Source organism: Pseudoalteromonas sp. T1lg75 (genome assembly GCF_002964705.1).
Lineage (GTDB): Bacteria > Pseudomonadota > Gammaproteobacteria > Enterobacterales > Alteromonadaceae > Pseudoalteromonas.
In genome coordinates this window covers 400,375-458,045 of record NZ_PQCD01000049.1, presented here as the reverse complement: position 1 = coordinate 458,045, position 57,671 = coordinate 400,375, and the positions used below count along the sequence as shown (strand labels likewise).

The window sequence follows — 57,671 nt, the reverse complement described above, 5'->3', positions numbered from 1 at the left end:
TCAAGGATTTGGTCAAGTACTTGCGTGTTTGCGTGGGCATTAAGCGCAGCACCGGCAGAAACAGATAGTACTGCTGCAACAGCAAAACCTTTGAATAGTTTCTTCATTATCGATTACTCCGCGCCGAAGATTGGTAGTTTAACAAGATCCGGAGCCGCTTGCTTACGGGCCATACGGATTGTCTCTTTGATAGGCTTCAAAAATTCATCGCCTAACGCTTCCCATTGCTTAGTAGTGTTGTTCCACACCCAAGCACTCTTCTGGTCAAATGACTGCGCTACATAGGCAATACGACCAAGACGCGCGAAGTCTACAGAGATATCACGACCGTCAATGTTTAGGGTGCCCTGGTTAGCAACCATAGTCGTGCTGTAGTCTTTCTCTACCATGTAAGCTTCAAGAACCTGACGGAACTTCTCAGAAGTTGTTACAGAAGCGCTAGTCATGATGTCGCGTAGTTTTTCAATACGCTCCATACGCTCTTCAGTATCAAACGGAACGTCCGCTTTGATGAATTGCTCAAGCGTATCGATCATGCGATACATCAAAGGCACAACGTTTTGTTTCGTTTTATCGATACCAGCGATCTGACGCTCCAAAGACTCGATTTGTGAGTTTTGGTCATCAACAAGGCGCTGAACGTGGTCGTTATAGACCTTCATGATTTCTGTTTCATCTACAGTAGAGCGGTAATCGGCGATTAGCTCTTGAGTTTGACCGTAGATGTTGTCGATTTTAGTTTGAGACTTTTTAGCAGCCGTTTGAATTGTTGCACCAGCTTTGTGCAAGTCATTCAACGGATCTGCCATCACATTGTTGCTTGCAAGTGCAGCTGCGCCAACCAACGCAGAAGCTACAAGACTCTTTCTGATTTTAACAGACATAGTTCCCAACCAATTAAGTAATGTTACTTTTTGAATTTTTATCGGCTCACTCTAAATGAGCCAACCTAGGTATCTTTCTAGTGATACCAACTTGCCAATAATGCTAAAAGGTTCCGGTGCTGTCAACTTGATGTTCATCGCAATTTTCCTTGCGTTCGTCTGAATTTCCCATATGAAACATAAAATTAACACGCAACCCATCTATACGCCCCAAAATGCCTAGCCCCATCTAGGTTTTGGAAATAAAAAGTTAATTTTTATGACGTTAAAATTGAATGAAATTTCAAATTTGAATTGGCCTTAATAAGGCAAAATACCTACTTAAGATTTCCAATGCCCTATACTAAGCCACCCCTATCTCACCAAAATTGTCACCTGTCCTCTACTTCTAGGTGTGATTTAAAAACGAATAAAAATACACCACGGGGCAATAGGATTGTAGTTCATACCCAGCGAGCCTGCCGTTAGATAAGTGTTAATTTTTGCTTGTTCTATTAGCTAAAATCCTGCGCTAAAGCGCTAAGATGGGCTTACTGTCTATATTAAGAGGTGGTAGGTGTGATTGTTGCGTGCTTAAACACGGCGTTTGGCCAGGGATTTCAGTAATTTTTGTAGGAATTTAGCCATATAAAATACAAAAGGGCCCAGATGGGCCCTTCAAAGGTTCAAATATCTAACTGCTTAGAATTTTTGAGATAGACGTAGGAACCAGCTACGACCGAATAGACGGTAGTTACTTTCATCCGTATTACCATTGAACGCAGGCTCAATGTAAGGAGGAAGCTCGTCTGTAAGGTTAGTGATACCTACAGCAACAGAGGTCTTAGTCTCGAAGTTGTAAGTAGCTGTTAGGTCGTGATACGCGAACGAATCAACTGTGTACTTAGCTAATGGGCTGTTCGGATCTTCAGGATTTACAGGAGTTGTACCCCAGTAAAGAAGCTCGTCGTACTCAGTACCATCGATGTAGTTCATTGTGTACGCAAGGTTCAAGTTATCAAGCGTGTAAGACACGTTTAGGTTAACTTTGTTTGTTGCGTAAGTTGTATCGTTCTCGAAACGACCATTTAGGTCTTTCATCTTGAACTCAAACTCAGATGAATCATAAACCTGGTTCTCACGCTCTAGGAAGTGAGTCCAGCTTAGTACTGAGTTCCAAGAACCACCTAGTGCTTCAAACGCGTAGCTTGCTTCAAAGTCGATACCTTTCGCAGTCATGCGGCTAAGGTTAGTTGCTTGCGCGCTTAGTAGCGAGATTTCACCGTTTGTACGCTCGATGTTACCACATAGTGACTCGATACCACCTAGGTAACAACCGCGAAGTGAATCGTTTGCACCTACGCCGTCGATTACGTCTTCAATTTCGATCGCCCAGTAGTCAACTGTGATACCAAGGCCTTCAACAAACTCAGGAGACCAAGCTACACCGAAAGTAAGGGTATCGCCTTCTTCAGGTTGAAGATCTGGGTTACCACCTACTTTAGCTAGCTGCTGAGCATCGGTGTTTGCACTACCGCCGGCAGGAACGCCGTCAGCTGTACAGTAACCTTGTTGAGTCGGCGTTAACGCATCCCAGTTTTGGAAGCTACATGGATCCGTTGCTGACGGGAACGAATCATTCTGCGGGCCGTATAGTGAGCCGATACCAGGTGCACGGAATACAGTACCGTAAGTACCACGAAGTAGGATGTCATCATTCGCTTTCCACTCAAGACCTAACTGATAAGTAGTCTTTGAACCGAATGCGCTGAAGTCATCGTAACGAATACCAACTGGCATTTCTACGCGCTCTGCGAACGGTAGGCCTTCAAGTAGAGGTACGCGGAATTCAGTGAACAAGCTGTGTACATCGAAATCACCGATAGTACCTTTACTCTTGTTACCAGTTACTTCACCCATGAACTTACCAGAGTCAACTTGGCTCTCTAGTTCTTCTTTACGGTATTCATAACCGAAACCACCAGAAACAACACCCGCTGGAAGCTGGAAGAAGTCACCGCCAACGAAACCTGTTAGGGTTTGGATTGTGTAGTTTGAAGAATCAACAAGTGGTGCAGTTACGTAATCAAGCATTTCTTGAGTTACTGAACCAGGACCACCGAATACGTTCATAGATACACAGTTTGCGATAGGCGCATCTGGAGTACCACACACGATGTTACCGTCGCCATCCATGAATGATGGACCCATGGCTTTCGCTAGGTTAGGACCGAATAGCTGACCGAAGTCTGTGCTAATAGTTTGGCTATAACCATAGTTGTAGTTTACGTCGTAGTACCAACCGTCACCGAAGTCACCTTCGATACCGATAACTTGTTGGAAACGAGCGATGTCTTGTTCAAAGCTACGACCACCTTCTAGCATACGACGACGAGAACGCTCAACGTCAACACCGAATGGGTTATAGTAGTTGTCTTTAGACACACCGTTGAAATCAACCATTACCGGATTACCGTTGTCATCAAGAACAGGGTTACCATCGGCATCTAGCTTCTCGTAAGAACCGCTGTACGCAGGGTCATAACGAGTGTCGTAAGGTACGGCTGCTAGTTCTTGGCGTGAAGTACGCTTGTTAATACGCGTCTCGGTGTACATACGCGTATCTTCGTTAAGCTCGAAACCACCTTCGACGAAGAAGTTAAGCTTTTTATAAGGAGTTTGTAAGTAGTTTACAGGCGCGTAGTTGTAGGTATCGTTGTTTGGACCACCGCCAACAAATGGACGCATGTCGTCAGCTGTTGCGATGCCGCCGTCACAAGTACCGTTTGTGAAGCTGCCTGAAGTGTTAGCTAGGTAGAAGTTACCACAAGGTACTGAACCAGAGCCTACTGTGATAACGTTAGCGTCATCACCTGTACCAATTAAGCCGTTCTGACGGAAAGATTCTTCCGCTGCTGAACCCCAAACCTGCCATGGGAAGTTGAAGAAATCTACTTCATCAACGTCACCTTGGTAAACTTCGTCTTGGTTTACATAGTCAACACCAACTACGATGTTACCAGCGTCGAATTCTTTACCAGCAACAAGGCTGAAGCCGTGTTGTTTGTTTTCAGAAACGTCAAACGAGTTAGAAACCTGTGCTTTAAATTCAACACCTTCGAAATCGTTACGGGTGATGATGTTAACTACACCGGCTACCGCGTCTGCACCGTAAGTTGCAGATGCACCGTCTTTAAGTACTTCGATACGGTCGATCATAGACGCAGGGATACCCTGGAAGTCTGAAGAAACAGGACGACGGCCGTTTACAAGTACTAGAGTACGTGATGAACCTAGACCACGAAGCTCAACGAAAGTACCACCGTTACCACCGTTGTTGGTGGTAGTCATAGCTGGCGAACCAGACATTACTGCGCTTGACTGAAGGAATTGACCAACGTCTTGGATACCTTGGTTTTCAAGCTGAACTGAGTCGATAACAGTAACTGGTGAAGCAGTTTCTAGGTCGGTACGCTTAATACGTGAACCGGTTACTTCAATACGCTCTACTTCTTCAGCACCTTCTTCAGCAGCCATAGCTGAAGCTGAAAGGCCAGCTGTTGAAGCAGCACCGAAAACTAGTGCTAAGCGCACTGATTTTGCAATTTTGCTGTTTAACATTGGATTCTCCCTGGGTCACATTGGCATGTGACTAATTATTTTTTGTTGTGAACAACTTATTATGAAATGTAACAATTTACACTCACTAGGGAGATACTAAACAATTTAAGAAATACTGGTCAACAGCAAATTAACAACACAAACACAAAAAACAACGCCAAAGAAACAAAATGATGTTTTTTATTAGTACTTTTCCCTTAAAAAACAACATACTGAAAAGGCAATGCAGTAATTGTAATGGCTATAAAATAATTTGTTACAAAAGCCGGAATTGCTTACCTAGTTGGCCGTAATCAATGGTCATACCAATGCCCTGTAGATCATCGATAACAGGTTTCAATTGCCTTCCAGATAGTGTTCTAGCTCCAACGCGTGAGTAGTGGGTAGCAACTTAGGTCCCGACAAGGTGATCACATAGTGAACCCTGTCACCCTTACTCAAGCCCTTATCAGATTCCCGCGCCGCGCACATGAGGAGGGATAGCTTTTGTATACTGTTCAGTGTCTTTGCCTAAGCGCTTGCTGTAGGTAAGCAGCGCCACATCAGAGCAATTATGCAGTTTATCTGTATAGTCATTAACCACCTGTTGAACATCTGCACCTGTAAATAAGGCGCTAAACAAATCTTGTTGAAAACCCCGGGCAAACTGGGTCCAATCACTACGTACCAACTCCATCCCCTTAAACACAAGGCGATAACCATCTTGTGCTAACAAACCTGCATACCGCTTTTTACTGCCAGTATCTTTATGCTGAGCTTTTGGCATAAAAAATGGCCTATACAAGCTCTCATACTCTAACTCAAGATAACTGGCTAAGTTTAGGTTGTTTTTTAACCTGCCACGCAATTTTTGGTTAATTTGTTCCACTAAGTCCGATGCAACGGGATGACTTTGCACTGCATTAAGCTCGCTCGGGAGCGCCACGAAGGTGGAATCAGTATCACCATAAATAACAGTCACGCCCAACTCTTGCAGCCAGCCTTTGGTGGTTTGCATAATTTCACGGCCGCGCAAGGTAATCGAGCTTGAGAAGCTCGGATCATAAAAGCGACGTCCCTTCGACACGAGCACCCACAGAGCGTATTCATAATGATTTTGCTCGCCTGCTGCAAATGATGGTCATCCTCGTTTTTAGCCCGTTGACATGCCTCGGCCAAACTAGCCACTAAGTCTGGTAAGCGATGTTTGGAGCGAGAACGCTGACGATTGAAGCCAGCCAAAATCCACTTTACCATGGTCGAGTCGGTGACTAACTCTTGAGTCTTTACCCTACTCCCCCTAGAATATCAGCACTGTAAATATATACATAAGTCAAATCATGCTCTCCGATCCGCTTAAAAAGACCATACGTACCGCTCATCAGCGGATCGCCGCCAGCCTAGAGGATTATCGGCCCAGGCCAAGTCAGAATTACCTGGTGGCGGAAATAGCCAAAACCCTGGCTGGGGAGTATGACAAAAAGCAACGCATCTGTGTTATCGAGGCGGGCACGGGTACGGGTAAATCCCTGGCCTATTGCCTTGGCGCCCTGCCCATTGCCTTAAAAGCCAATAAAAAACTGGTCATTTCCACGGCCACGGTCGCCCTACAAGAGCAACTGCTATATAAAGAGCTGCCTTTTTTTGCCGAGCACAGCGGCTTAACCTTTAGCTATGACTTGGTCAAGGGGCGCGGCCGCTATATCTGCGCCCATAAACTGGAAAATGCCGTCAATGGCGACGATCAGCAAATGGCACTGATGCCGACCCTGAGCTCGCCGCTCAGTGAGATGGAGCAAAAGTGCCTGAAGCAATTACACCAGGCCTATAGCAATAAGCAGTGGCAGGGAGACAGAGACTCTTGGGCCGATGTGATCCCGGATAGGGTGTGGGGCCTGATCAGCGGCGATAAGCATTCCTGCCAACGGCAAATGAAGGCGCACCAAACCTGCCCCTTTCACCTGGCACGCAATAAAATTGCGCAAATGGACGTGCTGGTTGCCAACCACAGCCTGTTGTTGGCCGACCTTGAACTCGGTGGCGGGGTCATTTTACCCGAGCCGGAAAACTGTATTTACGTTATCGACGAGGCCCATCACCTGGCCCATATCACTCGGGATTTTTCCTCCGCCGCGGCCACCATCAAGGGCACCCAGGATTGGCTTGAGAAGTTACTTAAATTCAGCGGCAAAATGGCGCAAACCATTTTCAGTGCCAGCGCTGCGGGCAGCCAATTTAAACTTAACGATGCCGTCGACGATATCGGCCGTGGCCATAAAGCCGTGCTGACCATGCTTGATAGCGCCGCCTATGAGTACAACGAAGACCAGACCTACCGTTTTGCCCATGGCCGTTTGCCCGAACAGCTAACACAGCAGGCGCAAGACATTGGAGAAGCCGCAAAAACGGCGCTGCGAACCCTAAATAAAATGCACGAGGCGCTGAGCAGCGATGTTAACGATGGCGATGTTAAGGGTTTTATCGCCGAACCCATGCTTGCCGAGAGCGGCCAATACATTGCCCGCTTAGAAACCTTGCACAAGCTCTGGTCGAGCTACAGCAAGCACAGTGAAAGCGTACCTCATGCCCGCTGGATAAAGCGCATGGAGTATAAAAATCACCATGATTACCTGCTCAGCGACTGTCCCATCGAGGTGGGTTTTTATCTTAAAGACAAGTTATGGCACGAATGCGCCGGCGCGGTGCTCTGTTCGGCCACACTCACGGCCTTGGGCTCCTTTGAACATTTCGCCCATGAAAGCGGCCTGCGTGGCGAGGCCGGCGTTAAATTTATCAAGGTGCCCTCGCCGTTCGACTACCCGCAGCAAGCCCTGCTGCATATCCCAAAAACCGAATGTGAACCCACAGACAAAGCCTTTAGTGATTATCTGGTCAAAGCCTTGCCCCAGAGTTTAGAAAAAAAGCAGGCTAACCTGGTGCTTTTCGCCTCTTACTGGCAAATGCAGCATGTCGCCGAACGTCTTCGAAAACAGGGTTGGGACATACTGGTACAAGGTGAAATATCCCGAGATGCCCTAGTGCGCCGCCATAAAAAGCGCATCGATGACGGTCAGGGCAGCGTGTTGTTCGGTACGCAAAGTCTATCGGAAGGTCTTGATTTACCGGGTGATTACCTGACTAATCTGGTGATCACCAAGATCCCTTTTGCGGTGCCTACCTCACCCATTGAAGAAGCTCAGGCCGAGTTTGTACAAAGCAAGGGAGGCAACCCGTTTTTATCCATTACGGTGCCCGATGCGGCAAAGAAATTAGTACAAAGCTGTGGTAGACTGCTGCGCAAAGAACGCGATAGCGGTCGCATTACTATCTACGACAGACGCTTAGTCAGTAAACGTTATGGTAAGGCGATGCTTGATACCTTGCCGCCATTTAAAAGACAAATTGACTGATCATGTTTGAATTAGCGATCGACCCCTCGACCTGGGCCATACTCTGTGCCGTGGCATTGGCTGCCGGTTTTATCGACGCCATTGCCGGCGGTGGCGGCATGCTCACGGTTCCGGCACTGTTAACCGCAGGACTACCGCCTCATCTGACCCTGGGTACCAATAAGTTGGCCGCCAGCTTCGGCTCACTGACCGCCAGTATTACCTACTATCGTAAGCGCCTGTTCGACCCGGCATTTTGGGCTGGCTCAATTGTCGCCACCGCCATAGGGGCGGCCATAGGCACCTTGATCGTTGATAGCCTCAGCATCGAGTTTTTAAATAAGCTGATCCCCGTGGTGATCATCCTGGTGGCCATTTATTCCTTATTCGGCAAACTCAGTCCCGAACAAAGCGATCAATTACCCGTCTTGACCCCCTTGCTGCGCGTTAAGCAATGGCTGCAAGGCCTCGCGCTGGGCTTTTTCGACGGTATCGCCGGCCCGGGCACAGGCACTTTCTGGACCGCCAGCAACAGTGTTTTATACAAGATGAATTTATTGCTGAACTGCGGCCTGGCCCGGTCCATGAATTTTGTCAGCAACTTTATTTCTTTGATCACCTTTGTCGCCCTCGGCCATGTGAACTTTATTCTCGGCATTACCATGGGGATGTTTTTAATGTTTGGCGCCTGGCTGGGTGCCCACTCGGCCATTCGCTTTGGCTCTAAGGTGATCCGCCCGGTATTTAACACCGTGGTGATTGTGCTGGCACTAAAGCTTGTGTACGAGGCCTATCTGTAATGACCCGCGGTGATGCTCTGACTCGATTAAAACACACGGTTCAGCGCCTGCGTGCTGATGCCGAGCAATTCGATAAGGCTAAATGGTTTGCCAAAAATCGCTATATGCAGGCCCAACATACCTTGTTTGAACGCTCTGTATTCAATACCAGAAGCATGCAGTTAGTCGACTATGTAGATGAAGTTGAACAACAGTTAGAGCGGCTAAGCCACAGCCAATTCCAAGGAGCACGCCATCAATACGCCTTTGCCCTCACCCAGCTCAGCGAGCAGATAGAAGCCATAGTCAAAGTATTGAAGGCGACGCCGGTGTGGGAAAAGGAAAACACGCCCAGCGCCCGAGCGAGGAAGTACCAAAAGGCGGTGCAACAGATCATTCAACCTACCAATGAGCTCTACCAGGAGCTGGCCAAAAACCATGAGTTTGAACGCCGCTTAGAGCAGATGATCAACGAGCGCCAACAGCAATTGCATCTCGCCAAAGGTGAGCAGGCGACGCTATTAAATAAAGAGATACTGGCGTTGCATGCGCGCTTGGGACGCTGCCGTAAGGCCATCGGCGCCTGTGAAGAGCGCATTCAATACGCGGAAAAACAGCAGCAGCGATGAACCTCTTTTATCACCCCCTGTATTCGGCACTGCCCTTACCGGCGCACCATCGCTTTCCCATTGATAAGTATCGACTGTTACATGAACGCCTAATGCTGCATCCTGAGCTGAGCAAAGCGGCTCGGCTGCGCTGTGCCGAGCCTATCTCGCAGCAACAACTGGCCCTGGCCCACACCCCCGAATATATAGCCGACTTTATTGACGGCACCCTGCCCGCCAGCGCCCAAAAGCGCATCGGTTTTCCCCATAGTGATACCCTGGTGGCACGCACCTTACAGTCTGTCGGCAACTCTCTTGGTGCCGCCTATTGTGCATTAGAGCATGGCCTCGCCATAAACCTGGCCGGCGGCTACCATCATGCCTTTGCCGGCCATGGCAGTGGTTACTGTATCTTCAATGACTTGGCCATTGCCGCGCGAGAGCTCATACATCAAGGGCGGGTTGATACCGTGCTACTGCTCGATTTGGATGTCCACCAAGGCGACGGCAGTGCCAGTATACTTGACGAAGATGAGAACATTATCACCCTCTCTTTGCATGGCGAGCAGAACTTTCCGCGCTTAAAACAGCGCTCGGATTATGATTTCCCGCTGCCAACGGGCTGCGATGATGGCCTCTACCTGGAAACCCTGGAAACGGCGCTGAATCTGGTACTGCGCCTGCATCAGCCAGATATCATCTTGTATAACGCCGGTGCCGATGTGGTGGCCGAGGACGAACTGGGCACCCTGTCCTTATCCCTTGAAGCGGTTCGCCAACGCGATACCCAAGTGATGACCATGGCGAAGGAAAAAAACATCCCATTATGCTGTGCACTCGGCGGCGGTTACCAACGCAATCTGGAGCAGGTGGTGGACGTGCATTGGCAGTTGCTGCTAAGTGCCTACTATAGCTACAAATAAGGCCCCGTGATACTACCAGTATTTGCTGGACAGCGCTCCTAGGTGCGCTATGATAATTGGATATCAATTAGGTTAGGGCATAGAATTCATGAAGTTACATGACGATGTTCATAATTATTATGAAAAGCTCGTAGTTGAAGAAATGGCGCAGCAACAGCTGCAACAACAGTATGATGAAGACACCCTGGCCGACCTCAGCTGCACCGTACTAAATCAACTGCCATCGCGCTATATTCGCTCCGATGTCGACATGTTGTTTTATCTTTCCTCAGAGGAAGCCGCGCACATGCGGCTACAGGTGCAGGCTGCGATCCAAGTAGCCCGCGGGTTAATAGCAAAACGAGGTACCCATGGAGAATTCAGACAAGTCCCTAGATGACGCCCCGGATGAGGTTAAACTGGCGGTGGATTTGATCATGTTGCTGGAGCAACATAACATAGACCCGCAATTGGCTTTAAGCGCCCTAGCAATCGTTAAACGCGATCTTGAGCAGCGCATTTCAGAGCAGGCCTAAAAACAGTAACTACTGGCGCCTAATTAAGCGCCGAGCCTTACTAAATCTTTTCCCCTAACTTAAACAGAGCAAATTCTCCCGCTTCCATCTTATGCCAGCGCTCGTCATTGGTAAGCGGTCGCGTGGCTATCACGGTAACTATGTCGTTGGGCGTCGTTTCTTCTTGAAAATTCACCACCAGATCGGTGTCGATCAGGGTCGCCTTGCCAAAGGGAGCGCGGCGGGTGATCCAATGCAGATTATTGGTGCAATACGCCAGGACATGAACGCCGTCGGTCAACAACATATTAAACACACCCTTCTCACGTAGATGGTGCGCTAATTTAGCCGCATAGCGAAATACGCTTGCCATATTGGCGGGGCGTTTGGGGTACTTTTCGCGAATTTTATCCAGTAACCAGCAAAACGCCAGCTCACTGTCGGTATTGCCCACCGGCTGATAGAAGCTTGGCTTTAAGTCATTGTAATTAGACAGCTGACCGTTATGCGCGTAAGTGATCTCCCTGCCCCAAAGCTCCCGAGTGAAGGGGTGGGTATTCTCCAAGCAGGTGCGACCCCGATTAGCTTGACGAATGTGGCTGATCACCGACTTACTTTTAATGGGGTACGCACGCACTAATTTGGCGATTTCCGACTCAGCGCTCGGTAAAGGGTCTTTAAACGAGCGACATCCCTTACCCTCATAAAAGGTAATGCCCCACCCATCGGTGTGCGGGCCGGTATTACCGCCGCGCTCTAATAAGCCAGTGAAACTAAAACAAATATCCGTGGGGACGTTGGCCGACATGCCAAGCAATTCGCACACATAAACTCCTAAAAAACCGAGAAATATTAAGCAACAAACTGATTTACAGCCCTATAATTAAACACAGAGCTTGCAACCCCCATAGAGTAACGCTAATCTACTCGGTAGTGGTCAGACCTCTAACAAGGAATAAGATTATGACACTCCTTTTTTTACTCGCGCTCATTGTCGTGCTGTCCTACGCCAGCTATCACAGAGCCAGTTACAACACCTGCCTGGGCTTGGCGATTGCCACCATGCTAATCGGCACCTTCGCCGGAGCCTTTGGCTTTATCAGTTGGTTGGTCTTCTTGCTTATTGCGGTGCCCCTGTCGGTTACCACAATTCGCCAGCAATACCTAACAAAGCCGCTGTTTAAGACCTTTAAAAAAGTCACGCCCACCATGTCCGAGACCGAAAAGTCGGCCATCGACGCCGGTACCACCTGGTGGGAAGCAGACCTATTCTGCGGCAACCCGAATTGGAAAAAACTCCACCACTATCCGGCGCCAAAACTAAGCGCTGAAGAGCAGGCCTTCCTAAACGGCCCTGTTGAAGAAGTGTGTGGCATGTTTAATGACTGGGAAGCGACCCATGAATTAACAGATCTACCGCCCGAGGTGTGGCAGTACCTGAAAGACAACAAATTCTTCGCCATGATCATCAAAAAAGAATACGGTGGCCTGGAATTTTCTGCCTATGCCCAGTCTTGTGTGCTGCAAAAACTCACCAGTAAATCCACTTTGCTGTCCTCAATTGTCGGTGTACCAAACTCGTTAGGCCCGGGCGAATTGCTACAGCACTATGGAACCAAGGAGCAGAAAGATCATTACCTGCCACGCTTAGCGTGCGGTGAAGAAATCCCGTGTTTTGCACTGACCTCACCGGAGGCTGGTTCAGATGCCAGTGCCATCCCGGATTATGGTGTGGTATGTAAGGGTGAGTTTAACGGCGAACAAGTAACGGGTATTCGCCTGACCTGGAATAAACGCTATATCACCTTGGCACCGGTTGCTACCGTCCTTGGTCTGGCCTTTAAACTGCAAGATCCGGATGGCCTGCTTGGCGACAAAAAAGAACTGGGCATTACCTGTGCACTGATCCCAACCGATATGGAAGGCGTGGACATTGGCCGTCGCCATTTCCCACTGAATGTGCCATTCCAAAATGGACCAACCCAGGGCAAGGACGTATTCGTCCCCTTGGATTACATTATCGGTGGCCCAAAAATGGCTGGCCAAGGCTGGCGTATGTTGGTTGAGTGCTTGTCGGTCGGCCGTGCGATCACCCTGCCTTCAAACTCCACCGGTGGCATTAAGTCATTGGCCCTGGCGACCGGTTCCTACAGCCGTATTCGCCGCCAGTTCCGCCTGCCTATTGGTAAAATGGAAGGCGTTGAAGAAGCCATGGCAAAACTGGGCGGCTATGCCTATGCCAGCGACGCAGCGGTGGCCATGTCGACCGGTGCGGTAGACATGGGCGAGAAGCCTTCGGTAGTGTCTGCTATCCTCAAATACCACCTTACCGAACAAATGCGCGAGTCCACCATGCATGCCATGGATGTACACGGCGGTAAGGGTATCTGTCTTGGCCCGAACAACTACCTGGGCCGCGGCTACCAGGGTGCCCCCATTGCCATCACGGTAGAAGGCGCCAACATACTGACCCGTAATATGATCATCTATGGTCAAGGGGCGATCCGCTGTCACCCGTTCGTGTTGACCGAGCTTAACGCCACCACCATAGAAGACCAAAAAGAAGCGCTGGATGTGTTCGACAATGCGCTAATGGGCCATATCGGCTACACCATCTCTAATCTGGTACGTACCAAGTGGTTGGCACTAACCGGTGCCCGCTTTACCTCGGTGCCCTTTAAAGATGAGACTGCACAATTTTATCGCGATGCAGCCCGCTTCAGTGCCTCACTGGCGCTGATGTCAGACATTTGTATGGCGGTATTTGGCGGCTCATTAAAACGCAAAGAACGCATATCTGCGCGCCTGGGTGATATGCTGAGTTATCTCTACCTGGTATCGGCAACGCTAAAACGCTATGACGATGAAGGTCGTCAAAAAGAAGACCTGCCTCTGGTACACTGGGCTTGCCAAGAGTACCTGTATCGCTGTCAACGTGCCCTAGCGGATCTGATCAACAACATGCCTTCTGCACCACTGCGTGGTTTGCTTAAGGTGATCCTCTTCCCTTGGGGTCGTCCGGTACGCAAGCCAACCGACAAGCAAGAGCATGTGATTGCCCAGCTACTGCAAACGCCAAACGAAACCCGTACGCGTTTGGCGCAGCATATTTTCTTAAGCGAAGGGCCTAACAGCCTGCTCGGCAATCAAGAAAAAGCCCTGCGCGATATTCTTGCAGTCGAGCCACTGTTCGATAAGGTCTGCCGCGCCACAGGTAAGAAACTGGCCTTTATGCAGCTCGATAAAATTGCCGAGCAAGGCCTCGAAGCCGGTGTACTTACCGAAGACGAAGCACAGCGCCTGTGCGACGTTGAAAAGCAGCGCCTTGATGTCATTAATGTGGACGACTTCGACCCTGCCGATCTACTGGCCGGCAAGGCGGCGCGTAAGCAAACAAGTAAAAAAGCTTCAGCCGCCTAGGCTTAGGCTCGCTCAATCCTGTTAAAAAGCCGGCTGCCGCCGGCTTTTTTTTGTTCGTTAAATTTGCTAACAATTTACTGGTGATAAATCACACACTTTTCTTGCATTTACGCCAGCCTAAGCAAACACTGTTAACGCCATAATAATAACTTTAAGGATGAGAAACATGTCTAAAACCCTAGTCGCGACCAGTTTGGCTGCCGCGTTAACCCTGGTCCTCAGCGGGTGTCAGTCGGGTACCTCTAGCACAACACAAAGCCAGATCACTGCGCCTGCCTCCGTGCAAGCAACAGCGCCTGCCATGCCCACCTACAGCGCGGAAACCTTTTTCGACACCGTGAGCTTGCGTGGTAACAGCTTTAACCACAGCGGTGACAAGCTACTGCTTAGCAGCGATGAAACGGGTATTTATAATCTTTACGAGGTCAAGGTAAGCGACGGCAGCCGCACTCAGATCACCGATGCACAAGACAGCACCTACAGCGTCGGCTACTTCCCTAACGATGACCGTATCTTGTTTCGCCGCGATAATGGCGGTAATGAACTACACCACCTGTTTGTGCGTGAACTCGATGGCCAGATCACCGATTTAACTCCCGGCGAGCAAACCCGTGCCGGATTCGCCGGTTTTAGTAAAGACGGTACCAGTTTCTATGTGCTGAGCAATAAGCGCGACCCTAAGTTTATGGACTTGTATAAATACGATGCCAAAACCTATGCCGCCGAGCTGGTTTATAAGAACGAACAAGGCTTCAATGTCGCCGCCGTTAGCCCAGACGGCCGTTTTATCGCCTTAAACAAAACCAACAGCAACCGCGACAGCGACTTTTACCTGCTCGACACCCGTAAACGCAGTGCCAAGCCCACCCTGCTCAGTGCCCACAACGACCCCGCCAATTACAATGCCTGGGATTTTAGCGTCGATGGTCAGTCTCTCTACTATGCCACCGACGCCAAAGGTGAGTTCCGCCAGCTCTGGCGTTATGATCTGGCTACCGATGAGCATAGCTTAGCCCTCAAAGCAGATTGGGATATCAGCTTTCTGCGCTTTTCAGAGACCGGACGCTATATGGTTAGCGGCGTAAATGCCGATGCCAGCACCGAGGTCAGCATTTTCGACACCAGCACCAATAAGCAGTTAACCCTGCCGAGCTCGCTTCCCAAGGGCACGCTCAGCGGCGTTGAATTTAGTCATGACGAGCGCTTTATGTCTTTTTATCTGAGCTCGGATACCAGCCCACGCAACCTCTATCACTGGGAAATAGGCAGCGAACAGGCGCAGCGCCTGACCAGCACCCTGAGCGAGGAAATTGATGAAAACAATCTGGTAAGCAGTGAAATTGTCCGCTTTAAAAGCTTCGATGGTCTTACCATACCCGGGGTTCTCTACAAGCCTAAACAGGCTTCTGCCAGCAATAAGGTCCCAGCCCTTATCTGGGTGCATGGTGGTCCCGGAGGACAAAGCCGCACCGGCTACAGCGCCATGCAGCAACATTTGGTAAATCACGGCTATGCCATTTTTGCGGTCAACAACCGCGGCAGCTCGGGTTATGGTAAAACCTTTTTCCACCTTGATGATAAAAAGCATGGTGAAGACGATCTGCAAGACATCATCTACGGCAAAAAGCACCTGCAAACCCTGGATTGGGTCGATGGCGATAAGATAGGCATTATGGGCGGCAGCTATGGCGGCTATATGACCGCAGCGGCGCTGACCTTTACCCCGGAAGAGTTTGAGGTCGGCATTAATATTTTTGGGGTAACCAACTGGGTGCGTACCCTCACCTCCATTCCACCTTGGTGGGAAAGCTTTAAAAAGTCCTTGTATGACGAAATGGGCGATCCGGCCACGGACGAAGCGCGTCATCGTCGTATCTCACCACTGTTCCATGCTAAAAACATCACCAAGCCCCTGCTGGTAGTACAAGGGGCCAACGATCCTCGGGTGCTGCAAGTGGAAAGCGATGAGCTGGTAGCTGCGGTGAAAGCCAATGGTGTGCCGGTTGAATACGTGCTGTTCGATGATGAAGGTCATGGTTTTAGCAAACGGGAGAACCGTATTGCGGCCTCTAACGCTTACGTTAGCTTCCTGGATAAGTACCTAAAGGGCGAATAAGCTATAATTCAGGCAAGTAAGGCTCAAACAGAAATGGCTGGTTTAATATCCGGCTATTTTTTTTCTGTATTTTTCTTAACTAAAGGCGACAAATGGAATTTTTAAGATTATTTTCAAGGGAAAAGTGTTTGCTTTGGGGAGAAGCAAATGGCGGAGTGGACGGGACTCGAACCCGCGACCCCCGGCGTGACAGGCCGGTATTCTAACCAACTGAACTACCACTCCGCAGTGGTATGCATTGTACATCATTAAATGGCGGAGTGGACGGGACTCGAACCCGCGACCCCCGGCGTGACAGGCCGGTATTCTAACCAACTGAACTACCACTCCGCAGTAATGATGTGTGTACATGATATCAGGCTAAATGGCGGAGTGGACGGGACTCGAACCCGCGACCCCCGGCGTGACAGGCCGGTATTCTAACCAACTGAACTACCACTCCGCAAAAGCGCTGAATTGCATGTACTAAAGGATATAAATGTGGCGGAGTGGACGGGACTCGAACCCGCGACCCCCGGCGTGACAGGCCGGTATTCTAACCAACTGAACTACCACTCCGCAGTATTTATATTCTTTAATTATTCCAAATGGCGGAGTGGACGGGACTCGAACCCGCGACCCCCGGCGTGACAGGCCGGTATTCTAACCAACTGAACTACCACTCCGCGACGGAATACTGTGTTTGCTTAACTGGCGGAGTGGACGGGACTCGAACCCGCGACCCCCGGCGTGACAGGCCGGTATTCTAACCAACTGAACTACCACTCCACAGAGTAAGCAAACTTGGATAATTGGCGGAGTGGACGGGACTCGAACCCGCGACCCCCGGCGTGACAGGCCGGTATTCTAACCAACTGAACTACCACTCCGCGTTATCCAAACTGTTCAGGACTCTGCCCTGACAGCGGCGTGAATGATACGAATCACCCCTTGGTGAGTCAACAGTTTTTTTGAAATTTTAAGGCTTTTTTAGTCATCTGACATCGAAAGGTTTAAAATTTCACCTGATTTATCACTTTTTGAACCATTTTTGTCGAAGTTTGCTTGTGAAGCCCTCGACTGGCTTTGTTGTTTTTTACGCCAAAACAGCACATTAGCACCCAACATTAACGGCTTTTTTAACACAAAAATACGGATCAGCAGGCCGCCGAGCAGCAAAATAACCAGGTTACCCAGCACCACCAGCAGCGCATTTTCAAAGTTATTCGCTAGCCCCTCACCTTTAGCCTGAGACTGAGGCGGGTTCTGAACAGCAGTTAAGGAATTTGCGCTTGGCATATCCGCCGCTGGGTGTGATGTTACAGGTGAGGTCTTCACCACCTTTGCTATGGGCCGGGTGATCACAAAGTCATGATTAGGTAAATTAGCCATAAACTCACGGCCATTAATATTGGTGGCAAACATTTCCACCTCAACTTCATAACGGCCGCGTTCATAGTTACTGATCTTCAGGCGACGCTCGGCCAAGGCGCTGGCCGGCAAGGAAAAGGCTTGCTCATCATTATTGGGGTAAAAGATACGCCCTTGCAGCAACACCGACTCAGTTTTTACCAGCTCGGGATCAAGTCGAAAAACCAGTTCATGATCTGCGCCGCTCTCCCCTTTAATCAATTCATAGGCTAATGGCGGCTCTTTAACCACTACCGGCTCTTGCACCACCTTGCGCTGAATCAACGGTGTAGTTAGGGCAATTTCCGGGCGCCACTGACCGGGGGCAAAATCAAGGCGGAATTCGCCGGTAAAAATAGCATCGCCGGGGCGCTCATCAAAACCGCGGCCATCGTCTTTAAAGTCGGCGACATGCTCGGTACCGGCGCCAAAGTTGGTAAATTCATTGTTGTTGGTGCTGACAAAGTCCACCTGCAGATTAATCACCTCGTGAAAATGCCCCACCTCAACCTGTTCGCCGTCATTGAGTACACGCCCGGTCAGCTTGATGATCTCACCGCGAAACAATAAAGGAGGCAAGGTATCCACTTCTAAGGAAATATCGCCCAACACCATGATCCGGCTTTCGGGAAGGATCTGACCCACCACCTGCCAAGGACCAGGCATGGGGTTGCGCAACTCGATCAGATCATAACCGCGCTCATCGTGCCATTGCAGTTGCTCGTCATTAAGCGCGTGCGGGGCATACAATTTACTGCCATCGGGGCGCACCAAGACCACGGCAGGTGAGCCGGGACGACGAAAAAAAAGCAGGGTTATTTTGTCAACGTCATGGTCGATGCGAAAGCGGTTGTTTAGCAGCGGCAACTCATTGCCCTTAGATAGCAGGGTCAGTTTATCCTGCTCACTGGCAAGCGCAGTAAAACCTAGCGGGGCCACCAGGCTACTGAGGCACACAAGGCCCGTCATTAGGCTTGCAATAATGCGTGCATTAGTGCGTGTCATATTATTTCCCTGTTTTAAAGCGCGGTATTTATTCACCGCGCCATAAACAGCTGCCACCCTCTTTGGCAACCAAATCCAAACGCTGCTCGTGCGCTGCCAGTTCTTCATTGCTGGCGCTGATCACGGTGAGCGGGGCTCGGTCGCCCGGCAAGCGGATAATACCGCCGCTGTTGGCGCTGTCTTGTTGTTCGTTATTTTGCGCTAAGTTCAGCTTTTTCTGGCCTCCGGTCATGGCCAGGTAGACGTCGGCCAAAATCTCGGAATCCAGCAATGCGCCGTGCAGGGTTCGCTTTGAGTTATCTATATCATAGCGACGGCATAACGCATCCAAACTGTTCTTTTGACCCGGGTGCATATTTCGGGCCATAACCAGGGTGTCAAGGACCTGACATACGTCCTCGGTTTTTGGCAGTCCGCGATTGAGCAAGGCAAATTCATGATCCATAAAGCCGACGTCGAACGGCGCGTTATGGATGATAAGCTCAGCGCCGCGAATATAGTCGAGAAATTCGTCGGCTACCTGATGATACAGGGGCTTATCCTTTAAAAATTCGGTGGTAATACCGTGAACATCTATGGCTTCGTCTTCGATACCCCGTTGTGGGTTAATATAAACGTGAAAGTTGTTGCCGGTCAGACGGCGATTAACTAATTCCACACACCCTATCTCAATAATGCGATGGCCGTCTTTGGGGTTGATGCCCGTGGTTTCAGTATCGAGTACTATTTGTCTCTGCGCCATATCAGTTTACGCCCATATTTGCTATCTTTGCTGCTTCGGTCATTGTACATAATAACAAGGAAAAGCGTGCAAAAAAGCGTAGAAATTTATACCGATGGCTCCTGTTTGGGCAATCCTGGACCGGGCGGCTACGGGGTGTTGTTACGCTATGGGGAGCATCAGAAGACGCTCAGCCAAGGTTATAAAAACACCACCAATAATCGTATGGAACTGCTTGCGGCCATTGTCGCCCTGGAATCCTTAAAACGCCCCTGCCATGTCGATATCACCACCGACAGCCAATACGTTAAGCAGGGCATTGAAAGCTGGATAGACAATTGGAAAAAGCGCAATTGGCGCACCGCCAATAAACAGCCGGTGAAAAACGTGGATCTGTGGCAGCGTCTCGACGCCGCGCGTGCTCGCCACCAGGTAAGATGGCACTGGGTAAAGGGCCACAGTGGTCATGACGAAAATGAAATCGTTGATGATTTAGCCCGAGATGCGGCCATGAGCAATCACCTTTTAGTGGATGAGGGCTATCAAGCTTAGTCCCAAAGATGCCGCCGCCGTTGGCCGAGGCTAACTTTACTCAAGGGTGTGAATGTTATATAACGAATGGATATAACTTATAACTAATTTTGGAATAGCTATGTCACTCAAGGTCATTCCCTTTTACCATGATGACAGTAACACCCTGAGTTACATTCTTTATTGCACCGAAACGAAAGTGGCGGCGGTGATCGATGCCGTTGCCGACTATGACAGCGAGTCCAAGACGCTCAGCTACACCAGTGCCGACAAGCTACTGGCCTTTATCAATAAACATCAGTTACGGCTAGAATGGATCATCGAAACCCATGTTCATGCCGATCACCTTAGCGCCTGTGCCTACCTGCGTCAGCAAAGCGCGGGGAAAATTGTGGTCAGCGAGCATATCACCGAGGTCCAACGAACCCTTAAACCCATCTATCAACTTGATTGTGTTACCGATGGTTCACAGTTCGATGTACATGTAAAAGATGGCGATACCTTGGCGCTGGGTGAGCTAAATATACAAGTGATTGCCACTCCGGGACACACCCCGGATGGCATTAGCCTGAATTGTCAGGGTCATGTATTTATTGGCGATACCTTGTTTATGCCGGATTCCGGCAGTGCCCGTTGCGACTTCCCTAATGGCAGTGCCGCCGAGCTTTACGACTCCATTGTCCGTCTGCTTGAGCTACCCGAGCACACCAAGGTCTGGGTTTGTCATGATTATCAGCCCAACGGCCGTGCTTTGGATTGCCACAGCACCATTGCCGAGCAGCGCCAGGAAAACGTGCATCTGCAACAAGCGCAAGGGGACTTTATCGCCCAACGCCAGCAACGTGATGCAACACTGAATAAACCAAGGCTGATGGATATCGCCGTGCCCTTTAATCTACAAGGCGCCCTAACCCTTTAACCTTTTGTTGGCGCGCCGCTGGCGGCTCACCTCCACTCCTTTGATAGCGGGCTTAAACGTTGGGCGAGCGTGCCACTTGGGTTTGATTGGCGTCAAAGGCGTTACCCTTTTGCGCGCCACCAGCATATATACACTGCCCATGGGCTTTAGGTAGTGACGACAAAAACTACGCCAGCGCGCAAAGCGTGACAGCCGCGAGCCACGCGCTAGGGACGCATGTAAAAAGCGCTCATCGGCGATCAGTTCAAATCCCAGTAAATCAAGCCAGTCTTTAACCCGTGAGGGAGTAAAGAAACGACCACTCCAGGGCAGCTTTTGCCTGCTAAAAGGAATTAAACTGGCCAGGCCGCAAAAACTAAGGGGATTAAAGCCGGTGATCACAATATAGCCACCGGCGATCAGGGTGCGATGGGCTTCCCTGAGTATATGGTGAGGGTCGGTGTTGTATTCCAGGCACAGACTTAGCACGCAGGCATCGACACTGCCCTCGGCAAAGGGCAGTTCATCCACTTCGGCAATCACCCCAGCCTGCGGCGTACGCGCCGCCACGCCAACCTGATGCTTAATGGGGCTTGCCGAGGTATCCAATTGCACGCTGAGATCGCCTATTTTCAACAGGTGATAGCCAAACATGCGCTCCAGCCAGGGCTGCATCTTGCGCTCGATATCGCTTTGCAGATACTCGCCATGGGGAAACTGCCCCCAGGCATGGGGCGGCGGATGTCTTTGCAAACTCAGTGCTGGTTTCACACAATTAGCTCGTTATACTAGGAATATGATAACGATATAGAGCAATGGTCGATGGCGCAAGTAGAGGCAATCAAAGCTTATAAGGATAATTATATTTGGGCGCTACAAGGTAGCGATAATAAACAGGTGGTCGTGGTCGATCCCGGCTTGGCCGAGCCGGTCCTTGATTACCTGCAAGCACAGGGAAAAACCTTGGCGGGCATCCTCATTACCCACCATCATTGGGATCACACCACCGGAGTGGCGGCGCTCAAGCTCGCCTACCCGGAGATAACCGTGTATGGCCCCAAAAACAGCCCCTTTACCGATATCGACGTGGCGCTCGGTGAGGGAGATACCCTCACCGTACTTGGATACGAGTTTCTGGTTCGGGCCACCCCAGGCCACACCTTAGATCATATTTGTTATATTGGCGCGGGCCTGGTATTTAGCGGCGATACCTTGTTTAGTGGCGGCTGCGGGCGCCTGTTCGAGGGCAGCGCCGAGCAAATGTGGCAATCGATGCAGATCTTTCGTGCCCTGGATGATAACACCCAAGTCTATTGCACCCATGAATACACCCTGGCCAATATGCAGTTCGCCGCGGCCAGTCAGCCTCATAACGAAGCGGTTTTAAGCTATCAACACCAGGTCGAGACCAAGCGAGCGCAGGATATCATCACCCTGCCAAGCACCATAGGCCTGGAAAAGCGCATCAACCCTTTCTTGCGTGCCGATGTCATCTCCCTTGGTGCCATCCCCCCGCAGTTTCGGCCACAAGATGACGAACCCAACGCTAAGTTTGCCGCCCTGCGAGCCTGGAAAGATAATTTTTAGGCCGACACCTTCCCCAGTAAAAACAGGGCAAAATTTGTCTGCGCTCATAACTTTTTGCTAGTATGCGCGCAGATTCATCAAAAATTAACGGTCCATGAACAAGATTACCTATTCGCTGGCATTGTTGTTGGCATTATTAACGGGTTGTACCGCAACCGATACGACCCCTGTCGCGCAGTTACCGGACAATGGCGCAAGCCCGCAAGAAATCAGCGAAGCACTCACCCTGGAATTGTTGGATGATGGACAAATGGGTGAAGACGAAGAACCGGTTCCGGTATTTGATGATGTGTGGGAGCGCATTCGCTTTCAGCTATCCATTGATGTCCCACAAAACCGCCCCGTGGTGACCGAGCGTAATTATTATGCGCGTCATCAGGCCTATCTGGATCGCATCTCCAAGCGTGCCGAACCATACCTTTACTACATAGTGGAAGAAGTTGAAAAAAGGCAGATGCCTATCGAGATCGCCCTGTTACCTATCGTTGAGAGTGCTTTTGACCCATATGGCTACTCCCATCGAAGCGCCAGCGGCATTTGGCAATTTATGCCGCAGACCGGTAAGCGTTTCGGTTTAAAGCAAAACTGGTGGTATGACGGTCGTCGTGATATTACCGAATCTACCCGCGCTGCGCTGGATTATTTGTCTTATCTGCACAAAACCCTCGAGGGTGACTGGCTTAATGCCATTGCCGCCTATAACTCGGGCGAAGGCCGGGTAATGCGCGCCATTAAGAAGAACCGCCGCAAACACTTACCCACGGATTTTTGGTCCTTGGATCTGCCTAAAGAAACCACCGCCTACGTGCCTAAACTACTCGCGCTTGCCGACTTGCTTAAACGTCATGACGAGTTTGGCGTGCGTTGGAATAAAATCGTTAATGCCCAGGTCGTGGACCGGGTCGATGCGGGTACGCAAATTGATCTTGAGATGGCGGCAAAAATGGCGGGCATTTCCCTATCGGAGCTATACCGTCTGAACCCGGCCTTTAACCGCTGGGCCAGCGACCCTGAAGGGCCGCATCATTTATTATTGCCGCTCGACAGCATAGCGCGCTTCGAAAAGCGTCTAGCGACGGCACAACTGAAAGACCGCATGCGCTGGCAACAGTATGAAGTTCGCTCCGGCGACAGCCTGTCCTTGATAGCCCGCAAACACAACACCAATGTTAAAGCCATTCAAAGCCTTAACTCTTTATCGTCGACCAACATCCGCGTTGGACAAACGCTGATGATCCCCTTATCGGATCAGGGCGCGGCGCACCTGCCAGAGCGTGTCCGCCTAGCGGTGAACGGTGGCTCAAGTGTCACTCGCAGCCATACTGTAAAATCCGGTGATACCCTGTGGGATCTTAGCCGTGAGTACGATGTCACCCTGGCCCAGCTTAAGGCCTGGAATAACCTTAAAGACAATGCGGTACTGCGCCTTGGACAAAAATTAAAAATTCGCCAGTCGGCCAACTCGGGAGCCATCAAGAGTGTCAACCGCACCATCACCTATAAGGTACGTCGTGGCGACTCCCTCTCTCGCATCGCCTCACAATTTGGTCTGCGCGTCAGCGATATTCAAAAGTGGAATAAACTGGACAGCAAAAAATACCTGCAACCAGGGCAGAAACTAAAACTGATAGTCGATGTCAAACGCGGATAGCCTGCAGCTAACCCATTGATTATCAGCATAAAAAAAGCGCTCTTTGAGCGCTTTTTTTATGTCTTAGCGGTGTACTTATGACTGCGCGACCAAGCGCTCTACCCAAGGCAGTGCCACGGGCTCGGGGTCAAAATCAACCATGGCATCAATATCCAAACGTGGTTGAATGATCTTGCCTTGCAGCTCAATCAACAGCTCCTCAAACTGGCGTCCACCGCCGCAGAAGGTCTCGCCATAACTGCTGTCGCCTAGGGCAATCACCGCGCAGGGCTTAGCGCCGAGCAATGGAAACTGCTCTTGTAAACCTAAATAGAGCGGCAAAATGTTGTCTGGCAAATCACCCTGCCCCGTGGTCGAGGTAACCACCAGGATCTGTTCGGCAGCGATAATATCTTCAACCTGAGGGTTATCCACGAGCTTAGCGCTGCTTCCTAACTCGTTAATATGAGCGCATAGGGTCTCGGCAAGACGCTCGGCGGCGCCATACACACTGCCGTAAAAAATACTGATGGTTGCCATTAATTGTCCTTTACATAGGGTCTGTTGACCTTTGTTGTTTGTTTCTGCAGCAGTTTGTAGTGAATTTATACAAGGCGGCACATGTGTGGTGTAGTTATTCTACATGAACATGTAACAACACAGTAGAAATGCGCTACAAGCGCTGCCCTATGGGTTCATCTCAACGCACCCTGCTCTGTGTTGCTCGCTATGTACATAAAATGACTATGCAGCATAACGAGCGTCGTGATCAGAATGCGTTTAGATTGAACATAAAGTAAACCGCAAAGATAAACAGACCCTAATAACTTTCTTCACTTTGCGGCCAGCCCAGGCGCGCGAAAATAGCCAGGGCCTGCTCACCAAGCGGTGCACGAATATGAATGGTTGTTTGCGTATAAGGATGCACAAAGTACAGATCGGTTGCAAACAGCATTAAGCGCGCACAGCCAAAGTGATCGATAAAAAAATGATTCTGGGTGTTATCGCCGTGGTTTACGTCATTAATAATGGGGTGGTTAATGCCGTTGAGATGACGACGTATCTGATGCTTGCGCCCTGTTTTTGGCCAGCACTCCACCAGCGAATAGCGCACGCTGGGGAATTTACCCAGGCTCACTGGCAAGCTTGCCTGATGCAAGCAATGTACCTCGGTTTGCGCTTCTTGCGGCGCTTTATTGGTGTCGGCAAATTTATCGGCGATTTTATCCAGCTTTTCTTTTAACGGCCTGTCTATCAGACGCTGCTGTGGCGCATAGCCACGAACCAAAGCCAAGTAACGTTTACGGATCAGCTTGTCACTGAACAAGGTCTGTGCGTCCCGCGCCGCCTCACTGCTGAGGGCGAACAAGAGTATACCTGAGGTGGGCCTGTCGAGGCGATGCAAGGGGTAAACATGCTGGCCTATTTGGTCGCGCAGCATTTGCATCGCAAACTGAGTTTCTCTTTTGTCTATGGGCGAGCGATGCACCAGCAGGCCGGACGGCTTATTTATCGCAATAAAATGCTCATCACGATAGAGGATTTGCAAAGGCTCAACGGCCACCACTTCGATTTCCTGTCCCTGGGCCTGCGCTTGCTCACTCATCAGCGGTCCCCTTATCTGCGCTTAGGTGCAAATCTATGGCTTCTAGTGTCCTATGCACACTCAAGTAACGACCGGGCCACTGTACCTCGGCCATCGGAGTCAGCGCTATGCTACTTGGCAACACCACTCGGCGTTGCACCAATTCGCGCATTTTTACGATAAAGACAAACTGTAACCACTGCTCAAAGCGCAGCGTATCGACACAAAAGGGCTGCCTAGAGTGCAGTAACTGCGCATCTATGGGCTCTTGTTGCCACAATTTATGGGCCTGTAACTGAGTTTCCAGCTGCTGTAACAGCGAAGCGGTTTTATCGTACATACTAGGAATTAAAAAAATTTAGCAGCCGCCATCATAGCATTTCCCTTGGGTTGATGACGCAATATGCCTATAATTTGCGGAATTTTATTTCTAGGAGCAGCCCATGACTGCAAATATTGCCACCTTAGCCGAGTTACTCGACGCCGCAGGCACCACCTGGCGGGTGTACGACATTGGCCGTCGCGTGCAGAAATTAGATAAGGCCACCTTTGCCGATATCGAGGCGACCAATCAGCCCTACCCTTTCCCATTGGCTCAGCATGCCTTACTCGCCATTCAATTCTGGGATGCCAAGGCCTCCGCTGAACCCTATGTGTGGTTTTTAAAGTTGCCGCTGGATGAGCAAAGCAAATTGGTTGCCGCCAGTCGCGACCACTTCGCCAACATGGTGCTAGAGGCCGTGGGCACCCAGCTACTGGGCGATGAGCAAGAGCAAAGTAAGCTCGATAACAACCCCTATGTGTTTACCCCCAACGCTAACAAACGCGCCGCCTTTAATGCCCATATCAAGGTAGAGCTGCGCCAAAGTGCATCCCAGTACTATGAGCACACCCAGCTGTACTTCAGCGGTAAGCTGGGTTGGCACCAATGGCAGAGCATCGCGGTACAGGGATTGGCGGATTTTGCCGCGCGTTTGAACCAAGGTGATAACGAGCAGTTGTTATGCAGCGCCTGGGCAAATCTTCCGGTGGAAGTGCGCCAACCTTTGGCGGCACAATTAGAAAACACTCCGGTGTCGACGGCGGTTGCGGAAATGCTGCACCAATCGATACAAGACGCCTTAACCCAAGGCGATAAGGCCCTGTTGATTGACGCCCTAAGGGCTATCAGCTTTGCCCCTGCTACGGGAATAAGCGGTGCCGTTGTCGATCTAGTACTGGCGTCGAGTTGGAGCCAAGATGCAGATATTTGTCAGGTGATTGCTGGGCGTCTATGGAGCCACCTTCAGGAGCCCGAACGCTTAGCCGCATTCATGGAAAAAAGTGCACAAATAAAATCCGAGCAAGCTATTTTTGCCAGCCTGTTTGCGGATCTCGTTGCAATCCCAACGCTGCGCCCCCATGTCTTAGCTATGTTACGGTGCGAGCAACGCTCAGAAGCGCTATCGCGGGCAATTGGAGGCTTGTTCTCTTAGTGGTTACTTTGTGGATTTTGATGCTGGTCGCGGCGGTGATCGGCTTATTTTGGTATCGCCGCAAGTTGGCGGAAACGGCGCGAATACATGCGCAAAACCAGTGCCAACAACTGGGTGTACAGCTGGTTAGCGTTGCCTGCCTTAAATGGCGTATGGGTATATTAACTAATGGTAAGCTGGGGATACGCAGTACGTATTTGTTCGAGTTTTCAAGCGATGGAGAGAGCTTGTATCAAGGCAAACTGTACATGGACAACGAGCACCTGCACGGCAAAGACATTCCCCCACACAAAATATAATGCATAAAACTAAGGCGTGACCAAAGTCACGCCCTAATCCGTCTCTTCCCTGTGCGATATCCTATATCGCTGACCATTGTGGTCGTCCTTTTACCTTCCTGGTTCGATTACCTATCTTAACCGACAGCATTCCGTGCCCTAATTCCTGCTTCATCCTGAAGTGTCCACTTGCCATCTTGGCTATTCCTAGGCTCCAAGCCTTCCCTGCACATCCTGTGCTCCAGTCCTTGAACGGTTATCCTAAACCGTCTAGTCCCTTACTCGTCCTGCACGCCCTTGCTTTATTGGCCTCTATCCCTTCCTTGGCCCGGCGCTCCCTGCACCCTTGTCTTCCTGACCCTTATAATGATAGAGAAAAATGTCGTCAGTGCAGCCATTATGAATCAATTGAGAACAATGTCATTTAAATGACATAAATAGAAAACACTTACAATTCATAGCGTTGTGTTTATTTTGCTTAAATTTTAGGAAGCAAGAAACAGGGATCCCGCACATCAATGTGAGATATTTCCTACAAACAAACTTCCCTATACGCCATTGCTTTTATGTTTGAATAGCAGCTCTCCGCTGACCTTACTAAATTTCAGCGTCTGCAATACCTCAAAACCATGGCTGGTAAAAAAGTCGATATGAGGTTGTTGGGTAACAAATACCGCCATGCCTTTGAGGGCATTATCTTCCTGCATCAGAGTATCGAGGCTATTGAGTAGGTAGTGACCTAAACCATGACGCTGGTTTTGCGGCGCCACGGCAATAAAGGCAATAAATAAGTAATTGCCCATGGTTTGTAGCGCATTGCGTATGGTTTGCTCTTTTTCGATCAATTGCTGGGTGGTCAGGTAACCGGCACTCATCATCAATTTCAACCGCCAATGCCAGTATCGCTGCGCCGGCATAGAAGCCGCCGAGGCAAACACACAAGCGATGGCCTGTAATCTGTCCTCGACAAATAACCCCACCAAAGGCTGTTTGGATTGCCAAAACGTATGCAGCTCTTCACGAATTAAAGCGCGCAACTTTTTCTCGTAGTGCTGTTGAGATTGATCTTCGCCTTGCAGCAACTCTCTCATCAAAGGGTCTTTATGGTAGGCTTGATAGATCAGACTGGCGGCTACGTTTAAATCCTCAGGTGTGAGGTACTTGACGCTGTAATCGAGGGTCACTGACATAGAATTTCCTTGTTATCATTGTTGTTCTATATTTAAACATAGTTGTTATCGACAAAATTGAGAAACTCATGGATACCTCAAAGCACACTATGAATACGCTGTTTGAACAACTGGGTTTACCCAGCAGCGATAGCCAGATTGAACAGTTTGTAAGTAATCACAAACTAGGCAACGATCTTAAGTTGGCTGACGCCCCTTTTTGGTCCAATGCGCAACGTCACTTCATTAGTGAATCCCTCGCCGAAGATGCGGATTGGGCGGAACTCATTGATATTCTTGACGCTCAGTTAAGACATTAGGTATTTGCCGGCTGGCCTGGTGCCAGCGCCTAGTCTGCGGACAGTTTGGGTTCAGCAAAATCGCACTACACTGCGCGGATATTCTTCGCTCCCGAGCGAATCTGCTTTTATAATGCGTCGATTTTCAGTAAGAGGACCTAGCACAATGAACCCTGTGGTGTTTGAAGCGATCAAAGCCCTATTGGCTCAAAACAAAACCCCCACCGTAGCCCTGACCAAATCCATGTTAAGCGAGCCGGTGCCCATGCCGATGATCATCGCAGCGGTCAGCCAGTATAAAAACAATCCAGAAGCCTTTAAGAATATGGTGATCGAACCGAGTGCGCAGACATCGCAACAAAAATCATCGCAACTGGATCGCATAGAGAAAAAACTTGATAAACTATTGGCTTTATTAGAAGCCAAGAAGTAAGCATGTTTGTTGCCGATTTAACCTTTGACTGTTATCAAGATACTCAATTAGCCGACGCCGAGCAGGCGATCAACCAAATGGTGGTGGCGCTGCGCGCGAACGGACAGATAATCGGCGACGAATTTCCAACGGTATTAAAAGAGGGCTACTTCCTTACCCGGGTGATGTGCCCAGAAGAAGACTCGCTGCATCCCTTGCATCACAGCCCTTTTGTTAAACACGCAATCAACAAGCTTAACGAGGCCGGATTGCTGGCCCCGAAAGTAAAGGTGATCGGTCAGGATATTCATGCCAACAGCGCCGATGCCTGCTCCGAGCCAAGCTGTTATATTCTCTATACCACTTATTTGCATACCTGCAGCCCCCTGTACTGCGGCGATGATTTTCTGCCGGTGCCGCTTTATAACATACCCGCCATAGCCAATGGCGACTACAAGACCTTAATAAAGTGGCAAGAAGACTGGCAGGCCTGCGACCAACTGCAAATTAATGGTGCTACTCGAGCAGAATTTGCGGCCCTTGATGAATTAAGCCTGTTGGATAGTTCACTTAGCCGCCGTGGGCTGGACTTGAGCAAGCGGATTCGTTTTCTCACCAAAAAGCCGGTGTATTACTATTTATACCGAGTTGGTGGCGAAAGCCTGCAACAAGAGCTGCAACGTCGCTGCCCTGGCTGCGATGGCGAGTGGGCACTCGCCGAGCCTTGGTTTGGCTTATTCGATTTTCGCTGCGAGCGCTGCGAGCTGGTCTCGAATATTTCCTGGGATCATCAATAGGATCAGATCACCTCAATGGCGTCTAATAAGGCGCTGATATTCTCGGCCAATACATGGTGCGGCTCCTTGCCGACATACTCGAGGCATACCGCACCATCGTTTAAACGTACCGTCAGCAGTAGATCATCTTGCTCGGTTAAACCGATAAACACAGTATCCTGCTGCTTTAAGCGGCGCTTCATCAGTACATGGCCGGTAATGTTTTGCTGTAAGCGGACAAAGTCTTCTTCATTCCATGGCAATAGCAGCTCGATACCATGACCATCGATTTGCGCCGGTAGGTTACCACTGTAAACGCAGCAAAATAGCTGCTCCAATTGCGCCGGGAATTCAACCTCCAGGGCCATGGCTAAATCGCTCAAGGTTGCGTTATCGTCGCGCACATAAACTTGCCACTGAACCTGATCACCCTGCTCGGTGCCGCTGATGGCAGCTGGGCTTTGTGACTCCGGGTCAATATAAGCCATGGGGTTAGAGTTGAACTGAGCCTGGTGCTTGTCGATATGAGTTTGTAGTGCCTGTTGGAGTTGTGTGCTTACACTCATGCATGCTTTCCGTAAATTCGTTATAATGACGCCATTGTAACTAGATTTATGGCATCATGACAGATTACCGTAACGCCCCTGAGCTGCAGGCCAGCCTGCTGGGTAAAACCACTGAATACAAAGACTCCTACGACGCGAGTCTGCTCTACCCCATCGCCCGTAAGCTTAACCGCGACGACCTGGGCATTGATGAGCAGGCGTTGCCATTTCAAGGCGAAGATCTGTGGACCGGCTATGAGCTTTCCTGGCTCAATGGCAAGGGCAAACCGCAAGTAGCGGTAGCGGAATTTGTGTTTCCCTGCCAAAGCCCCAGCATTATCGAGTCCAAATCGTTTAAGCTATATTTGAACAGCTTTAATCAGACGCGCTTTGAGAGCATGGACAAGGTAAGGGAGATCCTCGAAGCGGATCTGAGCAAGGCGGTGCAAACCGCGGTCAAGGTGACCTTGTACGGACCAGACGATACGTCGCAGTTTGCCGCCACGGCACTCCCGGGATTCTGTATCGACGAGTTGGATATAGAGATAGACACCTTCGACCTCGATCCGGCGCTGTTACAGCTTGCAACTAATAGCGAACCGGTTGAGCAAACCCTGTATAGCCATCTGCTCAAGTCGAACTGCCTGATCACCTCGCAACCTGACTGGGCCAGTGTGGTGATCCGTTACAAGGGGCCACAGCTATGCCATGAATCACTGCTGCGCTACCTGGTATCATTTCGCTCCCACAACGAATTCCATGAGCAATGCGTAGAGCGTATTTTTAGCGATATAATGGCGCTGGCCAAACCGCAAGAGCTCGAGGTTTATGCCCGCTACACCCGTCGCGGCGGCTTGGACATCAACCCCTATCGCTCAACGCATCAGCAGCATATTCCCTTTAGCCTGCGGATTAATCGTCAATAACACTGGGCACCACCATGGCGCAGGTATCGATGTAATTCGGGGTGGCCACAAACCAGCCCTCGGGGCGGTTCTTGCGGGCCGCCACCAGCGCCTGAAAGCGCTCAGAGTCGGTGCGCATCACCCGAATGCTGGGTTGCTGCTCTGGTGCTAATTGATCGGCAAATTGCAGATCTAAGATAGGGTTAAACGGCGTTTGCGTGCTCCCAGGGCGTTGTAAGCGCTGCAGGTGCTCCATGCCACTGAGAACGCGACCAAATACCGTAATGTTTTTATCCAGGTAGCGCGGTGCATGGCCAATCACCACATAAAACTCACTGGTGGCGCTGTCTACGCCATTTCCTCGCGCCATACCTAAGGCCCCCATACAATGGAGCTGCCAGGTTTGCGTGCCCGCTTTATTTTGACCCACGGCAAAGCCGTTAATAAAGCCACTGCGCGGCGCATAGCCGTCGTTGTCGTTCACCTTAAGATCTAGCTGCAAAGGCTGCTCACTTTGCCACACAAACTCTTGTTGCAGCGGCGCAATATCCGTTTCTTGCTCACCCGCCCCACCTTGGGCAACAAAGCCTTCGACAAAGCGATACATGCTTAGGCCTTTATAGAAACCCGATTTCGCTAACTCACGCAATCTAAGCACATGCTTAGGCGCCAACAAAGGATTCACCTCGAGGTAGACTACGCCGCTTTGCAGGGTGAGGATCATCAGATTATTGCTATCTACTTGGCGCCAATCGGAGGGCTCGGCTGCGGCCATGATCTCGCGGGCGATTGCAAAACTGGTTTAGCCGGGTTAAAGGCGTAGGCCTTGGGGATCAATGGACCAGTCATTTGCGCGCTCAACAAGCCGGCCGTTAGCAAGGCTAAGGATTTTTTTATCATTATTATTTCCCTTATGATTTAGTCGATATCGAAGCGATAGAGAATATCCAACGTATCATACAAACCGCTGGTCACCTCGATATACAGTCTTTGTAACACCTGGTAGCGCACCGCCACCTCGGAGATGGACTCAAACACGCCGACACTGTATTTAACCGGGATCCCCGGAGCTATATAACCGGCGATTTCCACCTTGGTATCATCGCCGCTGCCGCTGGAGTTAAGTGTCACATCACTCAATCCGATTGACTCACCGATACGCGACACCAGGCCTTCCCCGCGATTGGTACCCTGCGCCAAGAGCATGCGTGTAAGCAAGGCATCGGTATTGGCATCACCATCGCCTAGCGGTTGTCCATTAAGCACGTAGGACAAAGCCTGTGAGCGGTCCATGGCCGGCTCGGAAAACACATGCAGCTGCGGTTGCTCGACGCTGCCGGCCAGTTCAATGCCCGCCACCACACCATTGGCGGTGTTATCCGGGTTACGAATGGCGCGCACATTAATATAGGGCTTATCTAGGGCGCCGCTAAAGCCTATTTGTCCTGTGCGGATCAGCAAGTCTTGACCAAATGCGCGGTACTTACCATCGACCAGGGTCAACTCGCCCACTGCCAGCGGGTGGCTCTCGTTGTTGGCGGTGATGCTAAGGTCGCCCTTAATGTAGGACTTCAAACCGAACGAGTCGACATACACATCATCTTTAATATTTACTTTTAAATCAACGTTATACATAAATGGTACGGTGGGCTCCTGTACCGGCGCATCAACAATGATTTCGTCATCACTGACCTTGACCGCGCCCTGGGGCAGCTCTTTGATTTTGATGCGCCCGTAAGGAAGATCAATGCTGCCATCCAGCTTCACCTGGCTCGCACTCACATCAATATTAAGATCTGGAGAAAGCGCAATCATAATGCCCTGATCCGGGATAAGCACAAAGCGCTGCCCCTGGACTTTCACCGTCAACTGCGGCTGCTCACCAAGCCAAAGCCCTTCGCCGCTTACGTTCAACTCACCACCATCCACATTGGCTAATTGACCGGAGACACTGATTTGCTCCCCGGCTAGTTGCACGCTCAAGCGTGAGTCGGCCAGGGACAGGGGTAAGGTATCCCCTTCCAGCGCTAGCTTTTGTGCATTCAGTTGGCCGTGCACCTTGGGCTCATTGATATTGCCGGAAAAACGTAAGTCGGCGCTGATATCCCCCGCAAGATTCTTTATCTGGGGCACCAGCGATGCAAACTTTGTCAGCTGGACGGCATCCACTTGCAGCTGACCGTCGAGGTGCTGCGCCGCCATAACGTCGGTGACCTTCACATCGGCGTTGAGGTTACCCAAAATAGAGGACTCCAGCTGTAACTGGGCTTGTGCCTGGTTAATGTCGCTATGCAAATACAGGGCTAAGGTTTCAACGGGATAACTATGTTGCTGCTGCTGGTGCAGGTAGCTCGCCTGTAATTGTTCGGTATGCAATTGCACATCTATGTTCGGCGCCTCGCCGCTGCGCCAATTAAACTGGGCATGGCCCTTGGCCACACCTGCCAAAGCGGCTTTTAGCCCAAGAAATGGCTTGAGCGCCTGGAGATAAAAATGCGTCAGCGTGGCCTTAACTTCACCCTGCAACGGATCTATGGTGGCGGGTTCAACACACAAGTCCACCGCATCGCCGCCCAAACATAAACGCTCCGAGCGCAGCGCCTGCTTGGCCAAATCCAGATGCACGCTCGTTGGTGCGGATAAAGCCACCTGGTGCTCCTGCAGCGCTATATCGAATTGTTCCAGTTGCACCTTTAACTCTTGCTGTGACGATGACAGCTCACTGACAAACGCGCTTTGCAGTTGTGCCAAAGGCGAATCAATACGCAAAGATGTTTGTTGCACCTTGTCACTGCCTCGGGATTGCAAGGCAAGGCTATCCAGGTGTTGGGCTCCGGCTTTAATACCGGATAACTGGGCAGAAATATCGTATTGAAGTGCGTCGTGATATTCACTTTCAACATCCAGGTTGAGGGTGTCCACACTAACGCCGGCACCTTGCACCTGCGCCAATTGCGCGTCGAGTTTTATTTTCGGTGTTAAACGCTGGCCACGAAGCTGCAACTGGGCTTGACCTGCTGCCGTGTATCCGGGCAACAGGGGGGTATCGGCGGATAATGCCAGCACCCCGTCTAGGCGCCACTGCTCGTCTATTTCTCCACTGAGGTTTAAGCTGTTCTGACCCTGACGCAAACGCAACTGGCGCACGACCCCGTGCAGTGAGCTATCAAGATCCAGGTCGGCCTGCAGTTGCAGCGCCATATCATTGACTGTGCCGTCTAAGGTCGACGGTGCTACAGCCAACTGCCAGCGACCTGTGGGGTCCAGCACGAAAGTGCCGGCTACCTTGCCAGACACATCACTGCGCACCGTATCGATAAGGTATTCGCTATGCAGATTTACCAGCTCGGCATTAAAGTTAGCACTTAGGCCATCGCGCCAATTCAGCTCGGTTTTTACCTCGGCTCGGCTGTCGCCAGCGAGCAATTGCAATGACGCGACCTGCAAAGAACTTAAGGTCCCTTTGGCGTTCATTTGACTGTGTAACTCGGGGTAGTCTGCCAACTGCGATTGCAAGTTTATGTTGACTTGATAATCATCAATATTACCCTCTACACGAATATCGCTTTGGTGTAATTGCAACACTTCAGCGCCTGTCGATGAACCCAGCGGAAGCTGCCATTGATGTTGTTGTGCTTGCAGCATAAAGGGCCAGTTGGTTTGCCGTAACTTGGCAGTGGCGCTCAGCGTCAATGGATATTGACCCTGGTTTGCCAGCGCCAATTGCAACTCGCTGAGGCTCCCGCTTAAATCAAGCTTGCTGCGCTCCCCAAGAGCTTCCAACTGCAGCGTTAACTGCAATGGATTATTGCCAGATAAGGCCACATCACCCTTTAGCGCCGCATGCAGCTGCTGTGAGTCCGTGGTGCCGCCCTGCTGCTGCGGCAGCCCGGCCACCAGCTCAGGTGGTAAGGCATAGCTTACATCCAGTTGCTCCAGCGACAGCTTGCTACCAAGCAGCGCCGCATTGAGCTGCAAGTTGCTGAGCCTATGCTCGCTTGCCCCTTGTACCAGTGTCGCATTGTTGAGGGCAAGGTTCTGAATACGGATGTGCAGGCCAAGATCAAAATCGATGTCGGTCAGCGGCGGCAATTGCATCAGGGGCCCCCGCTCTGGCTGTTGCTGCGCTGGAGCCAATTCAACCCTCAGTTCATTGACCTTAAAGGGCTTGATATTAACGCGCTTACCTTGGGCACTAAGGCCGGCACTCAGGTCGCGCACGTTGATTTTTTGCCCCGCCACCGCGATATCCGCCTCGGCGAGCGCCAGGCGTTTAACGTCAATATTCGGCAACTGGAGCTGTAGCAGAGGGCCAGAGGCGTTCGCATCCGCTTGCTGGCCGTCGCTGCCGGTGTCGGCGTTCGGGCTTAGCTGTGACTCCTGCTCGGAGTCGGCACTAGCGCTTTGCACGCTGAGGCGCTTCGCCGCGACATTATCGATACACACGCCGCCACAACCGAGCACGCGTATATCAAGCTGCACATGCTCGACATCCAGGGATAGGCCGTCGCTTTGGTATTGTAAATCGAAGGGACCATTGGCAAGCAAACGGCCTTGATGCAGCTCGATATTAAGTCCTGATACCAGGTTGTTAGCCAAGGCCACGACAGCACGGTTACCAAACCCGGTAAAAAGTAACAAGGCCACCAAGAGGACCAGAGTAATAAGGATGGCGGCAATCACTTTGACGCTTAAAAGAAGAATGCGCTTCATAGTTCGGGCCCCACGGTAATGCTGAGTCGGGTTGTATTGCCAGGGGTTGATAACGCCCAGGCATGATCAATGCGAATAGGCCCCACGGGTGTAAGATAACGCACGCCAAAACCCACACCAACAGAGAGCTTTTCGGAAAAGTCGTTGGTGGCGGTACCGGCATCAACAAACAAGGCGCTGCGCCAGTTACTGGCAAACTGGTAATTGTATTCCAAGGTGCCAGTCACTAGGTATTTGCCCCCCACTTTGGCGCCATCGACCTCGGGTGAAATAGACTCGTATTTAAATCCGCGTATGCTTTGATCGCCACCGGCGAAAAAGCGCAGTGATACCGGCACATCACCGATGTCATCGACGTACATGGCACCTATATTTACGCGACTAAAGAACAAATGGCGCTGCCAATAGGTATTTAACCAGGCATACTGTAGCTGCACGCGAATGATATCCGTGGACGAGGCCAGAGAATCGGCGCCAACCTCGGTACTGATCAACCATTGCCGCCCCCAATAGGGCGTGGTGCCCCCTTTTGAACGCTTGCGCGCATAGCTGACGCCGGGTAGCAACATGGCCGTGCTTTTCTCTTCCTCGCCAATGCGAAATTCTTCATATTCACGACGGAGAAATACGGTGCGGATCCAGTCTTCTTCAATTTTCCATTGCCGCTGTACCAGACCGGTCAGAGTCTTTGAGAAGATATCTGTATCGATATTATCCTCAAGCTTATAACCAAGGCTAAAACGCCAAATATCATCGACCGGATCGGCGACCGGTATGGTGTAGGAAAGGCTGATATCCTGCTGACGCTCGGACACATTGAGGTTACTTTCCAAATAATGCCCTTGCGCGCCTATCCAGGGACGCGACCACTTAAAGCGTACCTTTGGGCCCAAGTCTGTTGAGTAGCCGCCGCCGACCTCAAAGCTGTCCTGTGGCTTATGCAGCACCTCAACGCGAATAGGCACTTCCTGTGCGCTGCGTTTGGCAATGTCGGCATAGACGCGCACACTGCTGAAATAAGGGGTCTGCGACAATGCCAGGTTAAAGTTGCTCACCTTAGTGGCGTTATAAGCTTGCCCCGGCTCGAACTCGGCTAGAGAATGGATGTAGGCGCTCGCAGGAGTGTCGGTAGCGATATTCAAGGGGCCAAAGCGATAGCGCTGACCTGTGCTCATCACCAAACTGATCTCGGCGCTGTAGTGACCTCGATCGATTGCCAAGCGCGCCTCTTGCCACTTGGCATCAAAGTAACCAAGTTCAAGCAGTTGCTTATCGATAGTACTTTTGGCCGCATCATAATGACCATGATTGATGATGTCGCCGCGTTTAAGTGGCAACTGCGCCAGCACCTGCGTCAACTCTTTGTCTTGCTCTCCAGGACCAAGTAATCGGTACTCCAGGCTTTCGATACGTGTTGCCTGCCCCGCAGTGATCTTGGCAATCACCTTGGGTTCGGCGCTGTTGTCTTCGAGGCGCAGGTCAACTTCGGCATGATAATAACCCAGGGCTCGCATACTCAGTAACACCTGGTCGGTCGCATAACGCTGCAATTGCCGCGTTGGCTGCTCGCCACTGAGCTGTTGTAAATACAGGGCGACGTTTTTCTCCAGCTCCCCCTCGATACCCTCAATGCTGTAGCCGGAAATGATCCTTCCTTGCGGGAACTTGCCAGGCTCAGAGCCCCATGCGCCATAGGAGTCGAATGAGCACAGGCTCAGCACCAAGAGCAGGCTTGTTAGTAGGGTTAACTTCAACTTACTGTGTCTCCATTTCAATCACTTTTCCACCGCCTGTGCCAGCCTTATTGAATTGTATTTCAAAACTCGAGCCTGTTTGCTTGGGGCGTTAGCCCACAGAGGCTATAAAGATCAACAAACGCTCTTAATACTTAAGTTTATCACCGCTGGCCTGAGCCAATCACTAATGACGACGAAAAATTTCACTCAAGTGGCTTTTTATTTTTAGTAAGATATTAGACAATCGTAAGATTAACGCTTACATGAGATAAACGATGCACTTTCCAGACGACGACACAGGCCAAATTTTGCAACAAATGCACGAGCAAGGCGTCGACTTGACGCAACTGCACAGCGTCGATTTCTTTTTGTTGTTTGAACAACAAGCGCATGCACAAGGTTTTATCGATGCCCTGGCCCATGCCGAGGTCGCGCCAAAAGCCAGCCTCAGTACCTGCCCGGATACCGGTGTGTTCGAAGTGAAGGCCAGCATTACCATGGTGCCCGAGTATGAGCTTATCAATAACATGGAAGCCTATTTAGAAAGCCTGGCCGACAAACATAACGGCTATGGCGATGGCTGGGGCCTGCTGGACGAAAGCAGCGCCGAATAATAGCGCCCCTAACGTTAAGCGCAAAGCCTATCAACGACTATAGGCTTTGCGATAACTTCCCTGATAATCAAACAGTTTCTCACTGACCTGCCAACCGTATTTTTTCGACTTACGGGCGATCACAAAATCCGGCCAACCCAAATGCTGTTGCTGTGCCACAACCTGCTCGCTACTGCGCCACTGATTAACGCCAGGTGCATTATGACGCTTACCGTATTGGCGATTGAACAAGGCCAACACCTTGGCATTTGCAAGGTCGTACACTTCCGATACCTCGGCTCCGTCCTCGTCATAATAGGTAAGCTTAAGCTTACCCTGCGCTGTTTGCTCACAGCTTAAACCGCTGCAACGCAGCACCAGGGCGTCTTTCAGGTTTAGCGCCTGACGCAGCTTATCATCCGGGTCCACCAACTGATGCTCACAGCTATGGCATCTGCGCGCGGCAATATCATTTTCGCTAAAACACTGGGGACATTCTTTAAATTTAAAACGGTAATCGCATTGTTGCTGCTCTTCGCCATCGTCCAATAACCCCTGACAACGGCGGCCGTAATGCTCAATAACCTGACCCGCCGCATCCTTTTTCCCCCAAAACACGTTGGCAAAACCACAGCCGGGGCAAAGCACCTGCACCGGCTCACAATTTGGGTCCGGACGCTGCATCCCCACCTCGGGGTGATGAATATCAAAGCCGTTACCGGCATAGTCTATTACCAAGCATTCCTGCTTATCGGCACATAAACGAAGCCCACGGCCAATAATCTGCTGATACAGACTGACCGACTCCGTCGGTCGTAACAAGGCAATAAAATCAACGTGGGGAGCGTCAAACCCTGTAGTTAAAACAGAAACATTCACCAGATATTTAAACTCCTGTCGCTTAAAGCGGGCGATGAGGTCATCGCGCTCTGCTGCAGGCGTTGCACCAACGATAATATGGGCCTGACCGGATGGTAAATAACGGTAAATTTCTTCGGCATGGGCAACGGTGGCGGCAAAAATCATCACCCCGCGCCGGTTATCACTTTGTGCTATCACGTCCGAGATAATGGCCTTGGTGGCACGCGTACTCTGTTGCAATAAGGCATTTAGATCCCCTTCACTGGGCGGTGTAGCGCCATGTAGCAAGGCGGAAAAGTCATAATGCTGCACCGCCGCATCAACAATACGTGGCGGTGTTAGATAACCCTTATTGATTAAATAACGCAGCGGCAATTCGTAAATACAATCGCCAAATGGCGCATCACTTGGGCCACGAACAAATCCATGGTAATGACGATGATATACCCAACCACTGCCAAGCCGGTATGGCGTCGCGGTCAAACCCAATACTTTAAGTTGTGGGTTTATTTTCTGCAGAGCGGATATAACCTGAGCATATTGACTGGTTTGCTCTGTGCTGACGCGGTGGCACTCATCGATGATCACTAAAGAATAGTGGCGCTGTAACTTATCTATACTACGAGCCAATGATTGAATACTGGCAAACGTGACCTGCTCGTTTAAGTTTTTATCATTTAAACCCGCAGAGAAAATACCCGGTGTTAAACCCATGTCACGAAATTTATTAGCGTTTTGTTCAACCAACTCTTTAACGTGAGTCAATACCAGGATGGGATAACGGGCTAATCGGGCCAGCTCGGCAATGACCAGGCTTTTACCCGCACCGGTGGGCAAAACAATAACGGCCGAGCGCTGTGATTTACGAAAATGCGCTAGGGTATTGTCGACGGCTTGTTGTTGATAGTCTCTGAGTGTATACACTGCTGACACCCAAAAAAGGAAAGGTCCATTGCTGGACCTTTGGGTTTACGGTTATTTCGCGAGGTATTTAGTGAGGTCTACATCCTGAAACGCTTTAGGGCGTTTACCACGGCCGGACCACTCCACCATCTTTCCTTCAAACTCGCGACGATACTTAGGCTCTACCTTAGTACGCTTGTCCTGGGTCACATCAACAATATCTTCCACACTGAGCCCTTTTTCCTTCATCAGTTGTAGAACTTCCTGTTTCGCTTTTTCTTGCTGTTGCTGATTATCGAGCGCAGTGTTCAGAATATTAATTGCTTTTTCCAACTCATTAATAGACGCCGATTTGGCAAATGCTCTGATTTCTCTCACTGTGATCTCTTATATACTTTAAATGTGGAAATAAAATAATAATTGAAGATCAGTGATATATCAAAGTAATTATATTAATTAATGACTTAATAGCTGACTAGATAATGTTGGCGTGGCGCCAGGGGGAAGAAGTGAAGCCGAAACGGCTCCACTAATTATTAACTCTAGGACAGAGTCAATAAGGAATTAAACCGGAGTTACATTTTCCGCTTCTGGTCCTTTCTGGCCTTGTTTAATGCCGAAAGAAACCTGTTGGCCTTCGCTTAGAGTACGGAAGCCTGAACCATTGATCGCGCTGAAGTGAACGAATACATCTGGGCCATTTTCTTGCTCGATAAAACCAAAGCCTTTTGCTTCGTTAAAAAACTTTACTTTACCGTTTACTTGATCTGACATACTAAAGTGTTCCTGTAAGTCAATTTCTATTACTCGCCTGAAACCAGGCACTATCCTCCCTGAGCCAGTGTCGCTACCGCTAGGGTCCGGTACAGGACTAAACGAGGTTAGTCACACTTACAGCGTAGGCCGCACAAAACCGTCACATTAAACGCATTAACTCAAAGCAGTTCCTAGACTACCATAGAAAATATTAATAAGCTTTAAATTATTTGAAATTCACAGTAATGACATATTCGGGGATTTGCCCCCTTAAAAGGGCCGAGGTTCTGTATATTTCCCAAGCGATTATGATATGTTACTGACAAACATAGATTCTTGTAGCCAGATATAAAGGAGCGGTCGATGAAGAATTTACTTATAGCGGGTGTGGTTTTGCTGTTGAGCGCCTGCGCCTCGGGCCCGGACTTTGACTACGACAAGTCGGTAAACTTTGCTCAATACAAAACCTTTGCCTGGTTTCCCGATGCCAGCCTGACCAACGCCACCAATAATTATCAAATTAGCGAATTAATGGAGCGTCGCGTTCGACAAGCGGTGAATGATGAGCTTAGCGCCAAGGGCATGAGTATGGTGGCTGCGGACCAAGCGGATGTGCTGATCAACTACCATGCCTCGGTAGAGAAGAAGGTCGATGTCGATACCTTTACCACAGGCTATAGCGCCCGTTGGGATTACTGGGGCATGGGCTACAATGTGCAAACCACCACCCGCGAGTACCAGGTGGGCACCTTAGTGATTGACGTGGTCGACCGCGCTTCTAACCAACTGGTATGGCGCGCCGCCAAAGAAGGCCGTTTAAAGAAAAATCAGACGCCAAGCGAGCGCACCGCGGTCATTCGCGAGTCGGTTGCTGAGATTTTCAGTAACTACCCGCCAGGCACGAGCCAATAATATCTGCATCCACTTGCGGTGCTTACTGCAGTTAGGTAAGCGCCTCAAGTTGGGTTATTCTCCACATCGCCTCGGCGTTATTGCTGCCACACACGTCTTCACACGCCTTAAATTGTAAACACACCGCCGGCCGCGACGGGTCGCCAAACAACTTGCACAAATTATTTTTGTCTAGCTGGACACATCGTTGCCCTGCTTTCTTACCCTTGGGCATACCGGGTATGGGGCTGGAAATACTAGGCGCAATACAGCACGCACCACACCCTAAACGACAATTCATATTCGACCCCTAAAACAAACGCGGTCGCCATTTTAACAGATTACATGCTTTGTTACATATTACACATACCTGTAAACATGATTGCCGCTACCATATAGCCTGTCATCGAACTATACAGGGAGCTGCATTGTGGCCAGCAAAAAACAAATACTATTACCTATTGGTGTATTGGGAGTGTCAGTGGCACTTTTCGCCACCTTTATGGCAATGAAAAAGCCACCGGAGCAAAAACAACAGGAAAACATAGCCCCACTGGTAGAGGTCACCCCGGTCAACCTGACCGATGTCACCATGCAAGTGCATTCCTACGGCGAGGTTATGGCGCAAGAACAAACCGAACTGGTTGCTCAGGTGTCCGGTCAGGTGGTGTCTATCGCCGAACAGTTTGTTAAAGGTGGCTTTGTAAAACAAGGCGATGAGCTTATTCGCATCGACCCCAATGACTATGAAGCGGCCCTTATTGAAGCCCAGGCTGGCTTAGCGCAAGCCCAATCGGCGCTAGAGATAGAACAGGCACAGGCCCATGTGGCAAAAACCGAATGGCAACGCATTAAAGACAATGCCAATGCGGTGATCCCCTCGGAGCTCTATTTACGTAAGCCTCAGCTTGCAGAAAAACTGGCGAAATTCCGCGCCGCTCAAGCCCAGGTTAAACGCGCCAAACGTAATTTAGAACGCACCTCAATTCGCGCCCCATATGACGCCCTGGTCACGGCGAAGAAAATCAGCCTTGGCAGCGTAGTGAACCCAGGTAATGTGCTGGGTCAAATCGATGCCACCAGCATTGCTAAGGTACGTTTACCGGTAGCCAACCAGGATCTGCAATACCTGATCGATGGTGGTATTGGTGCCAAGGTTACCCTGACCAGCGAAGTGGCCGGTAAAATGCGCACCTGGCAAGGCTCCATAGTGCGTAACGAAGGCGTGATCGATAAGCGCTCGCGCATGACCTACTTAGTGGCCTATGTAGAGCAGCCCTATCAGCAGGCTCACCCACTGCGCTTTGGTGCCTATACCAATGCCCGCATTGTCGGTAAAAGTGTACGTGATGCCGCCATTGTTCCCAGCCATTTGATCAAGGACAACCGCATCGCCCTCATTGATAATGAAATCAAGCTGATGTTTAGCGACCTTGAAGTGATCCGCGAGCAAGACGGCATGGCCTATGTGACCGCCGGTCTGCAAAGCGGCCAGCAAATTATTACCTCGGCGCTGGAATACCCGACGCAAGGCATGCAACTGCGCTTAGACGAGCAAGAGCCTAAAACGGCGCACACGCAATTAGCGCTGAAGGAGGACTAAGCCATGGTGCAAAGCACAGAAAAAGGCTTGATCGCCTGGTTTGCCCGCAACCCGGTAGCCGCCAACCTGCTGATGGTGATCATCATAGTAGGCGGTATTCTCAGTGCGCTTTCTATTCGTAAACAGGCGTTTCCTCAATTTGAGAGTAACTGGCTCAGTGTTCAGGCCGTGTATCCCGGTGCTGCTCCGCAAGAGGTGGAAGAAGGGATCACCATTAAAATTGAGGAGTCCCTGCAAGGTTTAGAGGGCATAAAACGCCTTATCACCTATTCGAACCGCAGCTTTTCGCAAAGCTGGATTGAGGTTGATGAAAACTATGACTCGCAGGAAGTTCTTGACGAAGTCAAAATGCAGATTGACTCCATCTCCAGCTTCCCAGCGGAGATGGAGCGCCCTAATATTCGCCGCGAAAAATTTACTCAAGAGGTGATGATCCTCGCCCTGTATGGCGATATGAGCAATTACGATCTCAAGGAGCTTGGTAACAAGCTGCATGATGAGATGCGTGCTTTGCCTCAGGTCAATCTCGTTAATTTTAATTCGGGATTGGATTATGAAATAAGCATTGAGGTCAGCCCGGACAAGCTACGCGAATATGGCCTGACGTTCCGTGATATCGCCAGTGCCGTTCGTAACTTCTCGGCCAATATGTCGGCAGGCCAAATCCGCTCCGATAATGGCTATATTTCCATGCGTGTGGAAAAACAAGCCTATCGCGGCGGTGAGTTTGAACGCCTTCCTTTATTAACATTAGAAGACGGCGCCCAAGTATTTTTAGGTGATGTAGCGACCATACAGGATGGCTTTGAAGAAGGCCTGCAATATTCAAAATATAACGGTAAAAACTCCCTGATTTTTGAAGTCCGTGCGTCAAAAGATCAAGATGTCACCCGTGTTGCCGATGTGATGGACGCCTATTTAGAGCGTAAAAAGTCGGAGCTTCCCGAGGGCGTCACACTGGCCCCCATGATTGACATCACATACTACCTTGAAGGTCGTCTCGACATGATGATCGAGAATATGATTTGGGGTGGTATCTTGGTCATGCTGATGTTGGCCTTGTTCCTGCGTATCCGTCTCGCTTTCTGGGTGATGATGGGTCTACCCGTCTCCTTCCTAGGTGCCTTTTTAATGATGCCGGTAGGCTTTTTAGACGTCACCATAAACCTGGCTTCCCTGTTTGCCTTTATTCTGGTGCTGGGGATCGTGGTGGACGATGCCATCGTCGTCGGTGAGTCGGCGCACGCCGAAATCGAGAAACATGGTCACAGCCTGGATAACGTGGTGCGTGGCGTAAAACGCGTGGCCGTACCTGCCACCTTCGGGGTATTGACGACCATTGCCGCCTTCTTACCGCAAACCTTGGCCAGCGGCCCGGGAGCTGCGTTCTCTAAAGCCATCGGCGGCGTGATTATTCTGTGCCTATTGTTCTCCCTGGTGGAATCCAAATTAATTCTCCCGGCTCACCTGGCGGCCATGAAGAACCGCCCTGTTAATCCGCGCAACCCCTTGCACCGCTTACGTAACAAGATTGACGGCGGCCTACAGTATTTTATCGAGCGAGTATACCGCCCTGCTGTGCAGCGCTGTATTCACTATCGCTATACCGTGATCGTGGGCTTCTTTGGCATCCTGATCGTCAGTGCCGGCTTGTTCGCCGGTGGCTTAATCAAGTTTGTTGCCAACCCGAAGATCCCTCATGACTTCCCAAGTATTAACATTGAGATGAATTTGGCCTCGTCGGAAACAGCAACCCTGGATACGGCCAAAAAGGTTGAACGTGTGGTCATGGACGTGGAGAAAGTCATCGAGCAACAATATGGCATGCCCATGGTTAAGGATATCTCCCTTAATATGCAAGGGCGCACCAACGCACGCTTAATGATGGTCTTGGTAGAGCCGCACCTGCGCCCTATCGACACCTTCGCACTCAGTGCCTTGTGGCGTGACAATATGCCGCCGCTGCCGGGGATGAAGTCAATGACCATTAACGACAGCATTATGAATGGCGGTGGTGGCCGTGATGATGGTGATATCAGCTTCCGCCTCGAAGGCAATGACGCCGCCGAGTTGAAAGAAGTAGCCGGCAAATTGAAAGAAAAGCTGGCCACGCTCAATGGTGTCGGCGATATCAATGACTCTATGTAAAGTGCGACCGATGAAGTACAGCTGGATCTGAAACCCATTGCCTACAGCCTGGGCCTGACCTTGGCCGATGTTGCCTCACAGGTAAACTTCAGCTTCTACGGCCTCGAAGCTCAGCGTATTCTGCGTGATGGCGAAGAGCTCAAAGTCATGATCCGCTACCCCATTGAAGAGCGTAACTCTATCAGCGAAATCAATGACGTGCGCATTATTACTCCGGCCGGTGCGGAAGTGCCTTTAGCAGAAATAGCCACAGTCAACCTGGTTGACGGGGTAAACCGCATACGTCGTGAAAACTCTAAACGTACGGTTAATGTCTGGGCTGCCGTAGACACCAATCAGGCACAGCCGTTTGAAATTGCCAAGCAAGTGCGCGATGAGTACCTTCCGGCGCTATTGAAAAACTACCCTGGCGTGCAGAGTAATGTCGCCGGTCGAGTGCAAGAAGAAATGGATAGCGTCGCCGAGCAACGCCGTGATCTCGCCTTATCGCTGTTGATCATCTTTGCGCTGTTGGCCATCCCACTGCGCTCCTACTCGCAGCCGCTGCTGATTATGTCGGTGATCCCCTTTGGTGTGGTCGGTGCCGTGTACGGTCACGTTATCCTGGGTATGACCATGAGCAGCCTGTCCTTCTTCGGCATTATCGCCGTGGCCGGTGTGGTGGTGAACGACTCACTGGTGATGGTTGACTATGTGAACAAGGCACGCGCCCAGGGCATTGCTATTAAACAGGCGGTAGTAGAAGCCGGTTGTAAGCGCTTTAGGGCCATTCTACTGACCTCGATCACCACCTTTATTGGTTTGGTACCCATCATTATGGAAACCAGCTTGCAGGCACAAATCGTGATCCCCATGGCGGTATCGCTGGCCTTCGGTGTGTTGTTCGCCACAGTGATCACCCTGGTGCTGATCCCTTGCCAATATGTGGCATTGGAAGACTTTAAACGCGGCCTGCGTAAACTCTTAGGTAGGGCCCCTAAGGTAGAAGCAACGCCAGAACTAAAACAGCAAAGTTAAGTACTTGGTATTTATCCCAACCAGAAAAGCCTTGCCCCACGGCAAGGCTTTTTTTATGCCTCAAGATTAATTAAACTTTGAATTGGTTCTAGTGCCAGAACAACGCCCGCATAATGGGCGGATTAAGCTTGGCTAAAATTAGCGAGGAACGAGCGTCAGCCAAGCTTAAGACGTCCATTCATTAATGCGTTTGTTAGGTAGCTACGCCAACTCCAACTTGTGTTCTGCATACGCGTCGAGAGCAAGAGCTGTTTTATTTTCGGTGCACCATTTAGAAAGTTGAGTATGAATGCTGTCCCAGTGCTCATGCGACCAATCAGGCGCCACCAACGCCCAACGATCTTTTGCGGGTAAATAAACCGTAGGCGTGCCCATCGCATAATCTAAAATGAACTCACCTTGAGCGCATCGGCAAACCAACTCCTCTTTCCATCGGGGCAAAAATTCATAGGGTATATGCATAATTTCCAGTGCTACCTAACAACATCTTAGTGCGAATTCCCGGTTAAGGAAGTTATCCACAACCTAACCTTTTCCCACTAATAAAATTTTTATTTAATGATAGTAATAAGTTAGCAGGTGTTTTTCTCGCGAGCAATGAAGAAGTAATTAAGTAAAGCGAGTCGTTACTTATTCGAGCCTTGCTTGGCTCGCTATGTAATTTATTTTCCCAGTGAATATCAGAAACCTATCTCTTATCACCACATAACCGAGCCGGTTTGTGTGTTACATAGCGTGCCAGAACAACCACAATTGACACATTTTTACTTATCTCTCTTTGAAAAAGGCTTACGGCACTAATACGAAATAACAGGTATGGATCTCCCCGTTTAGATTCGCGCTGGAGAAATCAGATTTTGTTGTGGATTGTGCTGTTGATAGCGAGGGCGACGGGTGACCGAAGCCTTGCTTAGCAGCACCCGGAGGTGGAGGCATGGATGCCGACAGGATCACGGCTTCATGGATGAATTGTTCTAAGGTGATTGATACTTAAATCGCATCAACAGCTATGCGCAGCGTTTAACAAAACGCTGAGTTCGCAAGCATAAGCGAATCACGGGTGCCCTAGGAGTTCCAAGAGGGCGACGAGTGACCGAAGCACCGCTTCGCAGCGCTCGGAGGTGGAGGCAGGGACGCCGTAACTTCGTCACGAACAGGAACTCAGCTTCATGGACGAATTACTGCACTGAGGTTATACACTCCCTCTAAGCCGGCGTCGGCGGCCCGACAAAAATTGTCAGGCTGCTAGGTAACAGCTCCTGCGTTACTCTAGTACCGGCCATCCAAGGCGGCAAAGCCTGACCTACAGGCATAAAAAAACCCGCTTTTAAGCGGGCTTTTAAACACATCAACGAAGGTTAGATATATTCAATCTCAGTGATTTCATACTCTACCGTACCATTGGGTGTTTCTATATTCACACAGTCGTCCAGTTCTTTACCGATCAGGCCGCGGGCGATGGGTGAGTTTACAGAGATTAAGTTGTTCTTAATGTCCGCTTCATCATCACCCACAATGCGGTAAGTCACTTCAGCATCCGTGTCTACATTGACAATGGTCACAGTCGAACCAAAAATCACCTTACCATTGTTAGGCATTTTCGTTACGTCAATGATTTGCACATTAGACAATTTAGCTTCAATTTCTTGAATACGTCCTTCGCAAAAACCTTGCTGCTCGCGAGCGGCATGATACTCGGCATTCTCTTTGAGGTCGCCATGTTCACGCGCCTCGGCGATATCAGCGATGATTTTTGGCCGAGTGACTGTTTTTAATTCGTTTAACTCTGCACGCAATAACTCGGCACCGCGTGTGGTCATTGGAATCTTTTGCATAATATTCCCACTTACAGCAAGCCGCAGCGCAAGCGCTGCGGCCTATTGCTTAGTTAATTCGTTGGTGTAACTCTTGAACTGACGAGACACTACCACGGTCATCCGCAGAGTTTGCTGTACAGTTAGCAAATGCCGCGTTTAATGTTGTGGTGTAGTTGGTCTTGTGCATCAAGGCGCCACGACGTAAAACCTTAGAGTCTTCAATCGCTTGACGACCTTCTGTGGTATTAACGATATAGCTGTATTCACCGTTCTTAATGCGGTCAAGGATATGAGGACGACCCTCGAATACCTTGTTTACACGGCGAACTTCGATGCCTGCATTTTCAAGCGCCTGAGCGGTGCCTGAGGTTGCGTCTAGTTCAAAACCTAATTCGATCATGGTCTTAGCAAGCTCAACGATACGAGCTTTATCACCATTGCGAACCGATAGTAACGCGCGACCACCACGTGGTAAAGCATTACCTGCACCTAGCTGGGCTTTAGCGAAGGCTTCGGCGAAAGTATCACCTACACCCATTACCTCACCGGTAGAGCGCATTTCTGGGCCACGAATTGGGTCAACACCTTGGAACTTAGCGAAAGGAAGTACCACTTCTTTCACACTGTAATAAGGAGGGATGATTTCTTTGGTGATGCCTTGGCTCGCAAGAGACTGACCGGCCATACAACGGGCCGCCACCTTAGCAAGAGCAACACCGGTTGCTTTTGATACGAAAGGCACGGTACGTGCAGCACGCGGGTTTACTTCGATTAGGTAAACCTGACCGTCTTTAACCGCGAACTGCGTATTCATCAGACCTACTACACCTAACTCAAGGGCCATATTACGTACTTGCTCACGCATTACGTCTTGGATTTCCTGGCTTAGGGTATGTGCTGGTAGTGAACAGGCCGAGTCACCCGAGTGAACACCCGCTTGCTCGATGTGCTCCATGATACCGCCGATGATTACTTCGGTGCCGTCACAGATAGCATCAACGTCAACTTCGATGGCGTCGTCTAGGAAGCGGTCAAGCAATACCGGCGCTTCGTTAGAAGCAGATACCGCTTCTGTCATGTAGCGACGCAGGTCGTCTTCATCGTAGACGATTTCCATCGCACGACCACCTAGTACGTACGAAGGACGTACAACCAGTGGGAAACCGATTTCTTTTGACCTAGCTACCGCTTCTTCTAGTGAAGTTACCGTTGCGTTTTCAGGCTGAAGCAGGTTCAAACGCTCAACCATTTGCTGGAAGCGCTCACGGTCTTCAGCACGGTCGATGGCGTCTGGTGAAGTACCAATGATTGGCACACCGTTCGCTTCTAGTTCACGGGCAAGTTTAAGAGGTGTTTGACCACCGTACTGCACGATAACGCCTTTCGGCTTCTCAACGCGGACGATTTCAAGCACGTCTTCAAGCGTGATTGGCTCGAAGAATAAACGGTCTGATGTATCGTAGTCGGTAGAAACGGTTTCAGGGTTACAGTTAACCATGATGGTTTCGTAGCCGTCTTCACGCATAGCAAGGGCCGCGTGAACACAACAGTAATCGAATTCGATACCTTGACCGATACGGTTAGGTCCACCACCGATTACCATGATTTTGTCTTTGTCAGACGGTGCCGCTTCACACTCTTCATCGTAGCTTGAGTACATGTAAGCCGTGTCTGAGCTGAATTCAGCCGCACAGGTATCTACGCGCTTGTATACAGGCAAGATTTCAAGCTGGTGACGCTTCTTGCGGATTTCCGCTTCAGATACACCGGCGAGTTCTGCGATACGCGCATCGGCGAAACCTTTGCGCTTCAGGCGACGTAGGAAGTCTGCATTAAGACCGGCAAGACCCACTTCTTCGATCTTCTGCTCGTCTTTGATGATGTCTTCGATTTGTACCAGGTACCAGCGGTCAACCTTGGTAAGGTTGAATACATCTTCAACGCTCATGCCGTGACGCATAGCATCGGCGATGTACCAGATACGCTCGGCACCTGGCTCACGAAGTTCGCGAGTGATCTTCTCGATTGCGCCCTTCTCGCCCACTGGCAAGATAGGGTTAAAGCCAGTCGCGCCTACTTCCAGGCCACGAAGCGCTTTGTGTAGTGATTCTTGTTGGTTACGGCCAATCGCCATGACCTCACCTACCGACTTCATCTGAGTGGTTAGACGGTCGTTAGCACCGGCAAACTTTTCAAAGTTGAAGCGAGGGATCTTAGTTACTACATAGTCGATTGACGGCTCGAACGACGCAGGAGTAGCACCGCCTGTGATGTCGTTTTGCAGCTCATCAAGAGTGTAACCCACAGCCAGCTTGGCTGCGATTTTCGCGATTGGGAAACCCGTTGCTTTTGAAGCCAGTGCCGATGAACGAGATACACGCGGGTTCATCTCGATGATAACCATACGGCCGGTGTTAGGACACACACCGAACTGTACGTTCGAACCACCGGTTTCAACACCGATTTCACGCAGTACCGCCATAGAGGCATTACGCATGATTTGGTATTCTTTGTCGGTCAAGGTTTGCGCTGGCGCTACCGTGATTGAGTCACCTGTGTGTACACCCATAGGGTCGAAGTTTTCGATAGAACAGACGATGATGCAATTGTCGTTTTTGTCGCGAACAACTTCCATCTCGTACTCTTTCCAACCCAGTAAGCTTTCATCGATTAACAGCTCGCTCGTTGGTGATAGGTCAAGACCGCGAGTACAGATTTCTTCGAACTCTTCCATGTTGTAAGCAACACCACCACCGGTACCACCCATGGTGAAAGAAGGACGAATAATACAAGGGAAACCGATACGCGTTAGGGTATCGTGCGCTTCTTCCATTGAGTGGGCGATTTCTGCGCGCGGACACTCAAGGCCGATGTTTTTCATCGCTACGTCGAAACGCTCACGGTTCTCTGCCTTGTCGATGGCATCGGCGGTTGCACCGATCAGCTCAACGCCGTGCTTAGCCAGTACACCGTGCTTGTCTAGGTCAAGGGCACAGTTCAATGCGGTTTGACCACCCATGGTAGGCAGTACCGCATCCGGCTTTTCTTTTTCAATGATTTTTTCTACCACTTCCCAGTGAATCGGCTCAATATAGGTCGCATCAGCCATTTCCGGGTCGGTCATAATGGTCGCCGGGTTCGAGTTAACCAGGATTACACGGTAACCTTCTTCTTTTAGCGCTTTACAGGCTTGAGCACCTGAGTAGTCAAACTCACAGGCCTGGCCGATTACGATCGGGCCCGCGCCTAAGATAAGAATGCTTTGAATATCAGTACGTTTTGGCATTATTACTCCGGTCTCAAATTAGTTAGATTGCGCTTGCATCAGTTCGATAAAGTGATCGAACAAAGGTGCTGCATCGTGTGGGCCTGGGCTTGCTTCTGGGTGACCCTGGAAGCTAAATGCCGGCTTGTCGGTGCGGTGAATGCCCTGCAAGGTGCCGTCAAACAATGACTTATGCGTTGCACGAAGATTGTCAGGCAAGCTTGCCTCATCCGCGGCGAAGCCGTGGTTCTGTGCGGTGATCATCACAACGTCACGGTCTAGGTCTTTAACCGGGTGGTTACCACCGTGGTGGCCGAACTTCATTTTTACTGTTTTCGCACCTGAGGCCAGGGCCAATAACTGGTGACCAAGGCAGATGCCGAAAATAGGAATATCTTTTTCTAGGAAGGTTTTGATCGCTTCAATCGCGTAAGTACATGGCTCCGGGTCGCCAGGGCCATTTGATAGGAAGATACCGTCTGGGTTTAGTGCCAGTACTTCTTCAGCGCTGGTTTGCGCCGGAACTACGGTCAGCTTACAGCCTCGGTCTACCAACATGCGCAGGATATTGCGCTTAACACCGAAGTCATAGGCAACAACGTGGAATTTCTCGTCTTCTGCGGCAAGCGTTTTAAAACCTTCACCCAGAGTCCAGCTTGTCTCAGACCATTGATATGATGATTCGGTACAAACTACCTTGGCTAAATCCATGCCTTTTAAGCCAGGGAAGGCTTGAGCGGCTTCTAGCGCCTTGCTTTCATCAACGTCATCACCGGCGATGATACAACCGTTTTGTGCACCCTTATCACGTAGGATACGAGTAAGCTTACGGGTGTCGATATCGGCAATACCTAAAATGTTGCGCTCTTTTAGGTAATCACTGAGTGATTGTTCATTACGGAAATTACTCGCTAGCAGTGGCAAATCGCGAATAACCAGGCCCTTGGCCCAGATTTTGTTCGCTTCTTCGTCTTCGCTGTTAGTACCCGTGTTACCGATATGCGGGTAAGTCAAAGTTACGATTTGTTCCGCATAAGACGGGTCGGTCAGGATTTCCTGATAACCAGTCATCGACGTATTGAATACTACCTCACCTACTGACATGCCGTCAGCGCCGATCGCAGTACCGCGAAACACTGTGCCGTCTTCTAGGACTAACAGAGCGGATTTAGTCAAGTTAACCTCCTAACAGTAAAAAACGGGAGTAAAAAATGCGACTAATTTACAACCCGTTTAAAGCGCTTTATTAAGCGCATTATGAAATTTTGGCAAATTGACGATATTCTACACGAGAGTCGGTAAAAGATCTAATTAAATATCAATAAATATAAAAAACAGCACCTTTAACATTAAAACTTACTGAAACACCCAAAAAAGCACGTTTACTTACCCAGTTCCAGCACTTCGCGCATGGAATAAAAGCCAGGGTGTTTATTTTGCACCCACTTTGCAGCCCTCACAGCGCCACGGGCGAAGGTCATTCTAGAGCTTGCTTTATGTGTTAATTCAAGCCTTTCTCCCATTAATGCAAAATAAGCCGTGTGTTCGCCAACTATATCGCCGGCTCTGAGCACCGAATAGCCAATTTCCTTTTGTGATTTGGCTTGCTCACTTTGTGACCTGTCATAAACGGCGGCCTGCTCATGGTCCCAGCCTTTGGCCTCGGCAATGGCTTCGCCAATGGCCAGCGCCGTACCCGAAGGCGCGTCGATTTTATGACGGTGGTGGGCTTCAAATATTTCGATGTCTGCGTCGTCGCCGAATTTAGTTGCCGCCGTTTGCACCAAATCCAATAACAGATTCACACCGACACTGAAGTTACGGGCAAAGACGATGGGGATATGCTTGGCGGCCTCGTGCAAGCGTTGCATTTGGGCATCGGTAAGGCCTGTGGTGCCAATCACCATGGGGATCTTGTTGGCGACGGCGAATTCCAGGTGCGTCAGCATGCCCTCGGGCAAGGTAAAGTCAATGAGTACATCCAGCTCTTTGCTTGGCGCCAAGGTACTAAAAGTCAACGTTTGCGAGCCCTCTTGCAGCCCCTTGACCAGGGTTTCTACCGCCAAACCATTTAACTGCGACTGTTGGCGTACAAAGGCTGCGGCAAGGCGTGCCTGCGGGTCATCGTTGCCTGCTTCCAATAGTGCCTGGCCCATGCGCCCATTGGCGCCTAAAATGCCTAAACCTACACTCATTCTAATCCCCATAATATTGTTCATCTACTCACCCCCGTATGCTAACGCAGATGGGTGTTAGGTGCTAGGCACAAGCGCCGAGCAAAGCAAAAGCATTCTCAACCAAGCACGCCAGACAAATACAAACTTGCTTTAAGGGCTTAGCTTTAGGGATTACCTATGAGAGTGACACAGATTAGATATCGTTGTTTTTTTGTGCTACAAAAATGAAAAACAATAACAAAAACGTGATCACCGTAGACTTTAGCCATCCACACGTTTAAACTTCTCAACCTGGCGCCGATTTGGTCTTTGGCTTGCGGGCGCATGCACAACAATCTCTGGCTTGTTTGGCAAAATAAATGCAGCTAAAAGAAGGTTTTGGCTGTTGGTGATCGAAATTGAGGTATACATGCAGCCTAACTACAATGCCACTGTGGCAAAACTTTCACTCGTCCCCCTATTGGTGTTCGTCGCCCTATTCTTAGGCACTGGCCTGTATTTACAGGCGCAAGGCGTAGACTACGCTTTCTACCAATTACCCGCGCCGGTGGCCATCTTACCCGCCATCGTCCTGGCCTTTGTACTCGCTAAGCAGCGCATAAATGAATCGGTGGAAACCTTTATTCGCGGTGCCGGGCACAGCAACATCATCACCATGTGTCTTATTTATTTACTCGCCGGCGCGTTCTCGGCAGTAGCCGGTGCCACCGGCGGTGTGGACGCCATAGTGAATGCGGGTTTATCCTTTATTCCTCCAAGCCTGTTGTTACCCGGCTTATTCTTGATTTCGGCCATCGTCTCCACCGCCATGGGCACCTCCATGGGGACCATAGGCGCCATTGGCCCAATTGCATTGGCGGTGTCAATGAAAACCGGCATCGACCCGGCACTGATGGCCGGTACTATTGTTTCGGGTGCCATGTTTGGTGACAACCTGTCTATTATTTCCGATACCACCATTGCCGCGACCCGTACGCAAGGGTGTGAAATGAAGGATAAGTTCCGCGAGAACCTGAAAATTGCCCTGCCTGCGGCCCTAGTGACCATAGCGCTCCTAGTGTATTTAACCCCCGAGCCGCAAGTGGTAGAAGTGGGTGATTTTGACTGGCTTCTGGTGTTGCCCTACTTCTTTATCCTGGTGCTTGCGGTTATGGGCCTGAACGTTTTTGTGGTGCTCTTTAGCGGTATTTTATTTGCGGCATTCATGGGCTTTACCGGCTCATACGAAGGCAGTGCCTTTGTTAAAGACGTCTACAAGGGCTTTAGCGATATGCAGGAAATCTTCTTACTGTCGATGTTTATCGGCGGTTTGTCTGAGTTTATTCGCCGTGGCGGCGGCCTTGACTATCTGGCCAGAAAAATCCAGGCGTTGACCAAGCTAGTGGCCAAGTTTAATCGCCAGGTAGCGGATCAACTGGGGATCGCCCTGTTGGTGATGACATCGAACCTGTGTATCGCCAATAACACCGTGTCTATTATCGTCGCCGGACCTATTGCGAAAAAGCTGGCCGAGGACGGCGATATCTCCGCCAAACGCTCCGCCAGTCTGCTGGATATTTTTGCCTGCGTGCTGCAAGGCTCACTGCCTTATGGCGCTCAGGCTCTGCTATTAGGTGCGACCTTTAGCATTAGTCCGTGGCAGGTCTCTACCTCCGCCTTCTATTGCTTTATCCTCGCCATCACCGCTGTTTTGGTGATCATCCTACGCCGCCATAAGGTGTAATCCCCCTTTCCCTTTTGCATACAGTGGCGGCGTAATGCCGCCATCTGATACAATAGCCGCTGACATTTCTTTTATTTATTAATCACCTTGTAGTTATGAAAATCACCACACCCCTGTTATACGGCGCGGTGGCGCTGTCCTTGTGTGCCAATATTGGCGACGCGCACGCCGCTAACTGGAGCCAAACACAGTTACATGTAAACTATGGCGACTTTAAAAACCCCTTCACCAAAGAAGAAGCGGGTACCAGTATCGTATCTTTGCAACATGCCTCGGGTTACAGCCTGGGCGATAACTTCTTCTTTATTGATATCATCAATGACGACCGTGAAGACGGCTATCAGGACAGCGATTTTTACGGCGAGTGGTACTCTAACTTTAGCTACAGCAAGGTCAGCGGTAACAAAATTGAACTAGGTCCACTAAAAGACGTGGGCTTTGTGATGGGCTTTAACGCCGCCGGCGACGCCAATGTGATGAAGTACCTGCCCGGTGTGAAGCTTGATTGGCAGGTGGAAGGCTTTGATTTCTTCTCAACCCTAGTTACCGCCTACATCGATGACAGCGACGGCGTCAGCTCAGGCGGTGCACCGACCGAAAGCGACAGCTGGATGCTGGATTTAGCCTGGGGCGCCCCCTTTAGCATCGGCGAGCAAAAGTTTTACTTTACCGGCCATGTTGAATATATCGACGAGCGCGACAATGAGTTTGGCGACAAGGTAAAGGGCTGGCTTTTGGCCCAGCCGATAGTGCAATGGGATATGGGTCACGCCCTGCAAATGCCGGAGCAAACCCTGATGCTGGGTGTGGAGTGGCAGTACTGGCACCATAAACTGGGCACAGACACCACAGAATCGGTGCCGCAAATCCACTTGGCTTGGACCTTTTAATCGGGTAACTTAACCCGGTCAATTTATTTAGGAAGTAAGACTATGCCTAAGGCTAGCGAAATTAAAAAACACGCCGCCATTGAATACAATGGTCGCGTTATGATCGTCCGTGATATCGAGCGCTCTGTGCCACAAGGCCGTGCCGGTGGTAGCCTATACCGTATGCGTATGTATGACGTGGTTGACGGTGGTAAGGTTGATGAGACCTTCAAAGCCGAAGACATGTTGAATTTTGCCGATCTACAACGTCGTGCAGCCATGTTTTCATACGTTGATGGCGACGAGTACATCTTTATGGATGAAGAGGACTACACGCCGTATCACCTGAACAAAGACAGCATTGCCGAGCAACTGCTGTTTATCGACGAGTCGACCAAGGGTGTACAGGTGGTGCTAGTAGAAGGCCGTCCGGTCTCTGTGGACCTACCGACCAGCGTCGAATTGGTGATTGAAGACACCACACCATCAATTAAGGGTGCCTCTGCCAGTGCGCGAACTAAGCCGGCTACCCTGACCACAGGTCTTGTTGTTCAGGTGCCTGAGCACATCTCAAGCGGCGATAAAATTAAAATCAACACCGCCGAGAGCAAGTTTATTAGCCGCGCCTAATAACGTCTCTTATAAATAAAAAAGGTGGGCAAGTGCTCACCTTTTTTATTACTTGCTAGTTGCCTAGTCACATTTACCTGCCGCCAATTCATAACGCTTTTCACCGATGTAATACCACTTGCCGTCTTGCTCTTCTATATAGGCGCCAGGGTGATAAGGAAGCTGACGTAGTTCCTCAAGGGAGTAAAAGCCAAACGAGCGCTGGCAACGCCAATAGATCACCTGTCGACTGCTACGGGCATCCTGCGACTCTATGGTGTGCACCGTGTAGGGACCCACCGAGGCGTAATGCTCGGCGTCGCTGACCAGGCTTTGTCTGCCGATCAGTAAAACTAGGGTGTGTACCGCACATATGAGAACGACAAACTGCAAACCAATGGTGATTGCGGGGGAATAGTCCCGTCGCGGTATACTCCACCATAGATAGGCGGTGATCAGCGCCATACCGAGCAATTTAACCACATTGAAGATGGAGGCGATATCCGCCATAAACTCGGGACTGCGCCAGTGAATGGCAAACACCGGCGCCGGAATAAGGCTATCGACCGTCAGCGCCGCCGCTAACAGCAGCG

General features: G+C 50.2%; 48 protein-coding genes, 7 tRNA genes and 2 pseudogenes (2 of these 57 only partly in view). 25 read left to right on the top strand and 32 right to left on the bottom strand.

Annotated elements, in window-relative coordinates:
- The 4 genes and pseudogenes from C2M36_RS12370 to C2M36_RS12355 all read right to left on the bottom strand — a co-directional run.
- Nucleotides 1–107, bottom strand: a pseudogene (locus tag C2M36_RS12370) (MotA/TolQ/ExbB proton channel family protein); it reaches 1,257 nt to the left of the window's first position.
- A 6-nt stretch (nucleotides 108–113) separates the two neighbouring features.
- A complete protein-coding gene (locus C2M36_RS12365; protein WP_105255145.1) occupies nucleotides 114–884 on the bottom strand; it encodes a DUF3450 domain-containing protein in 771 nt (256 codons plus the stop codon).
- Between the two features lie 681 nt (nucleotides 885–1,565).
- Nucleotides 1,566–4,484: a TonB-dependent receptor domain-containing protein gene (locus C2M36_RS12360; protein WP_105255144.1), complete on the bottom strand. Its 2,919-nt coding sequence runs from the start codon at nucleotides 4,482–4,484 to the stop codon at nucleotides 1,566–1,568.
- Between the two features lie 448 nt (nucleotides 4,485–4,932).
- Nucleotides 4,933–5,550, bottom strand: coding sequence for a DNA polymerase domain-containing protein (locus C2M36_RS12355; protein ID WP_158678936.1), 618 nt, complete (start codon nucleotides 5,548–5,550; stop codon nucleotides 4,933–4,935).
- 253 nt (nucleotides 5,551–5,803) lie between these two features.
- Between C2M36_RS12355 and dinG the strand changes: the two genes are divergently transcribed.
- The 6 genes from dinG to rsmS all read left to right on the top strand — a co-directional run bounded on the left by dinG (nucleotide 5,804) and on the right by rsmS (nucleotide 10,677).
- Nucleotides 5,804–7,873, top strand: coding sequence for an ATP-dependent DNA helicase DinG (gene dinG, locus C2M36_RS12350; protein ID WP_105255142.1), 2,070 nt, complete (start codon nucleotides 5,804–5,806; stop codon nucleotides 7,871–7,873).
- A 2-nt stretch (nucleotides 7,874–7,875) separates the two neighbouring features.
- Nucleotides 7,876–8,652 (top strand): TSUP family transporter, encoded by a 777-nt coding sequence (locus C2M36_RS12345; RefSeq protein WP_105255141.1) that lies wholly within the window; start codon nucleotides 7,876–7,878, stop codon nucleotides 8,650–8,652.
- The gene (locus tag C2M36_RS12340; protein ID WP_105255140.1) at nucleotides 8,652–9,260 is read left to right on the top strand and encodes a primosomal replication protein; all 609 of its coding nucleotides are present in this window, start codon (nucleotides 8,652–8,654) and stop codon (nucleotides 9,258–9,260) included. The genes C2M36_RS12345 and C2M36_RS12340 overlap by 1 nt, the downstream gene beginning before the upstream one ends.
- Nucleotides 9,257–10,162 (top strand): histone deacetylase family protein, encoded by a 906-nt coding sequence (locus C2M36_RS12335; RefSeq protein WP_105255139.1) that lies wholly within the window; start codon nucleotides 9,257–9,259, stop codon nucleotides 10,160–10,162. The genes C2M36_RS12340 and C2M36_RS12335 overlap by 4 nt, the downstream gene beginning before the upstream one ends.
- Nucleotides 10,163–10,250: 88 nt before the next feature.
- Entirely contained in the window at nucleotides 10,251–10,541 is a 291-nt protein-coding gene (locus C2M36_RS12330) for a late competence development ComFB family protein (protein ID WP_105255138.1), read from the top strand.
- On the top strand, nucleotides 10,513–10,677 hold the full coding sequence (rsmS, locus tag C2M36_RS12325; RefSeq protein WP_105255137.1) for a pleiotropic regulatory protein RsmS: 165 nt from the start codon (nucleotides 10,513–10,515) through the stop codon (nucleotides 10,675–10,677). The genes C2M36_RS12330 and rsmS overlap by 29 nt, the downstream gene beginning before the upstream one ends.
- Nucleotides 10,678–10,717: 40 nt before the next feature.
- On the opposite strand, the gene C2M36_RS12320 is transcribed toward rsmS, so the two are convergent.
- On the bottom strand, nucleotides 10,718–11,482 hold the full coding sequence (locus C2M36_RS12320) for a class II glutamine amidotransferase (protein WP_105255136.1): 765 nt from the start codon (nucleotides 11,480–11,482) through the stop codon (nucleotides 10,718–10,720).
- 137 nt (nucleotides 11,483–11,619) lie between these two features.
- Here C2M36_RS12320 and fadE point away from each other — a divergent pair, with 137 nt between their 5' ends.
- A complete protein-coding gene (fadE, locus tag C2M36_RS12315; RefSeq protein ID WP_105255135.1) occupies nucleotides 11,620–14,076 on the top strand; it encodes an acyl-CoA dehydrogenase FadE in 2,457 nt (818 codons plus the stop codon).
- A 166-nt stretch (nucleotides 14,077–14,242) separates the two neighbouring features.
- Complete coding sequence (locus C2M36_RS12310; protein WP_105255134.1) at nucleotides 14,243–16,192, top strand: S9 family peptidase; 1,950 nt, start codon at nucleotides 14,243–14,245, stop codon at nucleotides 16,190–16,192.
- 148 nt (nucleotides 16,193–16,340) lie between these two features.
- Here the strand turns inward: C2M36_RS12310 and C2M36_RS12305 are convergent.
- The 9 genes from C2M36_RS12305 to dnaQ all read right to left on the bottom strand — a co-directional run bounded on the left by C2M36_RS12305 (nucleotide 16,341) and on the right by dnaQ (nucleotide 19,328).
- Nucleotides 16,341–16,417 (bottom strand) — tRNA-Asp (locus C2M36_RS12305).
- 28 nt (nucleotides 16,418–16,445) lie between these two features.
- Nucleotides 16,446–16,522: transfer RNA gene (locus tag C2M36_RS12300), tRNA-Asp, on the bottom strand.
- 35 nt (nucleotides 16,523–16,557) lie between these two features.
- Nucleotides 16,558–16,634, bottom strand: a tRNA-Asp gene (locus C2M36_RS12295).
- A 39-nt stretch (nucleotides 16,635–16,673) separates the two neighbouring features.
- A tRNA-Asp gene (locus tag C2M36_RS12290) sits at nucleotides 16,674–16,750 on the bottom strand.
- 30 nt (nucleotides 16,751–16,780) lie between these two features.
- Nucleotides 16,781–16,857: transfer RNA gene (locus C2M36_RS12285), tRNA-Asp, on the bottom strand.
- Nucleotides 16,858–16,883: 26 nt separating this feature from the next.
- Nucleotides 16,884–16,960 (bottom strand) — tRNA-Asp (locus tag C2M36_RS12280).
- Between the two features lie 24 nt (nucleotides 16,961–16,984).
- Nucleotides 16,985–17,061, bottom strand: a tRNA-Asp gene (locus tag C2M36_RS12275).
- A 100-nt stretch (nucleotides 17,062–17,161) separates the two neighbouring features.
- Complete coding sequence (locus C2M36_RS12270; protein ID WP_234399168.1) at nucleotides 17,162–18,586, bottom strand: TIGR03503 family protein; 1,425 nt, start codon at nucleotides 18,584–18,586, stop codon at nucleotides 17,162–17,164.
- Between the two features lie 28 nt (nucleotides 18,587–18,614).
- Complete coding sequence (dnaQ, locus tag C2M36_RS12265; RefSeq protein ID WP_105255133.1) at nucleotides 18,615–19,328, bottom strand: DNA polymerase III subunit epsilon; 714 nt, start codon at nucleotides 19,326–19,328, stop codon at nucleotides 18,615–18,617.
- Between the two features lie 66 nt (nucleotides 19,329–19,394).
- On the opposite strand from dnaQ, the gene rnhA reads away from it, so the two are divergent.
- Nucleotides 19,395–19,859: a ribonuclease HI gene (gene rnhA, locus C2M36_RS12260; protein WP_105255132.1), complete on the top strand. Its 465-nt coding sequence runs from the start codon at nucleotides 19,395–19,397 to the stop codon at nucleotides 19,857–19,859.
- Nucleotides 19,860–19,959: 100 nt separating this feature from the next.
- Entirely contained in the window at nucleotides 19,960–20,757 is a 798-nt protein-coding gene (locus C2M36_RS12255) for an MBL fold metallo-hydrolase (protein WP_105255131.1), read from the top strand.
- Here C2M36_RS12255 and C2M36_RS12250 read toward each other — a convergent pair.
- Nucleotides 20,746–21,507 carry a class I SAM-dependent methyltransferase gene (locus tag C2M36_RS12250; protein WP_105255130.1) on the bottom strand — a complete coding sequence of 254 codons (762 nt, stop codon included), beginning with the start codon at nucleotides 21,505–21,507 and terminating at the stop codon, nucleotides 20,746–20,748. The genes C2M36_RS12255 and C2M36_RS12250 overlap by 12 nt on opposite strands.
- Nucleotides 21,508–21,558: 51 nt before the next feature.
- Between C2M36_RS12250 and gloB the strand changes: the two genes are divergently transcribed.
- Together gloB and C2M36_RS12240 are read left to right on the top strand one after the other, a co-directional pair.
- Nucleotides 21,559–22,323 carry a hydroxyacylglutathione hydrolase gene (gloB, locus tag C2M36_RS12245; protein ID WP_105255129.1) on the top strand — a complete coding sequence of 255 codons (765 nt, stop codon included), beginning with the start codon at nucleotides 21,559–21,561 and terminating at the stop codon, nucleotides 22,321–22,323.
- Between the two features lie 94 nt (nucleotides 22,324–22,417).
- The gene (locus tag C2M36_RS12240; RefSeq protein ID WP_105255128.1) at nucleotides 22,418–23,974 is read left to right on the top strand and encodes a LysM peptidoglycan-binding domain-containing protein; all 1,557 of its coding nucleotides are present in this window, start codon (nucleotides 22,418–22,420) and stop codon (nucleotides 23,972–23,974) included.
- Nucleotides 23,975–24,049: 75 nt separating this feature from the next.
- Here C2M36_RS12240 and C2M36_RS12235 read toward each other — a convergent pair whose 3' ends face one another.
- The 3 genes from C2M36_RS12235 to C2M36_RS12225 form a co-directional block, all read right to left on the bottom strand.
- On the bottom strand, nucleotides 24,050–24,493 hold the full coding sequence (locus C2M36_RS12235) for a flavodoxin domain-containing protein (protein ID WP_105255127.1): 444 nt from the start codon (nucleotides 24,491–24,493) through the stop codon (nucleotides 24,050–24,052).
- Nucleotides 24,494–24,773: 280 nt separating this feature from the next.
- Complete coding sequence (gene truC, locus C2M36_RS12230) at nucleotides 24,774–25,559, bottom strand: tRNA pseudouridine(65) synthase TruC (protein WP_105255126.1); 786 nt, start codon at nucleotides 25,557–25,559, stop codon at nucleotides 24,774–24,776.
- Nucleotides 25,552–25,878, bottom strand: coding sequence for a YqcC family protein (locus tag C2M36_RS12225; RefSeq protein ID WP_105255125.1), 327 nt, complete (start codon nucleotides 25,876–25,878; stop codon nucleotides 25,552–25,554). Before C2M36_RS12225 ends, truC begins: the two co-directional genes overlap by 8 nt.
- 103 nt (nucleotides 25,879–25,981) lie before the next feature.
- Here C2M36_RS12225 and C2M36_RS12220 point away from each other — a divergent pair, with 103 nt between their 5' ends.
- On the top strand, nucleotides 25,982–27,013 hold the full coding sequence (locus C2M36_RS12220; RefSeq protein ID WP_105255124.1) for a DUF3549 family protein: 1,032 nt from the start codon (nucleotides 25,982–25,984) through the stop codon (nucleotides 27,011–27,013).
- Nucleotides 27,013–27,312, top strand: coding sequence for a DUF3301 domain-containing protein (locus tag C2M36_RS12215; RefSeq protein WP_105255123.1), 300 nt, complete (start codon nucleotides 27,013–27,015; stop codon nucleotides 27,310–27,312). The genes C2M36_RS12220 and C2M36_RS12215 overlap by 1 nt, the downstream gene beginning before the upstream one ends.
- 527 nt (nucleotides 27,313–27,839) lie before the next feature.
- On the opposite strand, the gene C2M36_RS12210 is transcribed toward C2M36_RS12215, so the two are convergent.
- Nucleotides 27,840–28,481 carry a GNAT family N-acetyltransferase gene (locus tag C2M36_RS12210; protein WP_105255122.1) on the bottom strand — a complete coding sequence of 214 codons (642 nt, stop codon included), beginning with the start codon at nucleotides 28,479–28,481 and terminating at the stop codon, nucleotides 27,840–27,842.
- A gap of 68 nt (nucleotides 28,482–28,549) precedes the next feature.
- On the opposite strand from C2M36_RS12210, the gene C2M36_RS12205 reads away from it, so the two are divergent.
- The 3 genes from C2M36_RS12205 (at nucleotide 28,550) to C2M36_RS12195 (ending at nucleotide 29,968) form a co-directional block, all read left to right on the top strand.
- Nucleotides 28,550–28,780 carry a DUF2789 domain-containing protein gene (locus C2M36_RS12205; RefSeq protein WP_105255121.1) on the top strand — a complete coding sequence of 77 codons (231 nt, stop codon included), beginning with the start codon at nucleotides 28,550–28,552 and terminating at the stop codon, nucleotides 28,778–28,780.
- Between the two features lie 145 nt (nucleotides 28,781–28,925).
- A complete protein-coding gene (locus tag C2M36_RS12200) occupies nucleotides 28,926–29,192 on the top strand; it encodes a hypothetical protein (protein WP_105255120.1) in 267 nt (88 codons plus the stop codon).
- A 2-nt stretch (nucleotides 29,193–29,194) separates the two neighbouring features.
- Entirely contained in the window at nucleotides 29,195–29,968 is a 774-nt protein-coding gene (locus C2M36_RS12195; RefSeq protein ID WP_105255119.1) for a Zn-ribbon-containing protein, read from the top strand.
- A 2-nt stretch (nucleotides 29,969–29,970) separates the two neighbouring features.
- Here C2M36_RS12195 and syd read toward each other — a convergent pair whose 3' ends face one another.
- Nucleotides 29,971–30,513 (bottom strand): SecY-interacting protein, encoded by a 543-nt coding sequence (syd, locus tag C2M36_RS12190; protein WP_105255118.1) that lies wholly within the window; start codon nucleotides 30,511–30,513, stop codon nucleotides 29,971–29,973.
- Nucleotides 30,514–30,569: 56 nt separating this feature from the next.
- Between syd and queF the strand changes: the two genes are divergently transcribed.
- Nucleotides 30,570–31,418 carry an NADPH-dependent 7-cyano-7-deazaguanine reductase QueF gene (gene queF / locus C2M36_RS12185; RefSeq protein ID WP_105255117.1) on the top strand — a complete coding sequence of 283 codons (849 nt, stop codon included), beginning with the start codon at nucleotides 30,570–30,572 and terminating at the stop codon, nucleotides 31,416–31,418.
- On the opposite strand, the gene C2M36_RS12180 is transcribed toward queF, so the two are convergent.
- The 3 genes from C2M36_RS12180 to C2M36_RS12170 all read right to left on the bottom strand — a co-directional run bounded on the left by C2M36_RS12180 (nucleotide 31,405) and on the right by C2M36_RS12170 (nucleotide 37,864).
- The gene (locus C2M36_RS12180) at nucleotides 31,405–32,172 is read right to left on the bottom strand and encodes a peptidylprolyl isomerase (RefSeq protein WP_105255116.1); all 768 of its coding nucleotides are present in this window, start codon (nucleotides 32,170–32,172) and stop codon (nucleotides 31,405–31,407) included. The two genes, queF and C2M36_RS12180, sit on opposite strands and share 14 nt — an antisense overlap.
- Nucleotides 32,173–32,315: 143 nt before the next feature.
- The gene (tamB, locus tag C2M36_RS12175) at nucleotides 32,316–36,110 is read right to left on the bottom strand and encodes an autotransporter assembly complex protein TamB (RefSeq protein ID WP_105255115.1); all 3,795 of its coding nucleotides are present in this window, start codon (nucleotides 36,108–36,110) and stop codon (nucleotides 32,316–32,318) included.
- Nucleotides 36,107–37,864, bottom strand: a complete 1,758-nt coding sequence (locus C2M36_RS12170; RefSeq protein ID WP_199883043.1) for an autotransporter assembly complex protein TamA — start codon at nucleotides 37,862–37,864, stop codon at nucleotides 36,107–36,109. The genes tamB and C2M36_RS12170 overlap by 4 nt, the downstream gene beginning before the upstream one ends.
- 257 nt (nucleotides 37,865–38,121) lie before the next feature.
- On the opposite strand from C2M36_RS12170, the gene C2M36_RS12165 reads away from it, so the two are divergent.
- Nucleotides 38,122–38,460, top strand: a complete 339-nt coding sequence (locus tag C2M36_RS12165) for a ribonuclease E inhibitor RraB (protein WP_105255114.1) — start codon at nucleotides 38,122–38,124, stop codon at nucleotides 38,458–38,460.
- 30 nt (nucleotides 38,461–38,490) lie between these two features.
- Here the strand turns inward: C2M36_RS12165 and C2M36_RS12160 are convergent, their stop codons facing one another.
- From C2M36_RS12160 to C2M36_RS12150, 3 genes are all read right to left on the bottom strand, one after another.
- Entirely contained in the window at nucleotides 38,491–40,224 is a 1,734-nt protein-coding gene (locus tag C2M36_RS12160; RefSeq protein ID WP_234399167.1) for a DEAD/DEAH box helicase, read from the bottom strand.
- A 51-nt stretch (nucleotides 40,225–40,275) separates the two neighbouring features.
- Nucleotides 40,276–40,581, bottom strand: coding sequence for an H-NS family histone-like protein (locus C2M36_RS12155; RefSeq protein WP_105190341.1), 306 nt, complete (start codon nucleotides 40,579–40,581; stop codon nucleotides 40,276–40,278).
- Nucleotides 40,582–40,767: 186 nt separating this feature from the next.
- Nucleotides 40,768–40,977 carry a cold-shock protein gene (locus C2M36_RS12150; protein WP_105190342.1) on the bottom strand — a complete coding sequence of 70 codons (210 nt, stop codon included), beginning with the start codon at nucleotides 40,975–40,977 and terminating at the stop codon, nucleotides 40,768–40,770.
- A 345-nt stretch (nucleotides 40,978–41,322) separates the two neighbouring features.
- Between C2M36_RS12150 and C2M36_RS12145 the strand changes: the two genes are divergently transcribed.
- On the top strand, nucleotides 41,323–41,871 hold the full coding sequence (locus tag C2M36_RS12145; protein ID WP_105255112.1) for a DUF4136 domain-containing protein: 549 nt from the start codon (nucleotides 41,323–41,325) through the stop codon (nucleotides 41,869–41,871).
- Nucleotides 41,872–41,902: 31 nt separating this feature from the next.
- Here the strand turns inward: C2M36_RS12145 and C2M36_RS12140 are convergent, their stop codons facing one another.
- Nucleotides 41,903–42,151 (bottom strand): YkgJ family cysteine cluster protein, encoded by a 249-nt coding sequence (locus C2M36_RS12140; protein ID WP_105255111.1) that lies wholly within the window; start codon nucleotides 42,149–42,151, stop codon nucleotides 41,903–41,905.
- A 129-nt stretch (nucleotides 42,152–42,280) separates the two neighbouring features.
- Here C2M36_RS12140 and C2M36_RS12135 point away from each other — a divergent pair, with 129 nt between their 5' ends.
- Together C2M36_RS12135 and C2M36_RS12130 are read left to right on the top strand one after the other, a co-directional pair.
- Nucleotides 42,281–43,453, top strand: coding sequence for an efflux RND transporter periplasmic adaptor subunit (locus C2M36_RS12135; RefSeq protein ID WP_105255110.1), 1,173 nt, complete (start codon nucleotides 42,281–42,283; stop codon nucleotides 43,451–43,453).
- A 3-nt stretch (nucleotides 43,454–43,456) separates the two neighbouring features.
- Nucleotides 43,457–46,618: pseudogene (locus C2M36_RS12130) on the top strand (efflux RND transporter permease subunit).
- Between the two features lie 1,358 nt (nucleotides 46,619–47,976).
- On the opposite strand, the gene greA reads toward C2M36_RS12130, so the two are convergent.
- The 4 genes from greA to dapB all read right to left on the bottom strand — a co-directional run bounded on the left by greA (nucleotide 47,977) and on the right by dapB (nucleotide 53,895).
- Complete coding sequence (gene greA, locus C2M36_RS12120; protein ID WP_105255108.1) at nucleotides 47,977–48,453, bottom strand: transcription elongation factor GreA; 477 nt, start codon at nucleotides 48,451–48,453, stop codon at nucleotides 47,977–47,979.
- Between the two features lie 49 nt (nucleotides 48,454–48,502).
- On the bottom strand, nucleotides 48,503–51,721 hold the full coding sequence (gene carB / locus C2M36_RS12115) for a carbamoyl-phosphate synthase large subunit (RefSeq protein ID WP_105255107.1): 3,219 nt from the start codon (nucleotides 51,719–51,721) through the stop codon (nucleotides 48,503–48,505).
- 18 nt (nucleotides 51,722–51,739) lie between these two features.
- A complete protein-coding gene (carA, locus tag C2M36_RS12110; RefSeq protein WP_105255106.1) occupies nucleotides 51,740–52,876 on the bottom strand; it encodes a glutamine-hydrolyzing carbamoyl-phosphate synthase small subunit in 1,137 nt (378 codons plus the stop codon).
- 206 nt (nucleotides 52,877–53,082) lie between these two features.
- Nucleotides 53,083–53,895, bottom strand: coding sequence for a 4-hydroxy-tetrahydrodipicolinate reductase (dapB, locus tag C2M36_RS12105; protein ID WP_105255105.1), 813 nt, complete (start codon nucleotides 53,893–53,895; stop codon nucleotides 53,083–53,085).
- 391 nt (nucleotides 53,896–54,286) lie between these two features.
- Here dapB and C2M36_RS12100 point away from each other — a divergent pair, with 391 nt between their 5' ends.
- The 3 genes from C2M36_RS12100 (at nucleotide 54,287) to efpL (ending at nucleotide 57,099) form a co-directional block, all read left to right on the top strand.
- Complete coding sequence (locus C2M36_RS12100) at nucleotides 54,287–55,600, top strand: Na+/H+ antiporter NhaC family protein (protein WP_105255201.1); 1,314 nt, start codon at nucleotides 54,287–54,289, stop codon at nucleotides 55,598–55,600.
- A gap of 95 nt (nucleotides 55,601–55,695) precedes the next feature.
- On the top strand, nucleotides 55,696–56,490 hold the full coding sequence (locus C2M36_RS12095; RefSeq protein WP_105255104.1) for a nucleoside-binding protein: 795 nt from the start codon (nucleotides 55,696–55,698) through the stop codon (nucleotides 56,488–56,490).
- Nucleotides 56,491–56,532: 42 nt separating this feature from the next.
- Nucleotides 56,533–57,099: an elongation factor P-like protein EfpL gene (gene efpL / locus C2M36_RS12090; protein ID WP_105255103.1), complete on the top strand. Its 567-nt coding sequence runs from the start codon at nucleotides 56,533–56,535 to the stop codon at nucleotides 57,097–57,099.
- Between the two features lie 63 nt (nucleotides 57,100–57,162).
- Here the strand turns inward: efpL and C2M36_RS12085 are convergent, their stop codons facing one another.
- Nucleotides 57,163–57,671 carry the 3' portion of a hypothetical protein gene (locus C2M36_RS12085; RefSeq protein WP_158678935.1) on the bottom strand. The gene runs 25 nt beyond the window's last position, so 509 of the gene's 534 nt are visible here — the last part of the coding sequence; its start codon lies off the right edge, out of view — the gene reads right to left on this strand; the stop codon is at nucleotides 57,163–57,165.

What these genes read in the sequence shown, in the direction of transcription:
- queF (WP_105255117.1), top strand. Translation starts at nt 30,570, where the DNA reads ATGACAGATTACCGTAACGCCCCTGAGCTGCAGGCCAGCCTGCTGGGT.
- C2M36_RS12360 (WP_105255144.1), bottom strand. Translation starts at nt 4,484, where the DNA reads ATGTTAAACAGCAAAATTGCAAAATCAGTGCGCTTAGCACTAGTTTTC.
- C2M36_RS12150 (WP_105190342.1), bottom strand. Translation starts at nt 40,977, where the DNA reads ATGTCAGATCAAGTAAACGGTAAAGTAAAGTTTTTTAACGAAGCAAAA.
- dapB (WP_105255105.1), bottom strand. Translation starts at nt 53,895, where the DNA reads ATGAGTGTAGGTTTAGGCATTTTAGGCGCCAATGGGCGCATGGGCCAG.
- rsmS (WP_105255137.1), top strand. Translation starts at nt 10,513, where the DNA reads ATGGAGAATTCAGACAAGTCCCTAGATGACGCCCCGGATGAGGTTAAA.
- C2M36_RS12310 (WP_105255134.1), top strand. Translation starts at nt 14,243, where the DNA reads ATGTCTAAAACCCTAGTCGCGACCAGTTTGGCTGCCGCGTTAACCCTG.
- fadE (WP_105255135.1), top strand. Translation starts at nt 11,620, where the DNA reads ATGACACTCCTTTTTTTACTCGCGCTCATTGTCGTGCTGTCCTACGCC.
- C2M36_RS12145 (WP_105255112.1), top strand. Translation starts at nt 41,323, where the DNA reads ATGAAGAATTTACTTATAGCGGGTGTGGTTTTGCTGTTGAGCGCCTGC.
- C2M36_RS12270 (WP_234399168.1), bottom strand. Translation starts at nt 18,586, where the DNA reads ATGACACGCACTAATGCACGCATTATTGCAAGCCTAATGACGGGCCTT.
- C2M36_RS12205 (WP_105255121.1), top strand. Translation starts at nt 28,550, where the DNA reads ATGGATACCTCAAAGCACACTATGAATACGCTGTTTGAACAACTGGGT.
- dnaQ (WP_105255133.1), bottom strand. Translation starts at nt 19,328, where the DNA reads ATGGCGCAGAGACAAATAGTACTCGATACTGAAACCACGGGCATCAAC.
- C2M36_RS12225 (WP_105255125.1), bottom strand. Translation starts at nt 25,878, where the DNA reads ATGTACGATAAAACCGCTTCGCTGTTACAGCAGCTGGAAACTCAGTTA.
- C2M36_RS12335 (WP_105255139.1), top strand. Translation starts at nt 9,257, where the DNA reads ATGAACCTCTTTTATCACCCCCTGTATTCGGCACTGCCCTTACCGGCG.
- C2M36_RS12345 (WP_105255141.1), top strand. Translation starts at nt 7,876, where the DNA reads ATGTTTGAATTAGCGATCGACCCCTCGACCTGGGCCATACTCTGTGCC.
- C2M36_RS12340 (WP_105255140.1), top strand. Translation starts at nt 8,652, where the DNA reads ATGACCCGCGGTGATGCTCTGACTCGATTAAAACACACGGTTCAGCGC.
- C2M36_RS12330 (WP_105255138.1), top strand. Translation starts at nt 10,251, where the DNA reads ATGAAGTTACATGACGATGTTCATAATTATTATGAAAAGCTCGTAGTT.
- greA (WP_105255108.1), bottom strand. Translation starts at nt 48,453, where the DNA reads ATGCAAAAGATTCCAATGACCACACGCGGTGCCGAGTTATTGCGTGCA.
- C2M36_RS12240 (WP_105255128.1), top strand. Translation starts at nt 22,418, where the DNA reads ATGAACAAGATTACCTATTCGCTGGCATTGTTGTTGGCATTATTAACG.
- C2M36_RS12165 (WP_105255114.1), top strand. Translation starts at nt 38,122, where the DNA reads ATGCACTTTCCAGACGACGACACAGGCCAAATTTTGCAACAAATGCAC.
- C2M36_RS12100 (WP_105255201.1), top strand. Translation starts at nt 54,287, where the DNA reads ATGCAGCCTAACTACAATGCCACTGTGGCAAAACTTTCACTCGTCCCC.
- C2M36_RS12180 (WP_105255116.1), bottom strand. Translation starts at nt 32,172, where the DNA reads ATGGCCGCAGCCGAGCCCTCCGATTGGCGCCAAGTAGATAGCAATAAT.
- C2M36_RS12255 (WP_105255131.1), top strand. Translation starts at nt 19,960, where the DNA reads ATGTCACTCAAGGTCATTCCCTTTTACCATGATGACAGTAACACCCTG.
- C2M36_RS12220 (WP_105255124.1), top strand. Translation starts at nt 25,982, where the DNA reads ATGACTGCAAATATTGCCACCTTAGCCGAGTTACTCGACGCCGCAGGC.
- C2M36_RS12235 (WP_105255127.1), bottom strand. Translation starts at nt 24,493, where the DNA reads ATGGCAACCATCAGTATTTTTTACGGCAGTGTGTATGGCGCCGCCGAG.
- C2M36_RS12365 (WP_105255145.1), bottom strand. Translation starts at nt 884, where the DNA reads ATGTCTGTTAAAATCAGAAAGAGTCTTGTAGCTTCTGCGTTGGTTGGC.
- C2M36_RS12140 (WP_105255111.1), bottom strand. Translation starts at nt 42,151, where the DNA reads ATGAATTGTCGTTTAGGGTGTGGTGCGTGCTGTATTGCGCCTAGTATT.
- C2M36_RS12200 (WP_105255120.1), top strand. Translation starts at nt 28,926, where the DNA reads ATGAACCCTGTGGTGTTTGAAGCGATCAAAGCCCTATTGGCTCAAAAC.
- efpL (WP_105255103.1), top strand. Translation starts at nt 56,533, where the DNA reads ATGCCTAAGGCTAGCGAAATTAAAAAACACGCCGCCATTGAATACAAT.
- truC (WP_105255126.1), bottom strand. Translation starts at nt 25,559, where the DNA reads ATGAGTGAGCAAGCGCAGGCCCAGGGACAGGAAATCGAAGTGGTGGCC.
- C2M36_RS12095 (WP_105255104.1), top strand. Translation starts at nt 55,696, where the DNA reads ATGAAAATCACCACACCCCTGTTATACGGCGCGGTGGCGCTGTCCTTG.
- syd (WP_105255118.1), bottom strand. Translation starts at nt 30,513, where the DNA reads ATGAGTGTAAGCACACAACTCCAACAGGCACTACAAACTCATATCGAC.
- dinG (WP_105255142.1), top strand. Translation starts at nt 5,804, where the DNA reads ATGCTCTCCGATCCGCTTAAAAAGACCATACGTACCGCTCATCAGCGG.
- C2M36_RS12195 (WP_105255119.1), top strand. Translation starts at nt 29,195, where the DNA reads ATGTTTGTTGCCGATTTAACCTTTGACTGTTATCAAGATACTCAATTA.
- C2M36_RS12210 (WP_105255122.1), bottom strand. Translation starts at nt 28,481, where the DNA reads ATGTCAGTGACCCTCGATTACAGCGTCAAGTACCTCACACCTGAGGAT.
- carB (WP_105255107.1), bottom strand. Translation starts at nt 51,721, where the DNA reads ATGCCAAAACGTACTGATATTCAAAGCATTCTTATCTTAGGCGCGGGC.
- gloB (WP_105255129.1), top strand. Translation starts at nt 21,559, where the DNA reads ATGGCGCAAGTAGAGGCAATCAAAGCTTATAAGGATAATTATATTTGG.
- tamB (WP_105255115.1), bottom strand. Translation starts at nt 36,110, where the DNA reads ATGAAGCGCATTCTTCTTTTAAGCGTCAAAGTGATTGCCGCCATCCTT.